Origin of the sequence: Ramlibacter sp., assembly GCF_035554825.1 — a bacterium.
Taxonomy (GTDB): domain Bacteria; phylum Pseudomonadota; class Gammaproteobacteria; order Burkholderiales; family Burkholderiaceae_C; genus Ramlibacter.
In genome coordinates this window covers 1-57,064 of sequence record NZ_DATMHS010000057.1, presented here as the reverse complement: position 1 = coordinate 57,064, position 57,064 = coordinate 1, and the positions used below count along the sequence as shown (strand labels likewise).

Annotated in this window: 45 protein-coding genes (1 of these 45 cut by a window edge); 12 read left to right on the top strand and 33 right to left on the bottom strand. The window is 69.3% G+C overall.

The window, feature by feature from the left end; all coding sequences use genetic code 11:
* From VNT59_RS06580 to VNT59_RS06535, 10 genes are all read right to left on the bottom strand, one after another.
* Positions 1 to 290, bottom strand: the 5' portion of a protein-coding gene (locus VNT59_RS06580; protein WP_325497522.1) for a tetratricopeptide repeat protein. Its footprint begins 391 nt before the window's first position; only the first 290 of its 681 coding nucleotides appear in the window; the start codon lies at positions 288 to 290; the stop codon falls past the left edge of the window.
* Between the two features lie 48 nt (positions 291 to 338).
* The gene (gene hisS / locus VNT59_RS06575) at positions 339 to 1,622 is read right to left on the bottom strand and encodes a histidine--tRNA ligase (RefSeq protein ID WP_325497521.1); all 1,284 of its coding nucleotides are present in this window, start codon (positions 1,620 to 1,622) and stop codon (positions 339 to 341) included.
* A gap of 15 nt (positions 1,623 to 1,637) precedes the next feature.
* Positions 1,638 to 2,909: a flavodoxin-dependent (E)-4-hydroxy-3-methylbut-2-enyl-diphosphate synthase gene (ispG, locus tag VNT59_RS06570; protein ID WP_325497520.1), complete on the bottom strand. Its 1,272-nt coding sequence runs from the start codon at positions 2,907 to 2,909 to the stop codon at positions 1,638 to 1,640.
* A complete protein-coding gene (locus tag VNT59_RS06565; RefSeq protein ID WP_325497519.1) occupies positions 2,906 to 3,865 on the bottom strand; it encodes a helix-turn-helix domain-containing protein in 960 nt (319 codons plus the stop codon). The genes ispG and VNT59_RS06565 overlap by 4 nt, the downstream gene beginning before the upstream one ends.
* The gene (gene pilW / locus VNT59_RS06560) at positions 3,858 to 4,685 is read right to left on the bottom strand and encodes a type IV pilus biogenesis/stability protein PilW (protein WP_414708353.1); all 828 of its coding nucleotides are present in this window, start codon (positions 4,683 to 4,685) and stop codon (positions 3,858 to 3,860) included. The genes VNT59_RS06565 and pilW overlap by 8 nt, the downstream gene beginning before the upstream one ends.
* Positions 4,686 to 4,687: 2 nt before the next feature.
* Positions 4,688 to 5,836 (bottom strand): 23S rRNA (adenine(2503)-C(2))-methyltransferase RlmN, encoded by a 1,149-nt coding sequence (gene rlmN, locus VNT59_RS06555; protein WP_325497518.1) that lies wholly within the window; start codon positions 5,834 to 5,836, stop codon positions 4,688 to 4,690.
* Between the two features lie 100 nt (positions 5,837 to 5,936).
* On the bottom strand, positions 5,937 to 6,362 hold the full coding sequence (ndk, locus tag VNT59_RS06550) for a nucleoside-diphosphate kinase (protein ID WP_325497517.1): 426 nt from the start codon (positions 6,360 to 6,362) through the stop codon (positions 5,937 to 5,939).
* A gap of 303 nt (positions 6,363 to 6,665) precedes the next feature.
* Positions 6,666 to 8,177 (bottom strand): pseudouridine synthase, encoded by a 1,512-nt coding sequence (locus VNT59_RS06545; RefSeq protein WP_325497516.1) that lies wholly within the window; start codon positions 8,175 to 8,177, stop codon positions 6,666 to 6,668.
* A gap of 3 nt (positions 8,178 to 8,180) precedes the next feature.
* Positions 8,181 to 8,873 carry an SMC-Scp complex subunit ScpB gene (gene scpB, locus VNT59_RS06540; RefSeq protein WP_325497515.1) on the bottom strand — a complete coding sequence of 231 codons (693 nt, stop codon included), beginning with the start codon at positions 8,871 to 8,873 and terminating at the stop codon, positions 8,181 to 8,183.
* Between the two features lie 119 nt (positions 8,874 to 8,992).
* Entirely contained in the window at positions 8,993 to 10,027 is a 1,035-nt protein-coding gene (locus tag VNT59_RS06535; protein ID WP_414708352.1) for an RluA family pseudouridine synthase, read from the bottom strand.
* Positions 10,028 to 10,041: 14 nt separating this feature from the next.
* Between VNT59_RS06535 and VNT59_RS06530 the strand changes: the two genes are divergently transcribed.
* Positions 10,042 to 10,842: an outer membrane protein assembly factor BamD gene (locus VNT59_RS06530; protein WP_325497514.1), complete on the top strand. Its 801-nt coding sequence runs from the start codon at positions 10,042 to 10,044 to the stop codon at positions 10,840 to 10,842.
* On the opposite strand, the gene VNT59_RS06525 is transcribed toward VNT59_RS06530, so the two are convergent.
* Both VNT59_RS06525 and VNT59_RS06520 read right to left on the bottom strand, forming a co-directional pair.
* Positions 10,805 to 12,856, bottom strand: coding sequence for an ATP-dependent DNA helicase (locus VNT59_RS06525; RefSeq protein WP_325497513.1), 2,052 nt, complete (start codon positions 12,854 to 12,856; stop codon positions 10,805 to 10,807). The genes VNT59_RS06530 and VNT59_RS06525 overlap by 38 nt on opposite strands.
* On the bottom strand, positions 12,856 to 13,059 hold the full coding sequence (locus VNT59_RS06520) for a hypothetical protein (RefSeq protein WP_325497512.1): 204 nt from the start codon (positions 13,057 to 13,059) through the stop codon (positions 12,856 to 12,858). Before VNT59_RS06520 ends, VNT59_RS06525 begins: the two co-directional genes overlap by 1 nt.
* Positions 13,060 to 13,174: 115 nt before the next feature.
* Between VNT59_RS06520 and VNT59_RS06515 the strand changes: the two genes are divergently transcribed.
* Positions 13,175 to 13,936, top strand: a complete 762-nt coding sequence (locus VNT59_RS06515) for a PP2C family protein-serine/threonine phosphatase (protein ID WP_325497511.1) — start codon at positions 13,175 to 13,177, stop codon at positions 13,934 to 13,936.
* On the opposite strand, the gene VNT59_RS06510 is transcribed toward VNT59_RS06515, so the two are convergent.
* From VNT59_RS06510 to VNT59_RS06475, 8 genes are all read right to left on the bottom strand, one after another.
* Positions 13,933 to 14,580, bottom strand: a complete 648-nt coding sequence (locus VNT59_RS06510; RefSeq protein ID WP_325497510.1) for a hypothetical protein — start codon at positions 14,578 to 14,580, stop codon at positions 13,933 to 13,935. The genes VNT59_RS06515 and VNT59_RS06510 overlap by 4 nt on opposite strands.
* Complete coding sequence (gene zapE / locus VNT59_RS06505; RefSeq protein ID WP_325497509.1) at positions 14,577 to 15,674, bottom strand: cell division protein ZapE; 1,098 nt, start codon at positions 15,672 to 15,674, stop codon at positions 14,577 to 14,579. Before zapE ends, VNT59_RS06510 begins: the two co-directional genes overlap by 4 nt.
* Positions 15,675 to 15,807: 133 nt before the next feature.
* Positions 15,808 to 17,226: a dihydrolipoyl dehydrogenase gene (lpdA, locus tag VNT59_RS06500; protein WP_325497555.1), complete on the bottom strand. Its 1,419-nt coding sequence runs from the start codon at positions 17,224 to 17,226 to the stop codon at positions 15,808 to 15,810.
* A gap of 61 nt (positions 17,227 to 17,287) precedes the next feature.
* Positions 17,288 to 18,541 (bottom strand): 2-oxoglutarate dehydrogenase complex dihydrolipoyllysine-residue succinyltransferase, encoded by a 1,254-nt coding sequence (gene odhB, locus VNT59_RS06495; RefSeq protein WP_325497508.1) that lies wholly within the window; start codon positions 18,539 to 18,541, stop codon positions 17,288 to 17,290.
* A gap of 91 nt (positions 18,542 to 18,632) precedes the next feature.
* The gene (locus tag VNT59_RS06490) at positions 18,633 to 21,503 is read right to left on the bottom strand and encodes a 2-oxoglutarate dehydrogenase E1 component (RefSeq protein WP_325497507.1); all 2,871 of its coding nucleotides are present in this window, start codon (positions 21,501 to 21,503) and stop codon (positions 18,633 to 18,635) included.
* A gap of 208 nt (positions 21,504 to 21,711) precedes the next feature.
* On the bottom strand, positions 21,712 to 23,607 hold the full coding sequence (locus VNT59_RS06485; protein ID WP_325497506.1) for a propionate--CoA ligase: 1,896 nt from the start codon (positions 23,605 to 23,607) through the stop codon (positions 21,712 to 21,714).
* A 96-nt stretch (positions 23,608 to 23,703) separates the two neighbouring features.
* Entirely contained in the window at positions 23,704 to 24,297 is a 594-nt protein-coding gene (locus VNT59_RS06480) for an isochorismatase family protein (protein ID WP_325497505.1), read from the bottom strand.
* 10 nt (positions 24,298 to 24,307) lie between these two features.
* The gene (locus tag VNT59_RS06475) at positions 24,308 to 24,922 is read right to left on the bottom strand and encodes a helix-turn-helix domain-containing protein (protein ID WP_325497504.1); all 615 of its coding nucleotides are present in this window, start codon (positions 24,920 to 24,922) and stop codon (positions 24,308 to 24,310) included.
* Between the two features lie 94 nt (positions 24,923 to 25,016).
* On the opposite strand from VNT59_RS06475, the gene VNT59_RS06470 reads away from it, so the two are divergent.
* The 3 genes from VNT59_RS06470 to VNT59_RS06460 all read left to right on the top strand — a co-directional run bounded on the left by VNT59_RS06470 (position 25,017) and on the right by VNT59_RS06460 (position 28,477).
* Complete coding sequence (locus VNT59_RS06470) at positions 25,017 to 26,657, top strand: 4-hydroxyphenylacetate 3-hydroxylase family protein (RefSeq protein ID WP_325497503.1); 1,641 nt, start codon at positions 25,017 to 25,019, stop codon at positions 26,655 to 26,657.
* Between the two features lie 67 nt (positions 26,658 to 26,724).
* A complete protein-coding gene (locus tag VNT59_RS06465; protein ID WP_325497502.1) occupies positions 26,725 to 27,816 on the top strand; it encodes a hybrid sensor histidine kinase/response regulator in 1,092 nt (363 codons plus the stop codon).
* A 46-nt stretch (positions 27,817 to 27,862) separates the two neighbouring features.
* Positions 27,863 to 28,477: a response regulator transcription factor gene (locus VNT59_RS06460; RefSeq protein ID WP_325497501.1), complete on the top strand. Its 615-nt coding sequence runs from the start codon at positions 27,863 to 27,865 to the stop codon at positions 28,475 to 28,477.
* A 9-nt stretch (positions 28,478 to 28,486) separates the two neighbouring features.
* On the opposite strand, the gene VNT59_RS06455 is transcribed toward VNT59_RS06460, so the two are convergent.
* Positions 28,487 to 29,602, bottom strand: coding sequence for a PQQ-dependent sugar dehydrogenase (locus VNT59_RS06455; protein WP_325497500.1), 1,116 nt, complete (start codon positions 29,600 to 29,602; stop codon positions 28,487 to 28,489).
* Between the two features lie 112 nt (positions 29,603 to 29,714).
* On the opposite strand from VNT59_RS06455, the gene VNT59_RS06450 reads away from it, so the two are divergent.
* Positions 29,715 to 30,272, top strand: coding sequence for a C40 family peptidase (locus tag VNT59_RS06450; RefSeq protein WP_325497499.1), 558 nt, complete (start codon positions 29,715 to 29,717; stop codon positions 30,270 to 30,272).
* 43 nt (positions 30,273 to 30,315) lie between these two features.
* On the opposite strand, the gene lpdA (VNT59_RS06445) is transcribed toward VNT59_RS06450, so the two are convergent.
* The 4 genes from lpdA (VNT59_RS06445) to aceE are packed head-to-tail and all read right to left on the bottom strand — an operon-like array spanning position 30,316 to position 37,201.
* Complete coding sequence (lpdA, locus tag VNT59_RS06445; protein WP_325497498.1) at positions 30,316 to 32,160, bottom strand: dihydrolipoyl dehydrogenase; 1,845 nt, start codon at positions 32,158 to 32,160, stop codon at positions 30,316 to 30,318.
* The gene (locus tag VNT59_RS06440) at positions 32,157 to 32,747 is read right to left on the bottom strand and encodes an MFS transporter (RefSeq protein WP_325497497.1); all 591 of its coding nucleotides are present in this window, start codon (positions 32,745 to 32,747) and stop codon (positions 32,157 to 32,159) included. Before VNT59_RS06440 ends, lpdA (VNT59_RS06445) begins: the two co-directional genes overlap by 4 nt.
* A 47-nt stretch (positions 32,748 to 32,794) precedes the next feature.
* On the bottom strand, positions 32,795 to 34,462 hold the full coding sequence (gene aceF / locus VNT59_RS06435) for a dihydrolipoyllysine-residue acetyltransferase (protein ID WP_325497496.1): 1,668 nt from the start codon (positions 34,460 to 34,462) through the stop codon (positions 32,795 to 32,797).
* 33 nt (positions 34,463 to 34,495) lie between these two features.
* Positions 34,496 to 37,201 (bottom strand): pyruvate dehydrogenase (acetyl-transferring), homodimeric type, encoded by a 2,706-nt coding sequence (gene aceE, locus VNT59_RS06430; RefSeq protein ID WP_325497495.1) that lies wholly within the window; start codon positions 37,199 to 37,201, stop codon positions 34,496 to 34,498.
* Between the two features lie 207 nt (positions 37,202 to 37,408).
* Between aceE and VNT59_RS06425 the strand changes: the two genes are divergently transcribed.
* From VNT59_RS06425 to VNT59_RS06405, 5 genes are all read left to right on the top strand, one after another.
* Positions 37,409 to 39,946, top strand: coding sequence for a PAS domain S-box protein (locus tag VNT59_RS06425; protein ID WP_325497494.1), 2,538 nt, complete (start codon positions 37,409 to 37,411; stop codon positions 39,944 to 39,946).
* A gap of 49 nt (positions 39,947 to 39,995) precedes the next feature.
* Positions 39,996 to 40,622 carry a response regulator transcription factor gene (locus VNT59_RS06420; protein ID WP_325497493.1) on the top strand — a complete coding sequence of 209 codons (627 nt, stop codon included), beginning with the start codon at positions 39,996 to 39,998 and terminating at the stop codon, positions 40,620 to 40,622.
* A 142-nt stretch (positions 40,623 to 40,764) separates the two neighbouring features.
* A complete protein-coding gene (gene folD / locus VNT59_RS06415) occupies positions 40,765 to 41,616 on the top strand; it encodes a bifunctional methylenetetrahydrofolate dehydrogenase/methenyltetrahydrofolate cyclohydrolase FolD (RefSeq protein WP_325497492.1) in 852 nt (283 codons plus the stop codon).
* A gap of 184 nt (positions 41,617 to 41,800) precedes the next feature.
* Entirely contained in the window at positions 41,801 to 43,828 is a 2,028-nt protein-coding gene (locus VNT59_RS06410) for a M3 family metallopeptidase (RefSeq protein WP_325497491.1), read from the top strand.
* Between the two features lie 87 nt (positions 43,829 to 43,915).
* A complete protein-coding gene (locus VNT59_RS06405; RefSeq protein ID WP_325497490.1) occupies positions 43,916 to 44,500 on the top strand; it encodes a glutaredoxin family protein in 585 nt (194 codons plus the stop codon).
* Here the strand turns inward: VNT59_RS06405 and rpiA are convergent, their stop codons facing one another.
* On the bottom strand, positions 44,501 to 45,172 hold the full coding sequence (gene rpiA / locus VNT59_RS06400) for a ribose-5-phosphate isomerase RpiA (protein ID WP_325497489.1): 672 nt from the start codon (positions 45,170 to 45,172) through the stop codon (positions 44,501 to 44,503). It abuts the gene before it with no gap.
* 37 nt (positions 45,173 to 45,209) lie between these two features.
* On the opposite strand from rpiA, the gene VNT59_RS06395 reads away from it, so the two are divergent.
* Complete coding sequence (locus tag VNT59_RS06395; RefSeq protein WP_325497488.1) at positions 45,210 to 46,271, top strand: quinone-dependent dihydroorotate dehydrogenase; 1,062 nt, start codon at positions 45,210 to 45,212, stop codon at positions 46,269 to 46,271.
* Here VNT59_RS06395 and VNT59_RS06390 read toward each other — a convergent pair.
* The 7 genes from VNT59_RS06390 to VNT59_RS06360 all read right to left on the bottom strand — a co-directional run.
* Positions 46,259 to 48,361, bottom strand: coding sequence for a TonB-dependent receptor (locus VNT59_RS06390; RefSeq protein WP_325497487.1), 2,103 nt, complete (start codon positions 48,359 to 48,361; stop codon positions 46,259 to 46,261). The two genes, VNT59_RS06395 and VNT59_RS06390, sit on opposite strands and share 13 nt — an antisense overlap.
* Entirely contained in the window at positions 48,358 to 49,482 is a 1,125-nt protein-coding gene (locus VNT59_RS06385) for an NAD(P)/FAD-dependent oxidoreductase (RefSeq protein ID WP_325497486.1), read from the bottom strand. The genes VNT59_RS06390 and VNT59_RS06385 overlap by 4 nt, the downstream gene beginning before the upstream one ends.
* A gap of 198 nt (positions 49,483 to 49,680) precedes the next feature.
* Positions 49,681 to 51,879 carry a hypothetical protein gene (locus VNT59_RS06380; RefSeq protein WP_325497485.1) on the bottom strand — a complete coding sequence of 733 codons (2,199 nt, stop codon included), beginning with the start codon at positions 51,877 to 51,879 and terminating at the stop codon, positions 49,681 to 49,683.
* A gap of 24 nt (positions 51,880 to 51,903) precedes the next feature.
* A complete protein-coding gene (locus VNT59_RS06375; RefSeq protein ID WP_325497484.1) occupies positions 51,904 to 52,881 on the bottom strand; it encodes a thiamine pyrophosphate-dependent enzyme in 978 nt (325 codons plus the stop codon).
* A gap of 11 nt (positions 52,882 to 52,892) precedes the next feature.
* Positions 52,893 to 54,818, bottom strand: a complete 1,926-nt coding sequence (locus VNT59_RS06370) for a 2-oxoacid:acceptor oxidoreductase subunit alpha (RefSeq protein WP_325497483.1) — start codon at positions 54,816 to 54,818, stop codon at positions 52,893 to 52,895.
* 57 nt (positions 54,819 to 54,875) lie between these two features.
* Complete coding sequence (gene gltA / locus VNT59_RS06365; RefSeq protein WP_325497482.1) at positions 54,876 to 56,372, bottom strand: NADPH-dependent glutamate synthase; 1,497 nt, start codon at positions 56,370 to 56,372, stop codon at positions 54,876 to 54,878.
* An 86-nt stretch (positions 56,373 to 56,458) separates the two neighbouring features.
* Positions 56,459 to 57,064: sulfide/dihydroorotate dehydrogenase-like FAD/NAD-binding protein (locus VNT59_RS06360; RefSeq protein ID WP_325497481.1), on the bottom strand; the 606-nt coding region annotated here is incomplete at its 5' end.

The following is a 57,064-nucleotide window of genomic DNA, read 5'->3' as shown; positions in this document are numbered from 1 at the left end:
AGCAGGCCCGCCTGCTGGGCGAAGGTGGTGCGGCCGAAGCGCTCCTTCATGTCGGAGAAGGCGCGCTCGACGCGCTCGGTGTCGCCGGCCTGGGCGGCGCGCTCGACTTCGTCGTACATGGCGGCGGCCTGCGCGGCCTGGCTGTTCTGCCAGTAATTCCAGCCGTTCCAGGCGGCGATCGCGCCGAAGACGACGATCAGCGCCCAGGTGATCAGGTTGCCGTATTCCCGCCAGAAGTGCTTGAGCTCGTCAAGCTGTTCCTGTTCTTCGAGATCGAGTTGGTTTGCCATGGTTGAGTCAGGTGGGAAGCCAGGATTGTATGAGGCGGGCGGGCCGCCTTACGACTGCAGCGTGACGGCCCATTCGGCCAGCGCCGCCAGCGGCCGCTGGACCTGCGCGCCGCTGCCGTCGCGCAGGGCCTTGACGGTGACGGCGCCTTGGGCGAGTTCGTCGGGGCCGAAGATCAGCGCATAGCGGGCGCCGCTGGCATCGGCCTTCTTGAACTGCGACTTCATGCTGCCCATGCCGTCCCCGGACCCCGCATGCATCTGCACGCTGACGCCCTCGGCGCGCAGCGCCTGCAGCGTCGCCATCACCTGCGGCAAGGCGTCGGCCGAGGGCACGATCGCATAGGCGTCGGGCGCCGGCGCTTCGAACGTCGCGGCCTGCTGTCGCACCAGCTCCAGCACCCGCTCCAGGCCCATGCCCCAACCGACGGCGGGCGTCGGCTTGCCGCCCAGCACTTCGAACAACCCGTCGTAGCGGCCGCCGCCGCACAGCGTGCCCTGGGCACCCAGCTCGTCGGTGATGAACTCGAAGACGGTATGGCTGTAGTAGTCCAGCCCGCGCACCAGGCGCGCGTTGACCGCCCAGGGCACGCCGCAGGCGTCCAGCAGCCGCTGCACCGTCTCGAGATGCTTGAGCGAGCCTTCGCCCAGGTAGTCCAGCAGCTTGGGCGCGCCCTGCACCATCTCCTGCATGGCCGGATTCTTGGTGTCGAGAATGCGCAGCGGATTGGCGTGCAGCCGGCGCTGGGCATCGGCGTCGAGCACGGCGCCGTGCTGCTCGAAGTACGCCACCAGCGCCTCGCGATGGGCGCGCCGCTCGGTCGGCACGCCCAGGCTGTTCATCTCCACCCGGATGTTGCGCAGGCCCAGCCCGGCGAGCAGCCGGTGCGCCAGCACCATCAGCTCGGCATCGACCTCCGGCCCCGGAAAGCCCAGCACCTCGGCGCCGAGCTGGTAGAACTGGCGGTAGCGCCCGCGCTGCGGCCGCTCGTGGCGGAACATCGGGCCCATGTAGTACAGCCGCTTGCCGCCGTCGTACGTGAGGTTGTGCTCGATCGCCGCCCGCACCACGCCCGGGGTGTTCTCGGGGCGCAGCGTGAGCTGCTCGCCGTTGAGCCGGTCCTCGAAGGAGTACATCTCCTTCTCGACGATGTCGGTCGTCTCGCCGGTGCCGCGCACGAACAGCGCGGTCGGCTCGACGATCGGCGTGCGGATCATCCGGTAGGCGTGGCGGCCCATGAGGGCGCGCACTTTGTCCTCCAGCCACTCCCAGCGCGCCGAATCGGGCGGCAATATGTCGTTCATGCCTTTGACGGCATTGATCTTCTCGGCCATGGCTCGCTTCTTGTGTCAGGCGCCCGCGGTCTCGTGCCCGTAGCGCTTCTCGATGTAGTTTTCGACGATCTGGTGGAATTCGGCGGCGATGTTGTCGCCGCGCAGGGTGACGGCCTTCTGGCCGTCGATGAAGACCGGCGCCGCCGGCGCCTCGCCCGTCCCGGGCAGGCTGATGCCGATGTCGGCGTGCTTGCTCTCGCCGGGGCCGTTGACGATGCAGCCCATCACGGCGACCTTCATCTTCTCGACGCCCGGATACTTCGAACGCCACACCGGCATCTGGGCGCGCAGGTAGTCGTCGATCTGCTTGGCCAGTTCCTGGAACGTGGTGCTGGTGGTGCGCCCGCAGCCCGGGCAGGCGGTGACGCTCGGCACGAAGCTGCGCATCCCCAGCGCCTGCAGGATCTCGGAGGCGATCACCACCTCCTGGGTGCGCGACTCGCCCGGCTGCGGCGTGAGCGACACCCGGATCGTGTCGCCGATGCCCTCCTGCAGCAGGATGCCCAGCGCGACGCTCGAAGCCACCGTGCCCTTGGTGCCCATGCCCGCTTCGGTCAGGCCCAGGTGCAGCGGGTAGTCGCAGCGGCGGGCCAGTTCGCGATAGACCGCGATCAGGTCCTGCACGCCGCTCACCTTGCACGACAGGATGATCTGGTGGGCGGCCATGCCCAGTTCCTGGGCCCGCTGCGCGGAACCGATCGCCGAGCTCACCAGCGCCTCGTACATCACCGACCTGGCCTCCCAGGGCTGCGGGCGCCGGCTGTTCTCGTCCATCAATCCGGCGAGCAGTTCCTGGTCCAGGCTGCCCCAGTTGACGCCGATGCGCACCGGCTTGTTCCAGCGCATCGCCGCTTCGATCATCTGCGCGAACTGGCGGTCGTGCTTGTCGCCCTTGCCGACGTTGCCCGGGTTGATGCGGTACTTCGACAGCGCCTGCGCGCAGTCCGGGTAGTCCGTCAGCAGCCGGTGCCCGTTGTAGTGGAAATCGCCGATCAGCGGCACGTCGATGCCCATGCGATCGAGCTGCTCGCGGATGTACGGCACCTGCGCCGCGGCCTCGGGCGTGTTGACGGTGATGCGCACCAGTTCCGAGCCGGCCACGGCCAGTTCCTTGACCTGGATCGCCGTGCCGATGGCGTCCTGGGTGTCGGTGTTGGTCATCGACTGCAGGCGCACCGGCGCGTCGCCACCGACGGTGACCACGCGCGAGCCCCAGGCCACCTGGGCCTGGCGGGAACGGCGGGGCAGCGGCGCGGCCGGCGCCACCGGCTGACAGGACAGGGTCATTTGATCTCGAAACGGGCGACGTTGTCGCGGGCGATGGAACGCAGGTCGAACGGCTTGCCGCGCACCTGCACTTCGGTGGCGCCGGCGTTGCCGATGGTCACTTGCAGCGGCATGGCGCCCGAAGCACCGGCGGACTCGCCGGCGGTCATGAGCTTGCGCACCGGCATCGCACCCCTGGCGTCTCGGACCTCGACCCAGGATTGGGCGCTGGTACGGAACACGACGATGCCGTCCGTCGGCCCGGGCGCTGCCGCGGCAGAGGCAGCCGGGGCCGGCGCGGCGGCAGTGGCCGGTGGCGCGACAGCGGCCGGCGCCGCGGCGGGCTGGGGCACGGCCGCAGCCGGCGGCGCGGACAGCGCGATCGACGCGGTCTGGAATCCGGACGGCGCCGGCTCGGCCGCGGCTGGCGATGCTGCGGCTGGCGCGGCGGCGGGCTGGTCGGCCACGGCGACTTTGGGCGATGGAGCCGCAGCCTGCGGGGCGGCGCTCTCGGCGGCGACGGCCTGGTCGGCGGCCGGCATCTGGGGCAGCAGCAGCACCACGGCCGCGGCCACCAGCAGCCCGCCCACCAGCAGTGAAACGGGGCGGGTCAGCTGGTCGCGCCAGTGCGGCGCGACGGCGTCGCGCGGGCTGCGGAACGGCGCGTTGAGGCCGTCGGTGTCCTGCACCAGGCGCGGCGCGCTGGTCTGCGGCAGCCGGTCCAGGACCGGGTGCGGATCGATCTTGAGCGTGCGGCACACGCTCGAGGCCAGCGCGCGGGCGAACACCGCGTCGGGCAGCAGGTCGTAGCGGTCCTGTTCCAGCGCCTCGAGCTTGGCGACGGGCACCTTCATCGAGACGGCCAACGCCGCCACGTGCAGGCCGGCCGCCTCGCGGGCCTGGCGCAGCATGGCGCCGGCGCTGGGCCCCTCGGCCGCCGGCATCGCGCCGCTGCCTTGCATCGCTGCGTCACTCATCGAACGCTCCCCGCTCGTAGGCAGCGGCTTCGCTCGAATGGGCGAACCGCTTCTTCAACTGCTCGCCGAGCTGGCGCATCGCCACCTGGTCGTTCAGGCGCCGCTCCACCTTCACCCCGAGCCAGAGCGACTCGGCGTTGGCCAGCTCGCTGTTGTTCAGCCGGCGAATATAGAACTGGGCCCGGCCGAACTCGCCGCGGTGGTACAGCAGGCGGGCCAGGTTGTAGCCGGTGACCGGGTTGGCGGCATCGAGTTCGTACGAACGCGAGAGGCTGCGCTCGGCCTCGGCGGCGCGCCCGGCGCGGGCCTGGCACACGCCCTGCGTCATCAGCGTCTTGGCCCGGCCGGCATACATCGGATTGGCCATCGCGACCTCGAACGCGCGCTGCGCCTCGTCGTAGCGGGCCTGCTGGCACAGCAGCCAGCCGAGGTTGTGCTGCACGTTGGGATCGCGCGGGTTGAGCGCCACGGCGCGACGGAAGCTGTCTTCCGCCTGCCTGGTGTCGTTCAGCCGCATGTAGATCAGGCCGCGCAGGTTGTAGGCGTCGGGAAAGCTGGGGTCGGAGGCGATCACCTGCTTCAGCTCGTCGAGGGCGACCTTGGTCTGGCCCTGCTCGAAATAGCCGACCGCCAGCTCCATCCGGATGCGGGCCCGCTTGCGCGCCTCCGGCTCGTCGGATTCCGTCAGGATGTCGTGGGACGCGGTGCTGGCCGACGGCGCCGACGCGCAACCACCCAGCGCCATCAGCGCGGTCCAGGCGATCGCCACCCAGGCCAGACTGCGCCCCGCGTCCCGGATCCTCGCCGCGGACCTTGCCATGTTCACTCCTCGTCGCGCGCTGCCACGGTGGCCGGTACCGGCTTCAGCATGATGGTGCGCTGCCGGGCGATGCGCTCGCCCACACGGGTGCGGTCCCGAACGTCACCGGCCAGCTGCCCGCAGGCCGCGTCGATGTCGTCCCCTCTGGTCTTCCGCACAGTCGTGACGATACCAGCATCGCTCAGGATTTTCGCGAAGGCGAGGACCCGGCTGTGGGGCGAACGCGTCAGCCCCGATTGCGGGAACGGGTTGAACGGAATGAGGTTGAACTTGCAGGGCACGCCGGTGCCGCCGTGGCGCTGCACCAGTTCCACCAGCTGGCGCGCGTGTTCGGGCTGGTCGTTCACCCCATCGAGCATGCAGTACTCGAAGGTGATGAAGTCGCGCGGGGCGAATTCCAGATAGCGGTTGCAGGCATCGAGCAGGTCCTCGATGCAGTGCTTCTTGTTCAGCGGCACGAGGTTGTCGCGCAGCTCGTTGTTCGGCGCGTGCAGCGACACGGCGAGCGCCACCGGGCAGTCGAGGGCGAGCCGGTCGATCATGCGGACCATGCCGGAGGTGGAAACCGTGACGCGGCGCCGGGACAGCCCGTAGCCGTGGTCGTCGAGCATCACGCGCAGCGCCGGCACCAGGGCCGAATAGTTCTGCAGCGGCTCGCCCATCCCCATCATCACCACGTTGGAGATGACGCGCTCGGTCGTCTTCAGGTGGCCGCGCAGGAAATGCTCGGCGAACCAGAGCTGGGCCAGGATCTCGCCGCTGGTGAGGTTGCGCGAGAAGCCCTGGTGGCCGGTGGAGCAGAAGCGGCAGCCCACGGCGCAGCCGGCCTGCGACGACACGCAGAGCGTGCCGCGATCGTCCTCGGGGATGAAGACCGCCTCGACGGCGTTGCCGTTGCCGACGTCGAACAGCCACTTGATCGTGCCGTCGGCCGACTCGTGCTGGGTCAGGACGGGCAGCCCCTCGATGCGGGCGTGCACCGCGAGCTTGTCGCGCAGCGACTTGGCCAGGTCGGTCATCTGCGCGAACTCGCGCGCGCCGCGCTGGTGGATCCAGCGAAACAGCTGTGTCGCGCGAAAGCGCTTCTCGCCCAGGCCTTCGCAGAACGCGGCGAGGCCGTCCAGGTCGAAATCAAGCAGGTTGGTGGTCATCGGGCTCGGTCGCCCGCTGAGCACATCCCCTGCCCGCCCGGCGCGCGGCTGCGCCGCCCGCAGGGGCGGCGGCCGGTGGCTGGGCGTTCCAGGCGCATGCTCAGCGGGAATAGATGTTCATGCCGGGGAAGAAGAAGGCAACTTCCACCTTGGCGGTTTCGGCGGCGTCGGAGCCGTGCACGGCGTTGGCGTCGATGCTGTCGGCGAAGTCGGCGCGGATGGTGCCCTTGTCGGCCTTCTTGGGGTCGGTCGCGCCCATCAGCTCGCGGTTCTTGGCGATGGCGTTCTCGCCTTCGAGCGCCTGCACCATCACCGGGCCGGAGATCATGAACTCGACCAGGTCCTTGAAGAAGGGGCGCTCCTTGTGGACGGCGTAGAACTGCTCGGCTTCGCCGCGCGACAGATGCATCATGCGGGCCGCGATGACTTTCAGGCCGGCGGCTTCGAAGCGGGCGTAGATCTGGCCGATGACGTTCTTGGCCACGGCGTCGGGCTTGATGATGGAGAGGGTGCGTTCGAGAGCCATTGTTGTGTTCCTGAGCTAGATCAAAGGGGTGAAAAGCAGGCCCCGCCAGGGTGAGAACGTGCGGGGCCGCAGAAGTTCGGCAAAGCCCGTCATTTTAAACCGGTGCGGCCAATGACGCGGAGGACACGTCCGCCGCGTCCCAGCGCAGCGGCCGCGGACAAGGACCAAGGTCGCCCCGGCCCCGCGCCGGCCCGGCGGCGGCCGCTCGCGCAGCGCCCCGCTCCGGGCGTTGAATGGCAGGCCGTGCCCGCCATCGCTGCGCCGTCAGCGCTGGCGCCCCTGGGGTGGCGCCACTGCGGCGGCTTACCGGCCGCGGCCGCCCCGGCGCTGGCCACCGCCACCGAGTCCGCCGCCGCCGCCACCGCCACCGCCACCGCCACCGCCACCGCGGCGGCGCTGACCCTGGCCTTGGCCCTGGCCGCCCTGGCGCTGGCGGGTGAAGCTGTCCGCGCCGATGTAGCCGAACGAGGTCTTCATCGGATCCGGCTGCGCGCCGCCCGGACGCTCGGCGCGGTCGCCGCGTTCCTTGCGCCGCTGCTGCCCGCCGCCACGCGGGGGCTGCTGGCCCTGGCTGCGCGGCTGGCCCTCGCCCTGGCCTTGGCCCGACCGGCCGCCGCGCCGGCGCCGGTTGCGGGCGCCGCCGGCACCCTCGCCGTCGCCGGACCCTTCGCCACGGCCGGCCGGCTTGCCGCCGCCGTTGTCGCCGGCCGCCCGCACCAGGGCCTGGATGTCGCGCTCGTCGAGCTCCATCCAGGCCCCGCGCTTGAGGCCGCGCGGCAGCATCATGGCGCCGTAGCGGATGCGGATCAGGCGGCTGACGGCATGGCCGAGCGCCTCGAACAGGCGCCGCACCTCGCGGTTGCGACCTTCGGAAATCGTCACCCGGTACCAGGTGTTGGCGCCCTCGCCGCCGCCTTCCTCGATCGAGCCGAACTGCGCCCGGCCGTCCTCGAGCTCGATGCCGTCCAGCAGCCGCTGCTTTTCCTCGTTGCTCAGCGCGCCGAGCACGCGCACCGCGTATTCGCGCTCGAGTCCGAAGCGCGGGTGCATCAGCTTGTTGGCCAGCTCGCCGGAACTCGTGAAGAGCAGCAGGCCCTCGGTGTTGAGGTCCAGCCGCCCGACCGACTGCCACTTGCCCTGCGGCAGCTTGGGCAGCTTGCGGAACACCGTCGGGCGGTTCTGCGGATCGTCGGTGGTCACCACTTCGCCCACCGGCTTGTGGTAGGCGATCACCCGGGCCGGCGGCGGCGCGATGCGAAACCGGATCGGCTTGCCGTTGACCTTGATCTGGTCGCCGTACTGGATCCGCTGGCCGATGTGGGCGGGCTCGTTGTTGACCGAGATGCGCCCCTCCATGATCAGCTGCTCCATCTCCAGCCGCGAGCCGAGCCCGGCCTGCGCCAGCACCTTGTGCAGCTTGGGCGTTTCCGCCTGCGGCGCCAGCACGCGCTTGGGCGCGGCTTCCTCGCTCTCGGCCTGCTCGTCGAACTGGCCCGACACGACGTCGGCAAAGCGGATCGGCGCCGGCTGGGGCTCGGCCGGACGCTTCTCACGCCCGCGCCGCCGCCGGGCGCTGTTGCCGTCGGCGTCGTCCTCATGCCGATCGTCATCGTCGCCGTCGTCCGCGCCCTCGCCGCGGGCGTCCTGGTCATTGTCGGCCGCGGCGGCTGGTGCAGCCTCGGGCGCAGGCGCGACGGGCGGCCGCTGGGCGGGGTCGCCGTCGGCTGGTGTCGCCGGTGCCGCTGCCGGCATGTCCTCCCGGTCGGTGGCTTCGGGAGCAGGCGCGTCGGCGGCGCCGGGCACGGGTTCGTTCATGCTTCAGGTCTCGACAGCTTGCGCCTGGTCGTCGTCGGCGCGTTCATCCGCGGAAGGGGCCGCATCGGCGGCAGGAGGGGTGGTGGGGGAATCGATTTCGAGACTGGGCTGCGACTGGTCGTCGTCGCCGGGCGCCCGCGCTTCGTCGCCCTCGCCGAGCGAGGACAGCAGTTGCGCCTGCTGGGACGGCGTCTCCAGCACGGGCAGCTGGTCGAGTGACGCGAGGCCCAGATCGTCGAGGAACTGGCGCGTCGTCGCGAACAGCGCCGGGCGCCCCGGTGCCTCGCGATGGCCGATCACCTCGATCCAGCCGCGATCCTCGAGCTGCTTGAGGATCAGCGCATTGATCGTGACGCCGCGGATTTCCTCCATGTCGCCCCGCGTCACCGGCTGGCGGTACGCGATGATCGCCAGCGTCTCCAGCACGGCGCGCGTGTAGCGCGGCGGCTTTTCGGGATGCAGGCGGTCCAGGTACTCGCGCATGGCTGGCCGGCTCTGGAAGCGCCAGCCGCTGGCCACCTGCACCAGCTCCACCCCTCGCTGCGCCCACTCCAGCTGCAACTCGCCCAGCAGCGCCTTGATGGTGTCGGCGCCGAGTTCGTCGTTGAACAGCACGCGCATCTCCCGCACCGGGAGCGGTTGCTGCGCGCAAATCAGGGCGGTTTCGAGGACGCGCCTGGCATCCGTCGTATTCATGGTTGTGCCGTTCCGGGAAAAGGCGCCGGGCCGGCGCGCAAATCAGGGCTGAACAGGGGCGAAATGTTTTCGATTGTGGCCGCGGGCAACCTGCGGTTGCGTGGCACTGGTCCCGCTGGCTAGGGGACCTGGCTCGTGAGCCATTCGCGGCCATTGTAACGCAGGGTCCACGCCGCGAGCGCGGCGGCCAGGTCGGCCGGCAACGGCGCCTGGAATTCGAGGGGCGCCGCCGTGACCGGATGGCTGAACGCGAGCCGCCAGGCGTGCAGGGCCTGGCGCTGCAGCCCGCCGATCGGAGCGCCGCCATAGAGTTCGTCGGCCACCAGCGGGTGGCCGATGTGCGCCATGTGCACCCGGATCTGGTGGGTGCGCCCCGTGTGCAGCGTCGCCTGCACCCAGCAGCCCTGATCGCACGCCTGCAGGCATTCGAAGGTGGTGGCCGCCGGCTTGCCCCCCTCCACCACCGCCATGCGCAGCCGGTTGCGCGGGTCGCGTCCGATCGGCGCTTCCACCCGGCGCACCGCCGGGCCGCGCCACGGCCTGTGCGCCAGCGCCACGTACTGGCGCGTCACTTCGCGCGCGGCGATGCGCTGCACCAGCGCGTCCATGGTGGCGCGGGTGCGGGCGACCACCATCAGGCCCGAGGTGTCCTTGTCGAGCCGGTGCACGATGCCCGCGCGCGGCAGCAGCGCCGCGCCGGCATCGCGCGCCAGCAGCCCATTGAGCAGCGTGCCGCTCCAGTTGCCCGGCGCCGGGTGCACCACCAGCCCCGGCGGCTTGTCGATCACCAGCAGGTGCTCGTCCTCGAACACCACCCGCAGCTCGATCGGCTCCGGCCGGAAGGCCTGGCTTTGCGGCGTCGGACGCAGTTCGACCACGCCCGCGTCGCCGGCCTTGACCCGCTGCGACGGGCGGCGCGCCGTCACGCCATGGATCGTGACCGCGCCGGCGTCGATCAGCTGCTGCAGGTAGCTGCGGGAGAACTCGGGCACCAGCACGGCCAGCGCGCGGTCGAGCCGCTCGCCGTGCTGCGCGGGCGCGATCGCGAAGGGGCGCAGTTCGGCCTCGGGGCCGGCCTCGGCGGCGTCCTCGAAAGCGGCGGCCGCCTCAGCGGCGGAGGGGTCGGCTGATAGAATGAATTTGCCCTGTTTCAAGAAAGTTGCGACACATGCTGCGAGCCAAATTATCGGCCGTCCCCGCCCTGGCGCTCGCCGCCGCCTTGCTGGCGGCCTGCTCCTCGACGCCCGATGACCAGAGCGCCAACTGGAGTCCCAACAAGATCTACGCCGAAGCGAAGGATGAAGTGAGCTCCGGCTCGTTCGACAAGGCCATCCCCTTGTTCGAGAAGCTGGAGGGCCGCGCGGCCGGCACGCCGCTGGCGCAGCAGGCCCAGCTCGAGAAGGCGTATGCCCAGTACAAGTCCGGCAACCAGGCCGAGGCGATGGCCACGCTCGACCGCTTCATGAAGCTGCACCCGGCCAGCCCGGCGATCGACTACGCGCTGTACCTGAAGGGCATCGTCAACTTCAACGACAACCTCGGCGCGTTCTCCTTCCTGTCGCGCCAGGACCTGTCCGAACGCGACCAGAAGGCGGCCAAGGAATCGTTCGAGGCGTTCAAGGAGCTGGTCAACCGCTTTCCGGACTCGCGCTACACGCCCGACGCGCGCGCCCGCATGACGTACATCGTCAACTCGCTGGCGCAGTACGAGGTGCACGTGGCGCGCTATTACTTCCAGCGCGGCGCCTACGTGGCGGCGATCAACCGGGCCCAGAACGCGATCACCGACTACCAGGACGTGCCGGCGCTGGAGGAGGCGCTGCACCTGCTGGTGCAGTCCTACGACCGGCTCGGCATGACGCAGCTGCGCGATGACGCGCAGCGGGTGATGGCGAAGAACTACCCGAAGAGCGAGTACCTGACGGGCGGCGTCAGGTCAAAGCAGGATCCGTGGTGGAAGATCTGGTAGCCGCCAGGCGCTCCAGGGTCTCCTCCAGTTCCTCCTTCGTCGCCAGCCGCCGCATCGGCGGCAGCGCGGCCAGCAGCCGGCGGCCATAGCCCATGGTCGCCAGGCGGGTGTCGCACACCACCAGCACGCCTTCGTCGGACTCGCGCCGGATCAGGCGGCCGGCGCCCTGCTTCAGCGCCACGGCCGCTTCCGGCACGAAGTAGTCGTTGAACGGGCTGCGGCCCTGCGACTGCAGGCGCTGCGCCCGCGCCTCCACCAGCGGGTCGCCCGGGGGCGGGAACGGCAGCTTGTCGATCACCACCAGCTGCAGCGCGTCGCCCGGCACGTCGACGCCCTCCCAGAACGAGGCGGAAGCCACCAGCACGCACCCGGGCCGGCCCGCCGCGCTGCCTTCGCGGAAGCGCTCGATGAGACGGCGCTTGGGCCATTGGCCCTGCACCAGCACCTCGAGCTCGCCCGAACCCTCGAAGCGGCGCTGCAGGGTCTCGCCGATGCTGCGCAGCGCACGCAAGGTGGTGGTCAGCACCATGGTCCGTCCGCCCAGGCGGGCCGCCGCGTCCGCGGCGAGCGCCGCCACCTGTTCGCTGTGCGCCGGCTCGTTGGGACGGGCGATGTCGCGCGGCACGTACAAGGCCGCCTGCGACGCGTAGTCGAAGGGACTGCCAACGCGCAGCACCTGCGCCTGCTGCAGGCCGCAGGGTTCGGTGAACCAGGACAGCGCCGGATCGTCGCCGAGCGTGGCGGACGTGAAGATCCAGGCCCGCGCGGCGCCGTCGGATCCCTCGCCGCCATCCGGGTCGCGCTTGAGCAGCTTTTCCTGCACCGCCTGCGCGATGTCCAGCGGGGACTCGACCAGCCGCAGCTGCGCGCCCACGTCGACCCAGCGCACGGCGCCGGGTTCGCAGGGCGCGGCGAAGCGCTGCGCCCGCGCCGCCAGTTCGGCGGCCCGTTCGTGCAGGCGCACGAAGTCGGGCGCGAGTTCGCTCACCGTATCCAGCGCCGCCATGGCATCGGTGCACGCGAGCTGCAACTGCTCCAGGGCGTCGTGCCAGCTGCCCGGATCGACCGAGCCCGGCGCCTCGTCCACCCAGCGCAGCCGCGCGCCGGGCGGCTGCCGTCCGATCGCCAGACGCAGGTCGCGCGCGCCACGCTCCACCGTGCCGGCAACGGTCTGCCAATCGGCCAGGCCGCGCGCCAGCTGCAGCCCGGCGCCGAGCAGGTCGCGCGCGAAATCCAGCAGCTGTCCGGTGCCGAGCTGGCGACCCAGGAACTGGACGCCGGTTTCGTTGAGCTGGTGCGCCTCGTCGAAGATCGCGACCCGCACCGTCGGCAGCAGTTCGGCCATCCCCGATTCGCGCACCGCGAGGTCGGCGAAGAACAGGTGGTGGTTGATCACCACCACGTCGGCGGCCAGCGCCTCGCGCCGCGCGAGGTTCACGTGGCAGCTGCGGAACTTCGGACACTGGCTGCCCAGGCAGTTCTCGCGCGTCGACGTCACGAGCGGGATCAGCGGCGAGCGCTCGTCCAGCCCGGGCAGCTCCGCCAGGTCGCCGGTGCGGGTCGCGTGCGACCACTGCTCGATCCGTGCCAGCGCGCGCACCGACGAGCGGTCCGGCAGCGTGGCATCCTGCCGCGCGAGTTCCAGCCGCTGCAGGCACAGGTAGCTGCCGCGGCCCTTGAGCAGCGCGGCGCGCACCGGCAGGCCCAGCGCTTCCACCAGCCGCGGCAGGTCGCGGCCGAACAACTGGTCCTGCAGCGTCTTGGTGGCGGTGGACAGCAGGATGCGCTCGCCGCTCAGCAGCGCGGGCACGAGATAGGAGAAGGTCTTGCCGACGCCGGTGCCGGCCTCCACCACCAGCGCGCCGCCGGCCTCGATCGTGCGCGCCACGGCCGCGGCCATCTCGGTCTGCTCGGGACGCGGGCGAAAGTGGTCGGCCGCGCGCGACAGCACCCCGCCGGGCGCGAACGCCTCACGCACCGGCTCGGCGAGGCCAGTCGATGCCGCGGGTTCCATCAAGCGGGTTCTTTGGGATCCAGGACGAGTTCCAACCGCGCGATCTGCTCGCGCAGCTGCTGCCCGCGCTTTTCGAGCCGCCGGATGGCGAGTTCGTCCAGCGGCTGCGCCGCGCGCAGACGCTGCAGCGATGCCTGCAGGTCGGCATGCTCCATGCGCAGCTCGATCAGGTGTCGCTCGGGGGAGTGCAGGTTCGTGTCCACGGAAAGCCACAGTGGCCGGGGCCACGGTCGGGTTCGTTCAATAATACGTCTTTCGGCACCAATAATCGAGCGCAAGCGCGGCCCGTGGCGGCGCGCACCGCAACCGACCAGCACCATGGCCAAGGGTTATCGACTCAGCGCATCGACCGGCATCCACAAGGGCGATCGCGAATACCAGCAGGACCAGATCACCCTGCTGAGCCACCCGCGCTACCAGGGCTGCGTGCTCGGCGTGGTGGCGGACGGCATGGGCGGGCGCAGCGGCGGGCGCAAGGCGTCGAACCAGGTGATGCTGACGGCGCGCCAGCTGTTCGAGCGCTACTCCCCCGATCACGACGACGCCCAGGCGTTGCTCAAGCAGATGGTGTCGGAAGCGCACATCGTGATCAAGCTCACGGCGATCTCGTCGGAGCAGGAGCCGCACAGCACGCTGGCCGCCTTCGTCATCAATCCCGCGGGCGACTGCCACTGGGTGCATGCCGGCGATTCGCGCATCTACCACTTCCATGGCGACCAGCTGGTCAGGCGCACGATGGACCATTCCTACGTCCAGACGCTCGTCGATGCCGGGCAGCTGACCGAAGAGGAAGCCAACGTGCACCCGCAGTCCAACATCCTGATGGGGTGCCTCGGCGCGGAGGACGATCCGCCGTGCGACCTGCACTTCATCCCGCAGCTCAAGCCCGGCGATACGCTGATGGCCTGCAGCGACGGCGTCTGGCATTACTTCACGACGCAGGAACTGGGTTCGGTGCTCTCGTCGCTCGCACCGCGCGAGGCGACCGAATACCTCATCGACAAGGCGCGCTCGCGCGGCCGTGGCGGCGGCGACAACCTGTCGCTGGTCGTCGTGAAGTTCGAGCCGCTGGACGACTAGTCGGCGGGGGCCGGCAACGGCGCCGCCGGCGCTTTCTGCCGGGCCGCCAGGCGGCGCTGCAGCCGCTCCTTGCGTTCCTGCGCCTGGCGCTGCTGCTCTTCCCGGCGCTGCACGTTGCGCACGGCATCCTGGTCGCGCGCACCGCGGTCGGCCGCCTTGCGCTCCAGTTCCTGCTGCCGCTCGGCCGCGCGTTGCCTGGCATCGCCGGCCGGCTCCGTGCGCGGCGTGCGGCCAGCCTGGCGCGCCGCCAGGTCGGCGGCGCGCTGGGCCGCCTGGGCGTCGCGCTCGTCCCGGGCGCGCGGCCGGCCGGCACTGGCCGCCGGTTGCCCCGCCGGCGCGGATCGCTCCTCGATCGACCGCTGCCGCGCCGCGCCGCGCTGCTTGCGCTCGGCGTCGTTGAGCGAGATGTCCTGCCGCCGCAGGTCGGACAGCGCCTCGCGCCGTTTCGCCCTGGCCGCCGCCAGGCAGTCGTTGACCGCGAACTTCCCCCAGCAGGCCCGTTCCTGCAGCTTGAAGTCGCCTTCCACGCGCGCCCGCTCGGCGGCGATCCGCGCACGCTGCGCGGCCACCGCCGCGTCCGGCGCGTCCTGGGCCGCGGCCACCACGGGCCCGGCGGCGAACAAGGCGATCAGCAGCAGTTTCATGTGAGGCGGGTGTCGACGGTGCGGTGCTCCAGGGCCAGGAACTCGGCCGACTGCATTTCCTGCAGGCGCGACACGGTGCGCGGGAATTCGTGGGCCAGTGGGCCTTCCGTGTACAACGCCTCCGGCGGCACCGCCGCCGACATGATCAGTTTGACGCGGCGATCGTAGAGCACGTCGACCAGCCAGGTAAAGCGCCGCGCCTCGGACGCCATGCGTACCGGCATGTACGGCACGTCGCTGAGCAGCAGCGTGTGGAACTGGGTCGCGATCTCGAGATAGTCGTTCTGCGAGCGTGGCCCGCCACACAGCGTCCTGAAGTCGAACCAGATCACGCCGCCGGCCTTGCGACGGGCTCGGATCTCGCGGGCCTCGATGTGCAGCACCGGGCTCTCGTCGTGCGTCGCCGCCAGGCGCGTGAACGCCTCGTTCATCTCGGCATCGGCTTGCGCACCCAGCGGCGCGTGATAGAGCTTGACGTGCTCCATCGCGCGGCGGCGGTAGTCGACGCCGTTGTCGACGTTGATCACCTCGAGCTTCTCGTTCAGCAGCGTGATCGCCGGCAGGATGCGGTCGCGGTGCAGGCCGCCCGGATAGAGATCGTCCGGCCTGAAGTTCGAGGTGGTGACGAAGCCGACCCCGTTCTCGAACAGCGCCACCAGCAGGCGGTGCAGGATCATCGCGTCGGTGATGTCGGCGACGTGGAACTCGTCGAAGCAGATCAGCCGATAGCGCTTGGCGATGCGCGCGCCCAGCTCGTCCAGCGGATTCACCGTGCCCTGCAGGTCGGCCAGTTCGCGGTGCACCTCGCGCATGAACTCGTGGAAATGCAGGCGGGTCTTGCGCTTCAGCGGCACGGCGTTGAAGAAGCAGTCCATCAGGAAGCTCTTGCCGCGCCCCACGCCGCCGTACAGGTACACGCCGCGCGGGATCGCCGGGCGGTTGATCAGCTTCTTGAACGCGTTGGAGCGCCGCTCCTTGAAGTCGGCCCACTCGCGGGCGCAGCGATCGAGCGCCTCGACCGCCCGCAATTGCGCCGGGTCGCTCCGGAAACCGCGCTCGGCGAGTTCGCGCTGGTATTCGTCCTTGACGCTCATGAAAACCTGAATACCGAACGCAGAGGTCGCAAAGGACTCGCCGAAGACGCAGAAAAAACCATTTGAAGAATGTTCTGCGTCCTCTGCGTGATTTCTGCGTCCTCTGCGTTCGGCTGTTGGGTCTTCTGACGCTTCAGAAATTCAGCGTCCGCTTGTCGACGGCCAAGGCTGCTTCCTTGGTCGCCTCCGACAGCGAGGGGTGGGCGTGGCAGATGCGGGCGATGTCCTCGGCCGAGGCGCGGAACTCCATCGCCACCACGGCTTCCGAAATCAGCTCGCTGGCCATCGGGCCCACGATGTGCACGCCCAGGATCTCGTCGGTCGCGGCATCCGCCAGGAACTTGACCATGCCGGTCGTGTCGCCCAGCGCCCGGGCGCGGCCGTTCGCCATGAACGGGAACGTGCCGGCCTTGTACGCGACGCCCGCGGCCTTGAGCTGCTGCTCGGTCTGGCCGACCCACGCGATCTCCGGGCTGGTGTAGATCACCCAGGGAATGGTGTTGAAGTTGACGTGCCCGTGCTGGCCGGCGATGCGCTCGGCCACGGCGACGCCCTCTTCCTCCGCCTTGTGCGCCAGCATCGGGCCGCGCACCACGTCGCCCACCGCCCAGACGTTGGGCAGGTTGGTGCGGCACTCCTCGTCGACGACGATGGCGCCGCGCTCATCGAGCTTCAGGCCGACCGCCTCGGCATTCAGCCCGTTGGTGTTGGGCACCCGGCCGATCGAGACGATCAGCTTGTCGACGTTCAGCGTCTGGGCCTCGCCCTTGGCATTGGTCCACTGGACCGAGACGCCGCCCTTGCCGTTCTTGACCTCGCCGACCTTCACGCCCAGCTCGATCTTCAGGCCCTGCTTGTCGAAGGCCTTGCGCGCTTCCTTGGCGATCTGCTCGTCGACCGCGCCGAGGAACGTCGGCAGCGCTTCCAGGATCGTGACTTCGGCGCCAAGACGGCGCCACACGGACCCCATCTCCAGGCCGATCACGCCCGAGCCGACCAGGCCCAGCTTCTTGGGCACGGCCTGGATGCGCAGCGCGCCGTCGTTGGAAAGGATGTTCTCCTCGTCGAAGGGCGCGCCGGGCAGCGGCCGGGCATTGGAACCGGTGGCCACGATCACGTGCTTGCCGGTGATGGTCTCCTCGCCGGCCTTGATCTGCCAGCCGCCTTCGCCCTGCCCCGCGAACGAGCCGCGCGCGTGGAAGAACGCCACCTTGTTCTTCTTGAACAGGAACTGGATGCCGTCATTGTTCTGCTTGACGACCTTGTCCTTGCGGGCCAGCAGCTGGCCCAGGTTCAGGCCCAGGCCCTTGACCTCGATGCCGTGCTCGGCGAAGTGCTTGCCGGCATGCTCGAAATGCTCGGACGACTGCAGCAGCGCCTTCGAGGGAATGCAGCCCACGTTGGTGCAGGTGCCGCCCAGCGCCGGCGCGCCCTTGTCGTTCTTCCACTCGTCGATGCAGGCGGTGTTGAACCCCAGCTGCGCCGCGCGGATCGCCGCGATGTAGCCGCCGGGGCCGCCGCCGATGACGATGACGTCAAATGATTTCATGATTCTTGATTCTCAAAATCATGGAGAAGGACGCGGCCGGCAGGGCCGCGTTATCCCCGTGACGTTACAGGTCAAAGAGGAGTCGCGCCGGATCTTCCAGCGCTTCCTTCATCGCCACCAGCCCCAGCACGGCTTCGCGGCCGTCGATGATGCGGTGGTCGTACGACATCGCCAGGTAGTTCATCGGGCGAACCACGACCTGGCCGTTCTCCACCACGGCCCGGTCCTTGGTGGCGTGCACGCCCAGGATCGCCGACTGCGGGGGGTTGATGATGGGCGTCGACAGCATGGAGCCGAACACGCCGCCGTTGGAGATCGAGAAGGTGCCGCCCGAAAGCTCCTCCAGCGACAGCTTGCCGTCGCGGGCCTTCACGCCGTACTCGGCGATCTTCTTCTCGATGTCCGCGAAGCTCAGCTGGTCGGCGTTGCGCAGGATCGGCACGACCAGGCCGCGCGGCGAGCCGACGGCGATGCCGATGTCGAAGTAGCCGTGGTAGACGATGTCGTTGCCGTCCACCGACGCGTTGATGACGGGGTACTTCTTCAGCGCGTGCACCGCCGCCTTCACGAAGAAGCTCATGAAGCCGAGCTTGACGCCGTGCTCCTTCTCGAACTTCTCCTGGAAGCGCTTGCGCATTTCCATCACCGGCGCCATGTTGACCTCGTTGAAGGTGGTCAGGATGGCGTTGGTGGCCTGCGACTGCAGCAGGCGTTCGGCGACGCGGGCCCGCAGGCGGGTCATCGGGACGCGCTGCTCCGGGCGATCGCCCAGGTCGGCCGCCGGCACCGGCGCCTGCACCTTCGGCAGCGCCACCGCCGGCGCGGCGACCGGCGCCGCCGGCCTGGCCAGCGCGCCGATCACGTCGCCCTTGGTGACGCGGCCGTCGCGGCCGGTGCCGGGCACCGAGCCGGCCGCCAGCTGGTTGTCGGCCATCAGCTTGGCCGCGGCCGGCATCGCGACCCCGGCCTTGGCGCCGCCAGCAGCGGGCGCGGCGGCGGCAGCGGGCGCGGCGGCGGGCGCGGCCGGGGACGGCGCGGCGCCTTGGGCGGGCGCGGGCGCTGCGGCCGAAGCCTTGCCTTCGGTGTCGATCCTCGCGATCACCTGTTCGGCGGCGACGGTGGCGCCGTCGGCCTGCACGATTTCCGCCAGCACGCCGGCGGCGGGGGCCGGCACTTCCAGCACCACCTTGTCGGTTTCGACCTCGATCAGGATCTCGTCCATCGAGACGGCTTCACCGGCCTTCTTCTTCCATTGCAGCAGGGTCGCTTCGGTGATGGATTCCGACAGCTGCGGCACTTTGACTTCAACGATCGCCATGTTGGGTTCCTCTCTGGGTGTTCTCGGGCTGCGGCCGCGCACTGGCGGCCCGCCGGCGCTGGCAGCGCGAGCGGGCCGCGGCGCGGTCCGGCTACTTGGTCAGGACGAAGCCCTTCAGCTTCGCGAAGGCCGCTTCCACCAGGGCCTTCTGCTGCTCCTGGTGCAGGTGGGAGTAGCCCACCGCCGGCGACGCGGAGGCGCTGCGGCCCGCATAGCCCAGCTTCTGGCCATCCGTCATGTTTTCGTGGATGTAGTGCTGCACGAAGAACCAGGCGCCCTGGTTCTGCGGCTCGTCCTGGCACCACACGATGTCGGCGACGTTCGGGTACTTGCGCAGCTCGGCCGCGAAAGCCTTGTGCGGGAACGGGTACAGCTGCTCCACCCGCAGAATGGCGACGTCGTCGGCGCCCTTCTCCTCGCGCTTCTTGGCCAGGTCGTAATAGACCTTGCCCGAGCAGACGATCACGCGCTTGACCTTGTCGGCCTTAAGCTCCTTGTTCTCCGGAATGACGGTCTGGAAGCCGCCCTTGGTGAACTCGGCCAGCGGCGAGGTCGCGTCCTTGTTCCGCAGCAGCGACTTCGGCGTCATGATCACCAGCGGCTTGCGCAGCTGGCGCAGCATCTGCCGGCGCAGCACGTGGAAGATCTGGCTGGCCGTCGTCGGCTGCACCACCTGCATGTTCATGTCGGCCGACAGCTGCATGAAGCGCTCCAGCCGGGCCGAGCTGTGCTCCGGGCCCTGGCCTTCGTAGCCGTGCGGCAGCATCAGCGTCAGGCCGTTGACGCGCCCCCACTTCACTTCGCCGGATGCGATGAACTGGTCGATGACGACCTGGGCGCCGTTGGCGAAATCGCCGAACTGCGCCTCCCAGATCACCAGCGTGCTGGGATCGTTGGAGGCGTAGCCGTATTCGAAGCCGAGCACCGCCTCTTCCGACAGGATCGAATCGATGACCACGAACGGCGCCTGGTTCTCGGCCACGTTCTCGAGCGGCACGTAGGTGCCGGTGTCCCACTTCTCGCGGTTCTGGTCGTGCAGCACGGCGTGGCGGTGGGTGAACGTGCCGCGGCCGCAGTCCTCGCCCGACAGGCGGATCGGGTAGCCGCTGGCCACCAGCGAGGCGAAGGCCATGTGCTCGCCCATGCCCCAGTCGACGTTGACCTCGCCCCGGCCCATCGCGGCGCGATCGTCCAGCACCTTGCGCACCAGCGGGTGCGGCGTGAAGTTCGGCGGCACCGTGGTGATGCGCTCGGCCAGGCGCTTCCACTCGGCCAGCGGAACGGCCGTCTCGGCGGCGTCGGTCCACTTCTTGCCGACGAACGGAGTCCAGTCGACGGCGTACTTGCTCTTGAAGTTGGTCAGCACCGGGTCGACGGTGTGCTTGCCGGCGTCCATGGCGGCGCGATAGGCCTTGACCATGTCGTCGCCCAGGTGCTCGCCCAGGCCCTGCGCCGAGAGCTTGTCGGCGTACAGCTTGCGGGTGCCGGGATGGGCGCCGATCTTCTTGTACATCAGCGGCTGGGTGAGCGCCGGCGTGTCCTGCTCGTTGTGGCCCAGCTTGCGGAAGCAGACGATGTCGACGACAACGTCCTTCGCGAACTCCATCCGGTAGTCCAGCGCCAGCTGGGTCGCCAGCACCACGGCTTCGGGATCGTCGCCGTTCACGTGCAGCACCGGCGCCTCGATCATCTTCACGACGTCGGTGCAGTACAGCGTGGAGCGGCTGTCGCGCGGATCGCTGGTGGTGAAACCGATCTGGTTGTTGATCACGATGTGCACCGTGCCGCCCGTGAAGTAGCCGCGGGTCTCGGCCAGCGCCAGCGTTTCCATCACCACGCCTTGGCCGGCAAAGGCGGCATCGCCGTGCACCTGCACCGGCAGCACCTGCTTGCCCTGCGTGTCGCCGCGCCGGTCCATCCGGGCACGCACCGAACCCTCGATCACCGGATTGACGATTTCCAGGTGCGACGGGTTGAACGCCAGGCTGAGGTGGACGGGGCCGCCGCGGGTGCTGACGTCGGAGCTGAAGCCCTGGTGGTACTTCACGTCGCCGGCGGGCAGTTCTTCCTTGGCGGTGTGATCGAACTCGGCGAACAGGTCGGCCGGCAACTTGCCCAGCGAGTTCACCAGCACGTTCAGGCGGCCCCGGTGGGCCATGCCGATCACGATTTCCTGCACGCCCTTGGCGCCGGCTTCCTGGATCAGTTCGTCCATCGAGGCGATGAAGCTCTCGCCGCCTTCCAGCGAGAAGCGCTTCTGGCCGACGTACTTGGTGTGCAGGTAACGCTCCAGGCCCTCGGCGGCCGTCACGCGGTCGAGGATGTGCTTCTTCTTCTCGGGGCTGAAGTTCGGCTTGGCGCGAACCGACTCCAGCTTCTGCTGCCACCAGCGCTTCTTGTGCTGGTCGGTCAGGTACATGTACTCGGCGCCGATCGTGCCGCAGTAGGTTTCGCGCAGCGCGTTGATCAACTCGCGCAGCGACATGCTCTCCTTGCCGAAGAACGTATTGCTGATGTTGAACACCGCTTCCTGGTCGGCGTCGGTGAAACCGTAGAACGACGGCTCGAGCTCGGGGATCTTTTCACGCTCGGCGCGCTTGAGCGGATCGAGGTCGGCCCAGCGGCAGCCGACGTTGCGGTAGGCGGCGATCAGCTGCTGCACCGCCGTGCGCTTGCGCGCCATCTCCGTCTCGGCGCCGCGGGCGCCGACGACGCGGGTGCCGCCCTGCTTGGCCCGTTCGGCGAAGGCGTTGATCACGGGCAGGTGGGGGACGTCCTTGGCCTCGCTGCCGTCCGACGCGGGCACGTTCTGCAGCGCGTCGAAGTAGTCGCGCCAGTTGTCGGGGACGCTGCCGGGGTTGGCGAGGTAGTTCTCGTACATCTCCTCGACGTACGGTGCGTTGCCGCCGAAGAGATACGAATTGCTCTGGTACGCCGTGTAGACGGAGCGGGATTCACTCATGCTGCGCTGACTTTCCGCCTCCCTTCGGGAGGCATTGGCTGGTTACCGGGGGAACCTTCCGCGACACGGCTGAACCGGATGGCGGATGCGACGGTGGCTGGAAGGCCTGTTGCGACCTGCGATTGTGCCACCGAATCCCTTGCGACGAACCCGGCAGGCGGCCGCCCCCGCTGGGCGCGTCGGGCGCAATTCCCTGGTGCCAGCGCGGTCAGTCGCTCATCAGGTCGCGGATCTGCTGCAGCGCCGCCGGGTCCTCGATCGTGGTGAGGTCGCCCGGGTTGCGGCCCTCGCAGACGGCCTGGATCGCGCGGCGCAGCAGCTTGCCGCTGCGGGTCTTGGGCAGCAGGCTGACGAAGCGGACCCGCGCCGGCCGCGCCACGGCACCGAGCTGCTCGTCGACCACCTTCATGATCTCGCCCTCGAGCTTGAGCCTGGCCCGTTCCTCGATCAGCCCGCTGGCGTCCTTGGCCACCACGAACGCCATCGCCACCTGCCCCTTGAGCTGGTCGGCCACGCCGACCACGGCCACTTCGGCGACGTTCGGATGGCTGGAGATGCTCTCCTCGATCTCGCGCGTGCCGAGCCGGTGGCCGGCGACGTTGATCACGTCGTCGGTGCGCCCGAGGATGAAGTAGTAGCCGTCCTGGTCGCGAATGCCCCAGTCGAAGGTGCTGTAGACCATCTTGCCGGGGATCGTCTTCCAGTAGGTGCTGACGTAGCGCTCGTCGTCGCCCCACACCGTCTGCATGAAGCCGGGCGGGGTCGGTCCCTCGATCACGACGACGCCCTTCTCGTTCGGCCGGGTCAGCTCCTCGCCGGTGCTCTCGTGCACCAGCTTCAGGTCGTAGCCGTACATCGGCACGCCGGGGCTGCCGAACTTGCTGGTCTGGCGCTCGACGCCGTTGGCCAGCGCCAGGATCGGCCAGCCGCTCTCGGTCTGCCAGTAGTTGTCGATGATCGGCACGCCCAGGCCGTCGCTGATCCAGCGCGCCGTCGGCTCGTCCAGCGGCTCGCCGGCCAGGAACAGCGCCTTCAGGCTCGACAGGTCGTACTTGCCGAGGAATGCCGGGTCCTGCTTCTTGAGCACCCGCACCGCCGTCGGCGCGCTGAACATCGCCGTGACCCGGTACTTCTCGACCAGGCTCCACCAGATGCCGGCGTCGGGACGGATCGGCAGGCCCTCGTACATGATGGTCGCCATCCCGGCCAGCAGCGGACCGTAGATGATGTAGCTGTGGCCGACCACCCAGCCGATGTCGCTGGTCGAGAAATAGGTCTCGCCCGGCTCGCCCAGGAAGATGTGCTTCATGCTGGCGGCCAACGCCACCGCGTAGCCGCCGACGTCGCGCTGCACCCCCTTGGGCTGGCCGGTCGTGCCGCTGGTGTAGATGGTGTAGCTCACGTCGGTGGACTGCAGCCATTCGCACTCGACCGTCGCGTCGTCGTGCCGGCGCAGCACGGTGGCCCAGTCGTGGTCGCGGCCGGGCACCTTCTCCATCGGCGCCAGGCCGCGGTCCACCAGCAGCACCGCGCCCGGCTTGTGGCTGGACAGGCGGATCGCCTCGTCGAGCAGCGGCTTGTACGCGGTCACCTTGCCGCCGCGCGAGCCGGCGTCGGCGCTGACGATCACCTTCGGCGCCGCGTCCTCGATGCGCGATGCGAGCGATACCGACGCGAAGCCGCCGAACACGACGGAGTGGATCGCGCCGATGCGGGCGCAGGCGAGCATGGTGAACGCGGCCTCGGCGATCATCGGCAGGTAGATCAGGACGCGATCGCCCCGGCCCACGCCCAGGCTGCGCAGCGCCGCCGCGGTGCGCTGCACTTCGCGATGCAGCTCGCGGAAGCTGTAGCTGCGTTCCTGGCCGGTCTCGGACGAGACGTAGATCAGCGCCGGCTGGTCGGGCCGCGTGCGCAGGTGCCGGTCGACGGCGTTGTGGCACAGATTGGTGGTGCCGCCGACGAACCAGCGCGCGAATGGCGGGCGCGAGTAGTCGCAGATGGTCTGCGGTTCCTGCCGCCATTCGATCAGCTGCGCCTGCTCGGCCCAGAAGCGGTCGCGGTCCTGCAGTGAGCGGCGGTGGAACTCGGCGTAACGGCTCATGATGTCTCCTTGGGGTGCGGCTCGTCCGGGCCGATTGTGGCCAGCGCGCCCTTGCCCGAAGCTGACACCGCCGGGCCCCGCCCGGACGGCCCTGGGCTATTTGATCAGGGCCTGCACCTCCTTGAACATGGGGTGTTCCGCAGTACGCAGCCACTCGAACGCCGCCATTTCGGTCGTGACCAGCTCGGCGCCCGCCGCCGCCAGGCGGTCGTAGGCCGCATCCCGGTTGCGCTCGGTGCGCGAACTGCAGGCGTCGGTCACCACCCACACGTCGAACTCTTCCTCGATCAGGTCCAGCGCGGTCTGCAGCAGGCAGACATGCGCCTCGCAGCCGGCGATGACGATGGTGCCGCGTTCGGGGGCCGGCGGCTTCTGCAGGTGCTTGGGCAGGCTGCGGGCATTGCCGCCCTGCCGGGGCGCCGGCCGCAGCAGCTCGTCCAGACCGTCGGCACAACCGCTGAAGGACATCTTGGACAGCGTCTTGCGGCACAGCGCCTTGAGCTCGGCCGGGTTTTCCCCGAGGCGCGAGGGATTCTGCTCGGTGCCCCAAACCGGCACGTCGAACAACTGCGCCAGGCGTGCCAGGCGCAGCGCATTGCGCAGCACGGGCTCCGCTTCATGAATCGCGGGCATCAGGCGGGCCTGGTAATCCACCAGCACCAGCTGGCATTCCTGCGCATCGAGCAGCATCGTCTTCTCTTCAGGTCGGCGCGGTGCGCAGCAGCACCGCCAGGTAATGGGTGAACAGTTCGCTCGCGTCCTGCTGGAACATCCGGATCCGGCCGGTGTGCTGCAACAGCAGCAGGCCGACACCGTGCGCGAACAGCGCCGTATTCTCCCTCCGGGCGGCGGCCGCATCCAGGCCGAGCGCCAGCAAGGCGGCCTCGCACGGCGCGAGCGCCTCCAGCAGCCGCGCGTTGAGGCGTTGGTTCAAGGCGCCGGTGAGGCCGCGCGGGGCCAGTCCATGCACCAGGTAAAAGCCCAGGTCGAGTTCGCGCGGGTTGGCGGCGTAGAACCGGAACCAGCCGAGCGCCTTGGCCCGCAGCCGCGCGGCGGGGCTGTCGTCGGCCGGCTGCGCGGCTTGCACCGCCTGGTTCAGGCGTTCCAGCGACTCGCCCAGCAGTGCGCCATAGACCGCCTCCTTGCTGTCGAAATAGGAGTAGATCGCCCCCGGGGTGTAGCCGGCGCGGCGCGCGATTTCGCGGATGCTGGCGCCTTCGAGGCCGTGTTCCTCGAACACGGCGCGGGCGGCGGCCAGCACATGCGCCCGCCGGTTTTCGCTCATCGCCTGCTGCCGCCGGAGCCTGGATTCCATGACGCCACTATACGGGGATGCCACGGTGCCCTGAACATTGACAATTTTTTTGAACGCTGTTCAAAATCTCCGGCCCCTACCCCCGGAGACAGCCATGCATGCACCTGCCGCCACGGCCGGCCTGATGAGCGGCGAGGCCTACCGCGAATCCTTGCGCCGCCTGCACCCGCGGGTGTTCGTGGATGGCCGGCGGATCGAGCACGTCGCCGACGAACCCGCGTTGCGCCCGGGCGTCAACGCCATCGCCCTGACCTACGACCTCGCGCTCAAGCCCGAGTACGAGCCGCTGATGACCGCGCTGCAGCGCACCAGCGGCAAGCGGGTCAACCGGCTCTCGCACATCGACACCAGCCCCGGCGATCTGCTGAACAAGCTGGAAATGGTGCGGCTGCTGTGCCAGGAAACCGGCTGCGCGCAGCGCTACCTGACGCACGACGCGCTGAACGCGATCGGGCAGAACGCCGCCCGGCTGGACGACGCCCGCGGCACCAGGGAGCACAGCGCCCGGTTCCTGGAATACCTGCACCGGGTGCAGGACCAGGATTTGACGCTGGGCGTGGCGATGACCGATGCCAAGGGCGACCGCAGCCTGCGGCCGCACCAGCAGGCGAACGTCGACAGCTACCTGCACGTCGTCGAGCGGCACGCCAAGGGCATCGTCATCTCGGGCACCAAGGCGATCGTCACCGGCGCGCCGTACGTGCACGAACTGCTGGTCATGCCCTGCCGCAACATGGGCCCGGAGGATGCCGACTTCGCCGTCTGCTGCAGCGTGCCGATCGACGCGCCCGGACTCACCATCGTGGCCCGGCCGGCCGGCCGCCCCGGCGACAAGGTGGAGCACGGCGAGCCGCTCTTCTCGCGCAAGTACGGCCAGAGCACGGGCGTCTGCATGTTCGACCGGGTGTTCGTACCCTGGGAACGCGTGTTCTACGCCGGCGAATGGGAGCACAGCGGCCAGCTGACCTACGACTACGCCACCCACCACCGGCACACCTGCATCGCCGCCCGCGCCGGCTTCGGCGATCTGCTGATCGGCGCCGGCGCGCTGATGTGCGAGGCGAACGGTTTCGATCCGGGACGCGAGACCCACCTGCGCGAGCAGATGGTCGAGCTGATCAAGATCACGGAAGGCTTCTATGCCTGCGGCGTGGCCGGCAGCGTCTATGCCAAGGCCGACCCCTACAGCGGCACCTTCATGCCCGACCCGGTGTTCGTCAACATCGGCAAGCTGCTGCTGGCCACGCAGATCTACGACATGCACCGGATCGCGCATTACGTGAGCGGCGGCCTGATCGTCAGCCTGCCGGGGCCGGACGAGGACCACAATCCCGAGACCGCAGCCAAGCTCTCGGAGGTGCTGCGGGCCAACCCCGCGGTGCCCTACGAGCAGCGGATCCAGGCGGCGCGCTTCCTGGAGGACCTCACCGCCGGCTACCAGGGCGGCTGGTACAGCCTGATCAGCTTGCACGGCGGCGGCTCGCCGGCGGCCATGAAGCAGGAGATCTGGCGCCACTACCCGGTGGGCTCGAAGGTGGAGCTGGTGGAGCGGCTGCTGGACCGGGGCCTGTCCGAGGACGCCGACCGGCCGATCACCCGCAACCGGCAGGCCGGCAAATGCTGCGACATGGGGTGCAGCGCACCGGGCCAACCGGTCATGGTCGACTTGCCCCAGGGCGGGCGCGGCGCGGCCCAGGCGGCGGCTGGGGCGCCGCCGCCGGCTTCTCAGCCTTAAGCAACATTCTCAACGGCCGAGCCGGCCGGCACGCTACACTGCCTCGCCAATTTCCCGAACTCCGCCCGTGTCCCGCCCGCCCGAACTCACCACGATCAGGTTGCTCTGCGTGGAAGACAATCCGGACGACGTGGAACTGCTGGGGATCGCGCTGGAGCAGGCCGACCCGCATCGGCAGTACCTGATGCACCGGGTCGACGAGGCTGGTTCGTTCGTGAGCGCCCTCGAGCAGGAGCACTTCGACGCCATCCTGTGCGACTTCAATCTGCCCCGCTTCTCGCCCTACGCCGCGCTGCAGATCCTGATGACCCGCCGCTGCGGCGTGCCGCTGGTGGTGGTCACCCGCGCGATCGGCGAGGAGGCGGCCGTGCACGTGCTGCGCTGCGGCGCCAAGGACTACGTCACCAAGGACAAGCTGGGCACCCTGCCGCAGGTGATCGAGCGCGTGATGACCGAGCGCCAGCGCGTGGTCGAGCAGGAGCGCCTGACGCGCGAACTGCAGGAGGCGTACCGGCGGCTGAAGAAACTGTCGGCGCGCCTGGTCGTGGCGCAGGAGCGGGAGCGCTCGCTGATCTCGCGCGAACTGCACGACGAGCTGGGCCAGACGCTCACCGGGATGGTGATCCACCTGCATGCCGCCAGCCGCGCGCCCAGCGGCGACGAGGCCGAGCGCCACCGCGAAACGGCCATGGAAATGGCACAGTCCGCGGTCAAGCAGGTGCGCACGCTGTCGTTTTCGCTGCGGCCGGCGCAGCTCGATCTGCTGGGCCTGGTGGCGGCCACCCAGTCGGCGGCGCACCGCATCACCGACGCCGCGGGCCTGATCTGCACCTTCAGCGCGCGCGGCAAGGAGCCCGAGAGCCTGGGCGAAACCGCGTCGGTCGCCTTGCGCGTGGTGCAGGAGGCGCTCAACAACGTGGTGCGCCACGCCAAGGCGGAAACCGTGAGCGTGCGGCTGCGCTTCCTGCCCAGCGATCGCATCGCGGTGCTGGTGGTCGACGACGGCATCGGTTTCGAGAAACGCGAGCTGCTCGGGGGCGCGCCCAGCGAGCGCAACGTCGGCTTGTACGGCATGATTGAACGCACGGAGCTGGCGGGCGGCCGCCTGCACATCCGCACGCGGCCCGGCCGCGGCGTCGCCGTCCGTGCCGTGCTGTGAAGGTTTTTGAACAATGAAAATAAGCCCATCTCCTCGACATGTGCGTGTGGTTCTCGCCGATGACCACGAACTGGTGCGTTCGGGCATCAAGGCCCTGCTGTCGATGGTCGACGGGGTCGAGGTGATCGCCGAAGCCAGCGACGGCCACGAGCTCATCACGCTCGTCGAAAGCCTCAAGCCCGAACTGGTGATGACCGACATCTCCATGCCCGGCATGGACGGCATCACGGCGATCGCCGAGATCCACAAGCGCCAGCCCGAGGTCAAGCTGCTGGTGCTGTCGATGTACGACACGGTCGATTTCGTCAAGCGCGCCGTCGCCAATGGCGCTTGCGGCTACCTGATGAAGGACGCGCCGCCGTTCGAGCTGGAGCAGGCGGTGCGCAGCGTGATGGCCACCGGCTCCTATTACAGCCCCGCGATCGCGCAGCGGCTGCTGCAGCCATCCGAGCCGACCGCGGACGACGAATTGACGCAGCGCCAGGTGGAGATCCTCAAGCTCATCGCCCAAGGACGCGCCTCCAAGGAAATCGCGTTCGAACTGGGGCTGAGTCCGAAGACGGTGGACGTCCACCGTGCCCGGATCATGGACCGCCTCCAGCTCAACGACATCGCCAGCCTCACGCTGTACGCCGTGCGCAAGGGCCTGGTCAAGCCCTGAGCCGCCGCTTCAGGGCGGCATGACGCGCAGCAGCCCGCCCCTGGCGCTGTCGGTCAGCAGATAAAGCAGGCCGTCCGGCCCCTGGCGCACGTCGCGCACCCGGCCCAGCCCTTCCAGCACCTTCTGTTCGCGCACGATGCGGGTCCCGTCGAGCTCGAGCCGCACCAGACGGCCGAACTTCAACGAGCCGACGAACAGGCTGCCTTTCATCGCGGCGCCGTAGCGCTCGCTGGTGAGGAAGGCCATGCCCGACGGCGCGATCGACGGCACCCAGTAATGCAGCGGCTGCTCCATGCCAGGCGCCTGCGTGATCCCGGCGCCGATCTTGCCGCCGCCGTAGTTTTCGCCGTAGGTGATCACCGGCCAGCCGTAGTTGCGCCCCGGCTGCGGCAGGTTGATCTCGTCCCCGCCCTGAGGTCCATGCTCGTGCATCCACAGCCGGCCGTCGGGACCGAGCGCAGCGCCTTGCGAGTTGCGGTGGCCGTAGCTCCAGATTTCCGGCAGGGCGCCGTCACGCCCGATGAACGGGTTGCCGGGCGCGGGCAGGCCATCCTTGGTCACACGCACCACCTTGCCGAGATGGTTGTCGAGCTTCTGGGCCTGCTCCTTGCGCGAGAAGCGCTCCCCCAGCGTGAGGAACAGCAGGCCGTCGCCGGTCTCGGCGATGCGGCACCCGAAATGCAGGCTGCTGGCGACCTTGGGCAGCTGGCGGAAGATCACCCGAACCTCTTCCAGGCGCGATTCGTCGGCCGCCAGCCTCGCTCGCGCCAGCGCGGTGCTGTTGCCGCCGGGGCCCGGTTCCGAGAAGCAGAAGAACAGTTGCCGGTTGCGAGCGAAGCCGGCATCGAGCACGACGTCGAGCAATCCGCCCTGGCCGCCGGCCGCGACCTCCGGCACACCGGCCAGCGGCGGCCCGATCTTCCCGTCCGGCTGAACCACCCGCAGCCGCCCTGGCCGCTCGCTGACCAGGAAGCGGCCCTGCGGCAGGAAGGCGAGCGCCCAGGGATGCTCCAGGCCCTGCGCCACGGGCACGGCGCGCAGGTTCTGGGCACCGGCCGCCGCGCAGGCGGCAAGCAGGCAGCCGGCCGCCAGCAAGCGAAACGAGGGAAGGCAGCTTCTGTTCATGGCAGTCGTCAGGATCGGCTCAGCAGCCCGGCGGCGTTTGCGGGCGAATCTCACGGTGACGTACCATACCCAACTTGACGCGCTCGAGCAGGGGCAGGTATCCTGCGCCCCAATGAATCGATGGCTCTGCATTGCCTTGCTCGTCGCCTGCGCCAGCGCGCAGGCCGCCCCGCCATCGGCGGCCGACGACGACCTGGAACATTTTCTCAGCGAGAACCGGCTGCTCACCACCATCGGCCAGATGGGGCACACCGTGACCGACCGCGCGTCCGAGCTGGTGGTGAATGCCATGGGTTTCCTCGGCGTGCCATACCGCCGCGGCGGCAATTCGGTGGAAACCGGCTTCGACTGCAGCGGGTTCGTGCGCGCGATGTACCAGTCGACGGTCGGCCTGATCCTGCCGCGGCGCGCCAATGAACAGGCGGCGGCCACGGAAACCATCGAGAAGAAGGACCTGCAGCCGGGCGATCTGGTGTTCTTCAACACCATGAAGCGCGCCTTCAGCCACGTCGGCATCTACGTCGGCGAGGGCAAGTTCATCCATTCCCCCAAGCCGGGCGCGCAGGTGCGGGTCGAGGACATGGGTGTTTCGTACTGGAAGCGCCGCTTCGACGGCGCGCGCCGCGTGATCACCGGGGCGCCGCCCGATCCGGCCCAGGCGCAGCCCTGAAGCAAGAAGGCCGGCTCATCGCCGGCCTTCTTATTTCCGCCGCTCAGCGCTTGCGCTGCGGCGGCAGGTCGGTGCAGGTGCCGTGCGCCGCTTCGGCCGCCATGCCGATGCTCTCGCCGAGCGTCGGATGCGGATGGATGGTCTTGCCGATGTCGACTTCGTCGGCGCCCATCTCGACCGCCAGCGCGACCTCGCCGATCATGTCGCCGGCATGCGTGCCGACGATGCCGCCGCCGACGATGCGGTGGGTCTGGGCGTCGAACAGCAGCTTGGTGAAACCTTCGTCGCGGTTGTTGGCGATGGCCCGGCCGGACGCGCTCCAGGGGAAATGGCCCTTGGTGACGGCGATGCCCTGGGCCTTCGCCTGGTCCTCGGTGAGGCCCACCCAGGCGATCTCGGGATCGGTGTAGGCAACGCTCGGGATCACGCGCGCCTCGAACGCGACCTTCTCGCCGGCCGCCGCTTCGGCCGCCACATGGGCCTCGTGCACCGCCTTGTGCGCCAGCATCGGCTGGCCGACGATGTCGCCGATGGCGAAGATGTGGGGCACGTTGGTGCGCATCTGCGCATCGACCGGAATGAAGCCGCGGTCGCCGACGTTCACGCCGGCCCTGTCGGCCCCGATCAGCTTGCCGTTCGGCGCCCGACCGACCGCCTGCAGCACCAGGTCGTAGAGCTGCGGCTCCTTGGGGGCCTGCTCGCCTTCGAAGCGCACCAGGATGCCGTCCTTGGTCGCCTCGGCAGCCACGGTCCTGGTCTTCAACATGATGTTGTCGAAGCGCGGCGCGTTCATCTTCTGCCAGACCCGCACCAGGTCGCGGTCGGCGCCGGGCATCAGGCCGTCGAGCATCTCGACCACGTCCAGGCGCGCGCCGAGCGACGAATACACGGTGCCCATTTCGAGTCCGATGATGCCGCCGCCCAGGATCAGCATGCGCTTGGGCACGGCGCCCAGCGCGAGGGCGCCCGTGGAATCGACGATGCGCGGGTCCTGCGGCATGAACGGCAGCTGGACGGCCTGCGAACCGGCCGCGATGATGCACTGCTTGAAGCGCACGGTCTGCCTGGCGCCGGTCTTCGCCTGACCCGCGCCGCCGGTCTCCTCGACCTGCAGGTGGTGGGGATCCAGGAACTGGCCCAGCCCGCGCACGACGGTCACCTTGCGCATCTTGGCCATGGCGGCCAGCCCGCCGGTGAGCTTGCCCACCACCTTGTCCTTGTGGGCGCGCAGCTTCTCCAGATCCACCGCGGGCTTGCCGAAGCTCACGCCCAGCGCCTCGAAGTGGCTCACCTCGTCCATGACGGCGGCCACGTGCAGCAGCGCCTTGGACGGAATGCAGCCGACGTTGAGGCATACGCCGCCGAGCGTTGCATAGCGCTCCACCAGCACGACCTTCATGCCGAGGTCGGCGGCGCGGAAGGCGGCCGAATAGCCGCCGGGACCGGCGCCCAGCACCAGCATGTCGCATTCCAGGTCCGCGCCGCCCGCGTACGCCGCCGCCGGCGCGGCTCGCGCCGCCGGAGGAGGTTCCGCCCTCCCCGTCGCGGTGGAGGGGCCGGGGCCTCCAGCAAGCCTCGCTTCCTGGCCCGGAGCTGGCGCTCGGGTGGCGCCCGCTGCCGCCGCAGGCGCCGCGGGGGCCGCCGCTGCGGTGGTCTCGACCACCGCCAGCAGCGAACCTTCGGACACCTTGTCGCCCAGCTTGACCTTCAACTCCTTGACCACGCCGGCGTGGCTCGACGGAATCTCCATCGACGCCTTGTCGCTTTCGACGGTGATCAGCGACTGCTCGGCGGCGATCGTGTCGCCCGGTTTGACCAGCAGCTCGATGACGGCCACTTCCTTGAAGTCCCCGATGTCGGGAACCTTGACTTCGACGGTCGCCGTCATTTCGCCTCTTTCATCTTGAGCGTGAAGACGTCGGTCGGCGCCGCCGAGTTGCGGTCGAACTCGCACCCCGCCGCGATGCCGGCTTCGGCCACCTCGCGCGCGGTCTTGGCCTTGCCGTAGATCGCGTGCATGGCGCCGAGCGCGAAGCTGCGCCCCGAGCCGATGCCCCAGAACTCCTTGAACTCGAAGACCTCGCGATAGCTGTACAGGCCGTAGATGCCAGTCGCGTTGGCGATCACCACGCTGAACTGGCTCGACTCGTAGGGGTCGCTGTCTTCTTCCTTGGTCTGCAGGAAGAAGTTGTCCTTGAGGTAGGGATGCAGCTTGGTGAAGGTGTCGAACACCTCGTCCTTGCTGCCCAGTCTCAGCAGTTCGCGCGGCATCGAGCCGATCGCCTTGCGCAGCACCGGAAAATGGGCCACGGTGCCGGCCATGCCGACGTAGCTGGGACCGCCGTCGGTCTCGACCCTGAATATCTTGGTGTTGTCTTCGTAGCGATTGCCCAGCCGGGTATCGCCGAAGGTCACGAGGGTGTCGGCCGCGATCGCGATCTGGCCAGCCTTCTTCACCACCACAACAGTTGTCATTTTTCTGGATGCTCCGCGTGCGCCTTACTGCCGAGTTCGTTCCGCGCTCACAGCATCGTGCGCCGGAAGTCCGCCAATATAGCGCCGAGGAAGGCATTGAAACGAGCAGCCGACGCGCCGTCGATGACGCGGTGGTCCCATGAGAGCGACAGCGGCAGCATCAGGCGCGGCGCGAACTGCTTGCCGTCCCACACCGGTTCGGTCCTGCTGCGGCACACGCCGAGGATCGCCACTTCGGGCGCATTGATGATCGGCGTGAAGTAGCGCCCGCCGATGCCCCCCAGCGACGAGATCGTGAAGCTGGCGCCGGTCATCTCGCTCGGGCTCAGCTTGCCGCCGCGCGCCTTGGCCGACAGGTCGGACAGTTCCTGGCTGATCTGCAGGATGCCCTTCTGGTCGGCATCCTTGAGCACCGGCACCATCAGGCCGTTGGGCGTGTCGGCGGCAAAACCGATGTGCCAGTAGCGCTTGAGCACGAGCTGCTCGCCGTCGAGCGAGGCGTTGAAGTTCGGGAACTGCTTCAGCGCCGCGACGCACGCCTTGATCAGGAAGGCGAGCATCGTGATCTTGATGCCGGCCTTCTCCTGCTCCTTGTTCAGCTGGAGCCGGAATGCCTCGAGTTCCGTGATGTCCGCGTCGTCGTGATTGGTGACGTGCGGGATCATCACCCAGTTGCGATGCAGGTTGGCGGCGGCGATCCGGCGGATGCGGCCCAGGTCCGTGCGCTCGACCGGCCCGAACTTCTCGAAGTCCACCTGCGGCCACGGCAACAGGCCCAGCGCGGCGCCGCTGTCCTTGCCGCCGGCGGCGCCGGTCGTGACCTGGCCGGCCATCACCGCCTTGGTGAAGGCCTGCACGTCTTCCTGCGTGATGCGCCCCTTGGGCCCCGTGCCCTTCACTTCCGCCAGCGGCACGCCCAGCTCGCGCGCGAACTTGCGCACCGACGGCGAGGCATGCGGCAGCGCGCCCGTGGGCGCGGCCGGCTCCTGCGGCGGCAGCGCGGCCGTCGGCAGCGTGCGCTGCGCCGCCCGTGCGGTGTCGGGCGCGGGCCGCGCCACCGGCGCCGGCGCGCTGCCTTGCGCCCGGGGCGCCGGCGCAGCGGCACCGGACGTGCCTTCCAGGATCGCGATCAGGTCGCCGGCATTGAGCTTGTCGCCGAGCTTCACCTTGACTTCGCGCAGCGTGCCGGCGGCCGACGATGGAATCTCCATCGACGCCTTGTCCGATTCGACGGTGATCAGCGACTGCTCGGGCTTGATCGCGTCGCCGGGCTTGACCAGCACTTCGATCACGGCGACGTTCTTGAACTCGCCGATGTCGGGGACGCGCACTTCGATGGCCCCGGATTGCGGACCGGCCCCGGCTTCGGGCTGGGGAGCGGGCCGGGCCGAGGGCGCCGGCTGGGCAGCGCCACCCTGACCTCTCTCCTCTGCGGCACGCGCGGCAGCTGGCGCAGGCACGGGGGCCGCATCCGCATCGCCGGCTTCGACCAGCGCCAGCAGCGAGCCCTGGTTCACCCGGTCGCCGAGCTTGACTTTCAGCTCCTTGACCACGCCGCCGTGCGACGAGGGAATTTCCATCGATGCCTTGTCCGACTCGACGGTGACCAGCGACTGCTCCGCTTTCACGGTCTGCCCCGGCTGCACCAGCAACTCGATGACCGCCACGTCCTTGAAGTCCCCGATGTCGGGGACCTTCACCTCGATCAATGCCATGTTCTTGTTCTCCAGGGTGTCAGCGCGCGGGCGTCAAGCGTACAGCGGATTCATCTTGTCGGTGGCGATGCCGTACCTGGCGATGGCCTCCGTCACCTTGGACGCCGGCACCGTGCCCTGCTCGGCCAGCGCCCGCAGCGCGGCCACCACGATGTAGTGCCGGTTGATTTCGAAATGCTCGCGCAGGCGCGAGCGGAAGTCGCTGCGGCCGAAGCCGTCGGTGCCCAGCACCTTGTAGCGGCGTCCGGCCGGGATGAAGGGCCGGATCTGGTCGGCGTACGCCTTGATGTAGTCGGTCGAAGCGATCACCGGGCCGCCGTGGCCCTCGAGCTGCTGCGTCACGAACGGCACGCGCGGAGCCAGCGTCGGATGCAGCATGTTCCAGCGCTCCGCGTCCTGGCCGTCGCGGCCCAGCTGCGTGAAGCTCGGGCAGCTCCAGACGTCGGCGGCGATGCCCCAGTCCTTCTCGAGCAGTTCCTGCGCCGCGATCGATTCGCGCAGGATGCTGCCGCTGCCCAGCAGCTGGACGCGGTGCTTCAGCTTCGGGCCCTCCTGGCAGAGGTACATGCCCTTGATGATCTGCTCCTCGGTGCCCGGCTTCAGGCCCGGCATCGCATAGTTCTCGTTGAGCAGCGTGATGTAGTAGAAGACGTTGTCCTGCCGCTCCACCATGCCCTTCAGGCCGTGGTGGAGGATGACGCCGACCTCGTGCGCGAAGGTCGGGTCGTAGCTGATGCAGTTGGGGATGGTGCTGGCGTAGACATGGCTGTGGCCGTCCTCGTGCTGCAGGCCCTCGCCGTTGAGCGTGGTGCGGCCGGACGTGCCGCCCAGGATGAAGCCGCGCGCCTGCATGTCGCCGGCCGCCCAGGCCAGATCGCCGAAGCGCTGGAAGCCGAACATCGAGTAGTAGATGTAGAACGGCACCATGATGCGGTTGCTGGTGCTGTAGCTGGTCGCCGCCGCGATCCAGCTGGCCATGCCGCCGGCCTCGTTGATGCCCTCCTGCAGGATCTGGCCGTGCTGGTCCTCCTTGTAGTAGGAGACCTGGTCGCGGTCCTGCGGGGTGTACTTCTGGCCTTCGGGGTTGTAGATGCCGATCTGGCGGAACATGCCCTCCATGCCGAACGTGCGCGCCTCGTCGACCAGGATCGGCACGGCGCGCGGGCCCAGTTGCTTGTCGCGCAGCATCGTCGACAGGAAGCGCACGTATGCCTGGGTGGTGCTGATCTCGCGGCCTTCCGCGGTCGGATCGAGCACGGCCTTGAAGGCCTCCAGCGGCGGCACCTGCAACTGCTCGTCGGCGCGGGTGCGGCGCTGAGGCAGGTAGCCGCCCAGCGCCTTGCGGCGCTCGTGCAGGTACTTCATTTCCGGCGTGTGCTCCTCGGGCCGGTAGAACGGCACCTCGGCGAGCTTCTCGTCGGGAATCGGGATGTTGAAGCGGTCGCGGAAGGTCTTGATGTCCTCGTCGCTCATCTTCTTGGCCTGGTGGGCGATGTTCTTGCCCTCGCCCGCGCGGCCCATGCCGAAGCCCTTGACGGTCTTGACCAGCAGCACCGACGGCTGACCCTTGGTGTTGACGGCGCGGTGGTAGGCCGCATACACCTTCTGCGGATCGTGGCCGCCGCGCTGCAGGCGCCAGATGTCCTCGTCGCTCATGTTCGCGACCATCTCCAGCGCCTTCGGATGCTGGCCGAAGAAGTGCTTGCGCACGTAGGCGCCGTCGTTGGCCTTCATCGCCTGGTAGTCGCCGTCCAGCGTCTGCATCATGATCTGGCGCAGGATGCCGTCCTTGTCGCGCGCCAGCAGCGGGTCCCAGTAGCTGCCCCAGATCAGCTTGATCACGTTCCAGCCGGCGCCGCGGAAGGTGCCTTCCAGCTCCTGGATGATCTTGCCGTTGCCGCGCACCGGGCCGTCCAGGCGCTGCAGGTTGCAGTTCACCACGAAGATCAGGTTGTCCAGCTTCTCGCGGGCCGCCACGCCGATCGCGCCCAGGCTTTCCACCTCGTCCATCTCGCCGTCGCCGCAGAACACCCACACCTTGCGGTTCTCGGTGTTGGCGATGCCGCGCGCGTGCAGGTACTTGAGGAACCGCGCCTGGTAGATCGCCATCAGCGGTCCCAGGCCCATCGACACCGTCGGGAACTGCCAGAACTCGGGCATCAGCTTGGGGTGCGGATAGCTCGACAGGCCCTTGCCGCCCACTTCCTGCCGGAAGTTCAGCAGCTGTTCCTCGGTGAGGCGGCCCTCCATGAAGGCGCGGGCATAGATGCCCGGCGCGCTGTGACCCTGGATATAGAGGCAGTCGCCGCCGTGGTTTTCGCTTTCGGCGTGCCAGAAATGGTTGAAGCCGGCGCCGAACATGGTCGCCACCGACGCGAACGAGCTGATGTGGCCGCCGAGGTCGCCGCCGTCCTCGGGGTGCAGGCGGTTCGCCTTGACCACCATCGCCATCGCGTTCCAGCGCATGTAGGCGCGCAGCCGCTCCTCGATCTCCAGGTTGCCGGGGCAGCGCTCCTCGTCGTCGGCGTCGATCGTGTTGACGTACGCCGTGTTGGCCGAGAACGGCATGTCCACGCCGTGCTGGCGCGCCTGGTCCAGCAGTTGTTCCAGCAGGAAGTGGCCACGCTCGCGACCCTCGGTGGCGATCACCGCCGCGAGGGCATCGATCCATTCGCGGGTCTCCTGCGCGTCCGCGTCGTTGGCGGCCGGGCCGAAGAGGTTCTCGGGCTGTGCAGACATGGGGCTGGTCCTCCTGTGACTGGCTAATTTAGTACGGCAATGCCGAAAGCGCGGGAGTGTCTCACAGTTTGCGCCATTTTCAAATAGTGCTTTTCCGTTTCATATTATGGTTTCGAATCGGGGAAACTGTCCGCGCGGCGCGTCGTCCAACGGGCGGGAAGCCCCGCCCGGCTCGGCTCCCAGGCACTCCCCTACACTTGGAACTCCATGCAAGTCACCGGCACCGCCCACGAGCAGCAGCAGGAGCCCGTCGCCACGGCGGGCTGGTGGCGGCGCTGGTGGCGGCAGCAGTCGGCCACGCGGCAGGACCGCTTCGCGATGCTCGCCCCGGTGGCCGCCGTGCTGCTGTTCCTGGCCGCGATCGTCTCCGCCTTCTGGTACCTGCGGCTGGAGGAAATGGACCGCGAGCACGAGGCCGTGCGGCGCGACGTCGAATATGCGCAGCAGCGCGTCCGGTTGCGGCTGCTGGAACGCCAGGAGCAGCTGATGCGGGTGGCGCGCGACATCTCCAACCAGGAGATGGACCGCGAAGAGTTCGTCAGCCGCGCCGAGTCGATGGTGATCCAGTACCCGGAGCTGCAGGCCCTGGCCTGGATCGACGAGCGCCGCCGCATCCGCGCCAGCTACGCGGCGCCCAGCCTGTCCAGCAGCCAGATCCGGCCGGCGGGCGGGGTGCTGCGCTCGGGCGAGACCGCGGACATCTACACGCTGGCGCGCGACCTGCAGCAGCCGGTGTATTCGCAGCCGGTCGCCGGCACCGACAGCACGGGCCTGCTGCAGTTGCACATCCCGCTGGCGCAGCAGGGCAAGTTCTCCGGCGTGATCCTGGGCGAATATTCGATCGACGGCCTGCTGCGCTATGCCGTCCCGGCGGAGGTGTCGGCGAAGTACGCCGTGGCGCTGCTGGATGGCAAGAACCGGGTCCTGGCGGGCAGTTCGGTGCCGCCGCGCAACCGCGCCACGCAGCTGCTGCCCTGGGCCGCCCAGCCCAACGAATACGAAGTGCCGGTCAGTCCGGTCGGCAACGGACTGATCATCCGCGCGCAGGCCTATCGCACCTCGCTCGGCGTGATCGGCAGCGGCCTGTTCTGGCTGGTCGGCGCGTTGAGCGCGATGACCGCGTGGATGCTGATCGGCAACTGGCGGCACACGCGGCGCCGCCTGCAGGCGCAACGCGCGCTGGTGGCCGAGACCAACTTCCGGCGCGCGATGGAGAACTCCATGCTCACCGGCATGCGGGCGCTCGACATGCAGGGCCGCATCACCTACGTGAACGCGGCGTTCTGCCAGATGACCGGGTGGAGCGAGGCCGAACTGGTCGGGCGCACGCCGCCCTTTCCTTACTGGCCGGACGCCGACCGCGAGCAGCTGATGGCGCGGCTGGACGACGAACTGCATGGGCGCACGGTGGCCGGCGGCTTCCAGGTGCGGGTCAAGCGCAAGGACGGCAGCCTGTTCGATGCCCGCCTCTATCTGTCGCCGCTGATCGACGCCAAGGGCCAGCAGACCGGCTGGATGACGTCCATGACCGACATCACCGAGCCGAACCGCATCCGCGAGCAGCTGTCCGCGTCCTACGAGCGGTTCACCACCGTGCTGGAGGCGCTCGACGCCTCGGTCTCGGTCGCGCCGCTGGGCAGCGAGGAGCTGCTCTTCGCCAACAAGCTGTACCGGCTCTGGTTCGGCGTCCAGACCGCCGGCCACCTGCAGATGGTGGCCCAGGCCGGGGTGCCCGAGCATCCGCGCACCGACGAATCGCTCGACGAGGTCGACTCCTTCGTCGGGCTGCCCACCAACAGCCTCACTTCCGCGAAGTCGGAGAACGCCGAGATCTTCGTGCCGGAACTGGGCAAGTGGCTGGAAGTGCGCTCGCGCTACCTGAACTGGGTCGACGGGCGCCTGGCCCAGATGGTGATCGCCACCGACATCACGCCGCGCCGCCACGCCGAGGAACAGGCCGCCGCGCAGGCCGAGCGCGCGCAGACCTCCAGCCGCCTGATCACCATGGGCGAGATGGCCTCCTCGGTGGCGCACGAACTCAATCAGCCGCTGACGGCCATCAACAACTACTGCAACGGGCTGGTCTCGCGCATCCGCAAGCAGCAGATCAGCGAGGAAGACCTGCTCGCCGCCCTCGACAAGACCGCCCGCCAGGCCCAGCGCGCCGGCCAGATCATCCAGCGCATCCGCTCGTTCGTGAAGCGCAGCGAACCGAACCGCACGCTGTCCGACATCGCGCTGATCGTCTCCGAGGCCGTCGAACTGGCCGAGATCGAGCTGCGACGGCGCAACGTGCGGCTCTCGCACTATGTCGCCGCGCGGCTGCCCAAGCTGATGGTCGATCCGATCCTGATCGAACAGGTGCTGGTGAACCTGCTGCGCAACGCCGCCGAATCGATCGAGCACGCGCGCCGCCCGCCTTCCCGCCGCAGCGTCGAACTGCGCGTGATCCCGAAGGACGTCGACGGCCAGCCGGTGATCGAGTTCTCCGTGCTCGACTCCGGCCAGGGCCTTGCGCCCGAGGTGATGGGCCGGCTGTACGAGGCCTTCTTTTCGACCAAGGCCGAAGGCATGGGCATCGGCCTGAACCTGTGCCGCAGCATCGTCGAGTCGCACCAGGGCCGGATGCAGGCGGAGAACATCTACAATGGAACGGACGTCGCCGGCTGCCGCTTCTCGTTCTGGATTCCCCTGGCCGGCACGCCGGATTCCATCGAAAACAAGGATGCCCCGGTCGCGGCGTGAACGCCACGCCGACGCCTCGGGGCAAGGTGGGTAGCTCGGAGGTTGTCGAATGAGTTTGATCCCGAAGAAGGGCACCGTGTACGTCGTCGACGACGACGAGGCCGTGCGCGATTCCCTGCAATGGCTGCTCGAAGGCAAGGACTACCGGGTGCGGTGCTTCGACTCGGCGGAATCGTTCCTCGCCCGCTATGACCCGCGCGAGGTCGCCTGCCTGATCGTCGACATCCGCATGGGCGGCATGACGGGGCTCGAGCTGCAGGACCGGCTGCTCGAACGCAAGTCGCCGCTGCCGATCGTCTTCATCACCGGCCATGGCGACGTGCCGATGGCCGTGAACACGATGAAGAAGGGCGCGATGGACTTCATCCAGAAGCCCTTCAAGGAAGACGAACTGGTGAGCCTGGTCGAGCGCATGCTCGAACACGCCAAGGGCGCCTTCGCCGAATACCAGAGCGCCGCCAGCCGCGACGCGCTGCTGTCCAAGCTCACCTCGCGCGAGGCGCAGGTGCTCGAACGCATCGTCGCCGGCCGCCTGAACAAGCAGATCGCCGACGACCTGGGCATCAGCATCAAGACCGTGGAGGCGCACCGCGCCAACATCATGGAAAAACTCAACGCGAACACGGTGGCCGACCTGCTGAAGATCGCGCTGGGCCAGAACGCTCCCAAATCCTGACAACCAACAACAACCCAACAGCCGAACGCAGAGGACGCAAAGGAACGCAAAGGGCGCAGAAGAACATCTCAAGAAAGTTTTCTTCTGCGTCCTTTGCGTCTTCCGCGCCCTCTGCGTTCGGCTGCTGGGTTCGATGCTTTCCATGACTGCCCAACTCATCGACGGCAACGCACTTGCCAAATCCATCCGTGCCGAAGTCGCGCAGCGCGCGCAGGCGCTCAAGGCGCGGGGCGTGACGCCCGGCCTCGCGGTGATCCTGGTCGGCGAAGACCCGGCCAGCCAGGTCTACGTGAAGCACAAGGTGACGGACAGCCAGGAAGCCGGGCTGCGCTCGGTGCTGGAGCGCTATCCCGCCGACATGGCCGAGGCCGCGCTGCTCGATCGGATCCGGGCGCTCAACGCCGATCCCGCCATCCACGGCATCCTGGTGCAGCTGCCGCTGCCCAGGCACATGAACGCGGCCAGGGTGATCGAGACGATCTCGCCGGCCAAGGACGTCGACGGCTTCCACGTCGCCAGCGCCGGCGCGCTGATGATCGGGCAGCCCGGCTTCGTGCCATGCACCCCGTATGGGTGCATGAAGATGCTGGAATCGATCGGCTACGACCTGCGTGGCAAGAACGCGGTGGTGATCGGCCGCAGCAACATCGTCGGCAAGCCGATGGCGATGCTGCTGCTGCAGAAGAACGCCACCGTGACGGTTTGCCACAGCGCCACGAAAGACCTGGCCGCGCACACGCGGCAGGCCGACGTCGTCGTCGCCGCCGTCGGCAAGCGCAACGTGCTCACGGCCGACATGGTCAAGCCCGGCGCCGTCGTGATCGATGTCGGCATGAACCGCAACGACGAAGGCAAGCTCTGCGGCGACGTCGATTTCGCGGGCGTGCGCGAGGTGGCCGGCTGGATCACGCCGGTGCCGGGCGGCGTCGGCCCGATGACCCGCGCGATGCTGCTGGTCAATACGCTGGAAGCCGCGGAGCGGACGGCAAGCTGAAAATTCAACCCAACAGCCGAACGCAGAGGCCGCAGAGGGACGCAGAGGACGCAAAAGAAATCCAAGGTTGATTTTTGGTTTTTTTCTGCGTCCTCTCCGAGTTTTTGCGTCCTCTGCGTTCGGCTGTTGGGTTTTGAAAGCGCTGAGCCATTGAATCCGCGCGCGCTGACGCAAAATCAGTAGGATGACCAGCAGCAATCCCCTCCTCGATTTCACCGACCTCCCCCTGTTCGACCAGGTCCGGCCCGAGCACGTGGCGCCGGCGGTCGACGAACTCCTCGCCGCCGCCGACCAGGCGCTGGCGACGGTGACCCAACCCGATTTTCCGAGCCGCTGGGACGACATCGCGCGGGTGCTGGACGTCGCGACCGAGCGGCTGGGGCGGTCGTGGAGCGTGGTCAGCCACCTCAACGGCGTGGCCGACACCCCGGAACTGCGGGCAGCCTACAACGAGGCACTGCCCAAGGTCACCGACTTCTGGACGCGGCTGGGCTCGGATGAGCGGCTGTTCGCGAAGTACAAGGCGATCGACCCGGCCACCCTGAACGCCGAGCAGCGGCAGGCGCACAAGAACGCGATCCGCAATTTCGTGCTGGGCGGCGCCGAGCTGACGGGCGCGGCGAAGGAACGGTACGCCCAGATCCAGGAGCGGCAGGCGGAGCTGAGCCAGAAGTTCAGCGAGCACGCGCTCGATGCCACCGACGCGTTCGCCTACTACGCGCGCCTTGACGAACTCGATGGCCTGCCCGAAGACGTGGTCCAGGCAGCGCGGGCCGCCGCCGAGGCCGACGGCAAGGACGGCTACAAGCTCACCCTGAAGATGCCGAGCTACCTGCCGGTGATGCAGTTCGCGCACAGCCGCGGCCTGCGCGAGCGCCTGTACCGCGCCTACGTCACCCGCGCCAGCGACCAGGGCGATCCCACGTACGACAACACGGCGATCATGCGCGAGATCCTCGCGCTGCGGCAGGAGGAAGCGCGCCTGCTGGGCTACCGGAATTTCGGCGAAGTCTCCGTCGTCCCCAAGATGGCCGACTCGCCGCAACAGGTGATCGCCTTCCTGCGCGACCTGGCCCGCCGGGCCCGCCCCTACGCCGAACGCGACGTCGCCGACATGCGCGAATTCGCGGCGGCGCGGCTGGGCATCGCCGATCCCCAATCCTGGGACTGGTCGTACATCGGCGAGAAGCTGAAGGAGGAGCGCTACGCGTTCAGCGAGCAGGAGGTCAAGCAGTACTTCACGGCGCCCAAGGTGCTGGCCGGCCTGTTCAAGATCGTCGAGACCCTGTTCGAGGTGAGCATCCGCCGCGACAGCGCGCCGACCTGGAACCCCTCCGTCGAGTTCTACCGGATCGAGCGCGGCAACGAGCTGGTGGGCCGGTTCTATCTCGATCCGGCGGCGCGCAACGGCAAGCGCGGCGGCGCCTGGATGGACGACGTGCGCGCCCGCTGGCTGCGGCCGGACGACGGCCGGCTGCAGACGCCGGTTGCTCACCTCGTGTGCAACTTCGCCGAAGGCGTGGACGGCAAGCCGCCGCTGCTGATGCACGACGACGTGATCACGCTGTTCCACGAGAGCGGCCATGGCCTGCACCACATGCTCACGCGCGTGAACGAGCTGGACGTGTCGGGCATCAGCGGGGTCGAGTGGGACGCGGTGGAACTTCCCAGCCAGTTCATGGAGAACTTCTGCTGGGAGTGGAACGTGCTGCGCCACATGACGGCGCATGTCGACACCGGCGCGCCGCTGCCGCGCGAGCTGTTCGACAAGATGCTGGCGGCCAAGAATTTCCAGAGCGGCCTGGCCACCCTGCGCCAGATCGAGTTCGGCCTGTTCGACATGCTGCTGCACACCGAGCACGACCCGGCGCAGGACTTCATGCCGCTGCTCGAACAGGTGCGAGCCGAAGTCGCCGTGCTGCGGCCGCCGCCGTTCAGCCGCACGGCCCACACCTTCAGCCACATCTTCTCGGGCGGCTACGCCGCTGGCTACTACAGCTACAAGTGGGCCGAGGTGCTGAGCGCCGACGCCTATGCCGCCTTCGAGGAAACCGCGGGTCCGGACGGCTTGCCAAGCCGCGAAACGGGACGAAAATACCGGCAAGCCATCCTCGAGGCCGGCGGCAGCCGACCGGCCATCGAGTCCTTCAAGGCATTCCGCGGGCGCGAGCCCAGTCTCGACGCCTTGCTGCGCCACCAGGGCATGGCCTGAACCGGGAGTGTGATTTCGATGCTGTCGACGAGGCCTTTCTTTCTTGCGGGCCTGAGCGGTCTGGTGGTGCTGGCGGCCGGCGGCGCCATGCCTGATGCCGCCGCGCAACAGATTTACCGCTCGGTCGGTCCCGACGGGCGGATCACGTTTTCCGACCGCGCTCCCCCCGACGGCAGCGGGACGGCGAAGGCCGCGCCCGTGGTGACCATGCCGCGCGATGCGACCGATGTTGCCGTCCTGCCCTTCGAGCTGCGGCAGGCAGCCACCAGATACCCGGTGACGCTGTACGCCGGCCCCAGCTGCGATCCGTGCGCCGCCGCGCGCAGCCTGCTCGCGCGCCGCGGCATCCCCTATGCCGAAAAGACGGTATCGAGCAACGAGGACATCGAGGCGCTGCGCCGGTTGGCCGGCGTCGCCACCTTGCCGGTCCTCGCCATCGGCGGGGAGCGGGTGAAGGGCTATTCCGACGTCGAGTGGAACCAGTTGCTGGACGCCGCCGGCTACCCCAGGACCTCGCAGCTGCCGGCCGGCTACCAGCAGTCGCCGGCCCAGCCGCTGGTGGCGATCCAGGACGTGCCGCCGGTCAGGCCGGCGAGCCCGCCCGCGGCGCCGCCGGCGCCCGCCGCGCCGCCGAGTGCGCCGCCGCCCAGCCGCAGCGGCATCCAGTTCTGATCAGAACGCCAGCGTCCTGACGCCGCCGGCCGTGCCCAGCAGGCAGACGGCGGCTTTCTGGCGGGCGAACACGCCGACGGAAACCACGCCGGCCCACTGATTCACTTCGCTTTCGAAGCCCGGCGGATCGGTGATCCGCAGTCCGGCGACATCGAGGATGTGCTGGCCGTTGTCGGTGACGAGCGGCACGCCGTCGATGAGCCGCACCTTGGCGGTGCCGCCCAGCGCGGCGAACTGGCGCACCAGCCGTTGCGTGGCCATCGGGATCACTTCCACCGGCACCGGGTAGCGTCCGAGCGCGTCGACCAGCTTGCTCTCGTCGGCGATGCAGACGAAGCGCTTCGCCTGCGCGGCCACGATCTTCTCGCGCGTGAGCGCCGCGCCGCCGCCCTTGATCATGAAGCCGCGGCGGTCGATCTCGTCGGCGCCGTCGATGTAGACCGCGAGTTCGCCCACCTCGTTGGCGTCGAACACGCGGATGCCCAGCGCCTGCAGCCGCTCGGTCGACGCATTGGAACTCGACACCGCCCCCGGCAGGCGGTCCTTGATGGTGGCGAGCGCGTCGATGAAACGGTTCACCGTGGAGCCGGTGCCGACGCCGATGATTTCGCCGGGCACCACGTGCTGCAACGCGGCCTGCCCGACCAGCCCTTTGAGTTCGTCCTGGGTCACGCGACAATCCTTGGGTTCATTGATCCGCTGATTATCCATGTCGCTGCTGCCCTATCCGCTCGCCCGCGCCCTGCTCTTTCGCCTCGACCCGGAGCGCGCCCACGAGCTGACCATGCAGTGGCTGGCCGCCGTGCAGGGCACGCCGCTGGAGCGGGCCGTCGGCGGCGCGATGGTCGAAGACCCGGTCGAACTCGCCGGCCTGCGCTTTCCCAACCGGGTCGGGCTCGCCGCCGGCCTGGACAAGAATGCGCGCTGCATCGACGGGCTCGGCGCGCTGGGGTTCGGCTTCGTCGAAGTCGGCACCGTGACGCCCAAGCCGCAGCCCGGCAATCCGAAGCCGCGCCTGTTCCGGCTGCCCGAGGCGAACGCCCTGATCAACCGGCTCGGGTTCAACAACGACGGGCTGGAGGCGTTCATCGCCAACGTGAAGCGCTCGTCGTTCCGGGAACGGGGCCGGATCCTGGGCCTGAACATCGGCAAGAACGCGGCGACCCCGATCGAGAACGCGACCAGCGACTATCTCGTGTGCCTCGAGGGCGTGTACCCGCATGCCGACTACGTCACCGTCAACATCTCCAGCCCCAACACCAGCAACCTGCGGTCGCTGCAGAGCGACCAGGCGCTGGACGCCTTGCTGGGAGCCATCGCCGAACGGCGCGCGGCGCTGGTGCGCGAACACGGCCGGCGGGTGCCGGTGTTCGTCAAGATCGCACCCGATCTCGACGAGGCCCAGGTGGCGGTGATCGCGGCCGCGCTGCGCCGGCACGCCATGGACGGCGTGATCGCGACCAACACCACGATCAGCCGCGCGGCGGTGCAGGGGCTGCCGCACGCCCAGGAGGCAGGCGGCCTCAGCGGCGCGCCGGTGCTCGAGGCGAGCAACCGCGTGATCGCGCAGCTGCGCGCGGCGCTGGGCGCCGGTTTTCCGATCATCGGCGTGGGCGGCATCCTCAGTGCGGCCGACGCGCAGGCGAAAATGCGCGCCGGCGCCGACCTGGTGCAGATCTACACCGGGCTCATCTACCGCGGTCCGGCGCTGGTGGGCGAGGTGGCGCGGGCACTGAAGGAGCTGCGCGCGCCGCGTCCTCAGAACGCGTAACTGCCGGCCAGCTTGAGCACCCAGCCGCGGCCGGGCGCGGGCTCGAAGAACCGGCCGTTGCCTTCGTTGACGATCACCGAGCCGGCAGCGCGTCGGTCCAGCAGGTTGTCGATGCGCCCGGCCGCCGAGAGCGTCCAGCCCCTCCGTTCGAAGACATAGCCGGTGTGCACCGCCACCATGGTGAATGCGGGCGCGGCTTCGCTGTTGGCGTCGTTGACGTACACCGCGCCCGAGCGGCGCAGCTCGAGGCCGGCGCGCCAGCCGCGGGCCGGCTGCCAACCGAGCTCGGCCGCCGTGACGGCTCGCGCGGTGCCGGGAATGCGATTGCCGGCGGGCACCGCGAGCGGTGCGCACGGCGCGCCGCTGCAACTGGTGAACGCCTCCCGGTAGCGAGCGTCGAGCCAGGTCTGCGCGAGCTGCACCTGCCAGCCCGCATCGGTGGCAGCGCTCCAGGCCAGCTCCAATCCGCGGCGGCGCGTCGCGCCGGCGTTCTGGAACGAACTGCGACCGCCGCTGCTGGTGCGGGTGACGATCTCGTCCTGCGTGGCCACCTGGAACAGCGCGGCGCTCCACTGGCTGCGCCAAGGGCCGGCCAGCGGCGAGCGGCCCTTGACGCCCAGCTCGAGGTTGCGGCTGCGCGAGGGCCGCAAGCCGAAGTTGAGGCCCGCCGTGCCGTCCGGCCGATACGCCAGCTCGTTGAAGGTCGGGGTCTCGAAGCCGCGGCCCCAGGCGGCATGCAGGTGCACTTGCGGGGACCACGCGAACATCAGCCCGGCCACCGGCAGCGTCGCCCGGTAGCGCACGCCGCCGCTGTCGTCGCCATTCGGTCCCGCGCGATAGCGGTCGGCCGACGAAAAGCGCACGCTGCCGTGACGCACGCCGGCCGTCAGCGTCCAGCGCGGCTGGAATTGCCACACCCCCTGCAGGTAGGGATCGAGGTTCCAGACGCGGTTTTCCTCGTCGCGCCGCAGCGCGCCCGCGACCCCCAGCGTGCTGCCGACGAAGTTCTGCCAGCCCCGCCGCTGCTCGGTCAGGGTGTCGTAGGAGACGCCGGCCACCAGCTCGAAGGGCGCCCTGGCCACGGTGGAGCGCGCCGTCCAGCGCAGGTCGGTGCCGGCATAGCGCCGCTCGAGCCCGATCACGCCGCCCGGGTGCAGTGCATTGGCCTGGGGCCCGGCCGGGATCGCCTGGAACTGGGTGGTCGCGCGCTGGCCGGCGTAGACCATCAGCCGCAGGCGGTTGCCACCGGCGAGTTGCTGCTGGTGCACCACGCCCAGCTGGTCCTGGCGCACCGTCTTGCGCGTGTCGAACGCGACCGCGGACGCGTCGACGCTGCGCGGCGCGGACTCGAACCGGGCCCGGGTGAGGCCCAGCGGATCGTCGGCGCGCAGGTCCAGCGCGTTGGCCACGACCGTCCAGTCGCTGCCTTCGCGCGGCGTGACATCCAGCCGCGCATTGCCGAGGTTGCGCCGCGCCGCACTGTGCTCGCGCCAGCCGTCGGACGAGAACCGGTTGGCGCTCACCGCGTAGCGCAGTCCCTGCGCTGCGCCGCTGGCGCGGATGCCGGGGCGCACCAGGCCGTCGCTGCCCACCGCCAGGCTCGGCGTCACCGTGCCGGGGCCGGCGCCCGCTTCGGTGAACACCTGCAGCACGCCGCCGGAAGAATTGCCGTAGAGCACCGAGAACGGACCGCGCAGCAGCTCGATGCGCTCGGCCGACGCGAGATCGATGTGCGAAAGCTGGCCCTGGCCGTCCGGCATCGTCGCCGGAATGCCATCGACGTAGAGGCGCACGCCGCGCACCCCAAACGACGAGCGAGCCCCGAAGCCGCGGATCGACAGCTGCAGGTCCTGCGCGTAGTTCTGCCGGTCGCGCGCGATCACGCCCGGCACCAGGCCGACCGATTCGGAGAGATTGATTTCGGGGCGGCCGGCGGCGCGCAGCCGCTCGCCGTCGATGACGTCGACCGAGGCCGGCACGTCGAACGGCGAAGCCTCGGTGCGGGTGGCCGTGACCGTGACCTGCGGCAGGACCTGCCCCAGCGCGGCGCCCGCGGCGCCGGCCATGACGGCCGCCAGCAGCCGGCTCATCCCGTTGCCAGCTCCAGCAACGCCACAACATGTTCGGCGATGGCCAGCGAGCTGGTGAGCCCGGGTGACTCGATGCCGAACAGGTTCACCAGTCCCGGCACGCCGTGCAGCGCCGGGCCGTCGATGCGGAAATCCGGCGCCTTCTCGCCGGGGCCGTAGATCTTCGGCCGCACGCCGCTGTAGCTCGGCTGCAGCACGCCGTCGGGCAGGGCCGGCCAGTAGCGCCGCACTTCGGCGTAGAAGCCGTCGGCGCGTCGCGGATCGACCGTGTAATCGATGTCCTCGGGCCGCCTGGCGTCCAGCCACTCCAGGTCGGGGCCGAATTTCGCCTGCCCGCCGAGATCGAGCGTGAGGTGCACCCCCAGCCACGCGTCCGCGGGCGCCGGATAGATCAGGTGCGTGAACGGCGCCTTGCCCGCCAGCGAGTAGTAGTTGCCCTTGCAGAAGTGTTCCCGCGGAACGAACGCCGGATCCAGCCCTTGGAAGCGCCGCGCCAGCGCGCAGGCGTGCAGCGAGGCGGAGTTGACCACCTCGCGGGCGGCGACCTCGCTGCCGTCGGCCATGCGCACGACGTGCGGCGCGCCGCCGGCGCCGAGCAGCACGGAGTCCACCGGTGAGCCGAGCGCCACCATGCCGCCGGCGCGTTCCAGGTCGCCCTGCAGCGCCAGCATGAAGCCGTGGCTGTCGACGATGCCTGTGCTGGGCGACGACAGCGCGGCGACGCAGTGGAGGGCCGGCTCCAGCGCCTTCGCCTGGCGCTCGTCCAGCCATTCGACCGGCACGCCGTTGGCGGCGGCGCGGGTCTGCAGCACCCGCAGGGCGGCGGCCTCGCCTTCGGTGGTGGCGACCACCAGCTTGCCGCAGCGCCGGTGGTCCACGCCGTGGCTCGCGCACAGCGCGTACAGCAGTTCCTTGCCGCGCACGCACAGCCGCGCCTTGAGCGAGCCGGTGGCGTAGTACAGGCCGGCGTGGATCACTTCGCTGTTGCGCGAACTGACGCCCTGCCCGATCAGCGGCTGCGCCTCCACGACGATGGTCTCCCGGCCGGCGCCGGCCAGGGCGCGCCCGACGGCGAGGCCGACCGCGCCGGCGCCGATGACGATGGTGTCGACCCGGTCCATCAGCGCGCCGCCTCGGGGCTCGGCAGCGACCAGCCGTCAGGACCCGTCGGATGAGCGGCGCGGGCCGTGCCGGGCAAAGAGGTACTTCCGAAACTCATGCACCGATTGTCGCCGCAGATTCGGGCCGCGCCGCGGGCACGGGGCCGGAGCCGGCGGCGCAATCGCCGGGACGCGCCTGCACCAGGCGCGCCCGGCTGCTCACAGGAACGGCTTGGCTCGCTCCAGGAGTTCTGCGAGGCCCGGCTCGGCCGGATTGCGCGGCTGGCCGGGGTGGATCACGGCGACCTGGCAGTTCTCTGCGGCCTGCACCAGGTCCGCGTAGGTGCCGGCGTCGGGGTCCTTGATGTAGGCCTGCTGGTTCTCGTTGTACGCGAACATCTTGCCGTTGAGCTGGGTGCACTCGTTGCAGCTGGAACAGCGTTCGGTCTCGATGAATGCCTCGTCCGGATTGCGCGCGGGCGCCTCGGCGGCCACGGAGGGGGCCGCAGCCGGCGCGGTCGCCGCGGGCGCGACCGCCGCTGCCGCAGCGGGCGGGGGCACCGACGGCGCCTGCACCTGCTCGTGCAGCCGCTGCTCCCAGCTCTTCTGCTCGCGCGCCAGCAGCTTGCGGGCATGCGAGTTGTTCACGCCGCCCAGCTCCTGCAGGCTGTGCCACAGCCGGCGGCAGCGGTCGGCCTGGCGGATCAGGCTCTGGTCGACGATCACCTTTTGCAGGTGGTTCCCGCCGTCGACCATCAGCACGCTGGGGATCTTGTCCGGCAGGCCGCGCCCCTCCCGCGCCAGCGACTCGTCGACGCCGATCATGCTGCCGTTCCAGCGCTCGCGCGGCACCCGCGCGAGGTGCTTGCCATAGCGGCGGTCGCTGGCCAGGAAGTCCACCAGCGTGAACGGCAATTCTTCGGCGACGCGCTGGTGCTGCGCGTCCTCGTACGCGAAGGGCTGCAGCGGCCAGTCGTGATCGACCTGCGGGTTCGCCGCCAGGCAGAAGCGGTCGGCCCAGTCGCTCCCCGCTCCGGGGTCGTAGGAGAACGCGGGGAACGCCCGCGATTCCATCGCCGCTGCCGCCATGAGGTACGGCGGCAGCCCGGAGGCGCCGGCGCTGGCGCCGGAGTACACGCTGAACAAGGCGGGCCCGCGGTACGCCACCCCGCGCTGCAGGCGCTCGCGGAACTGGAACAGGTGGGAGCCGGCCGACTGCAGCACGTACACGTCGTTCAGGCCGATGGCCTGGGTCGCGATCTGTCCACCGCGCAATCCCGCCGCGAAGCCGGCCTCGGCCGGCCCCGCCTCGTCGTGCAGATCGTCGATCTGCAGCAGCACCTTGATCGGCCAGCCGGAGCCGAGCACTTCCATCAGCCGGCCGTGCTCCTGCGCGCTGAGCTTGCCGCCGGCCAGGCACACCAGGGAGTCGGGGAACGGATCGAGTTCCCGCGGGTCCAGGCCAGTGGCGCCGAAGCCCTCGAACAGCGCATCGTGCCGCTGCGGGCTGTACTCGCCGTCGATCTCGAGTTCGGCGATGACGATGGCCTTGGCCAGTTCGACCAGCCGCGGCTGCCGCTCGCGCCAGGCCTTCAGCGCTTCGCCGCAGCTGTCGAACTCGAACTCGTATGGCTTGCCGGCGCCCGCCGACGTCGCCACGAAGCGCTGCTTCTTCAGCACGTCCAGCAGCGCGCCGATGCGGTCGCGGCGGCTCTCGGCCATGCCCTGCCGGGGCTGTACCTTCTGCAGGAAGGACGCCATGCGCTCGAAGTCGAACATCGCCGCATGGGCGCCGCCGATCGAGGCCGCGAGCCGCTGCGGGCTGAGGCCCTGCGCCGAGCGCTCGAAATCGGCGCGCAGGATGTCCGAGAGCTTGAACACCAGCCGCTCCAGCTTGTCGCGCAGCTGGGCCGACTTGCGCGCCTGGGCCACCTGCCACACGTGCCGCAGCACGCGCGACGGCATGTGCGCGTCGCAGTCGGCCAGTTCGCCATCGACCTTGATTGCGGCGCGCAGCCGCTTGCAGCTGTCGACGAACGCCGGGTCCAGCTTCGGCGTCAGGCGCGACACGGCCAGATCCCACACCACGCTCAGCAAGCCGCCGGTGTTGCCGCCGGCCAGCAGCTTCCGGATCTCCTGCTCGACCCGCAAGCCGTGCCTGCGCAGGCGATCGGCGTCCGGCCCCTTGGCCACGGCCGCCAGCGCCCGGTCGATCAGCCCCGACAAGGACTCGACGCCGCTGGCATCGGCGGTGCCGGTGGCGAGCACGACCGGGAAGTCGTAGCGCAGCGCGGTGAGGTCGCGATACCCCGCGAACAGCGCGGGACGCAGCTCCAGTCCGTCGACCGCGTCGAGGAATTCGCCGGGGCGCCTGCCGGTCAGGAAGAACGCAACCTGCGCTTGGGTGTCGGCTTGCATGGTGTCAACTCGCTTGCTGTTGATTTACGCGGCTGCTTCGCTCGCCCGGTCGGGCCAGACGGTGTACTTGTCCAGTTCGGCGTTGAGCCCCTCGCGCACGAACGCCGGCGTGACGAGCTTGCCCGAACGGCGCAGCTCCTCGTAGCACGGCACCGACGGATTGCGGTACAGGATTCCCACCGGGATCACGTCCTGCTGGCTGGCGATCTCGCGGGCGCGATCGATGTTGATCGGATCGTGCTCGAGCTGGTTCTTGTACAGCCTGGAGGCGGCGGCGCTGGGCTGCACGCCGTCGGCGTGGTGCAGCACCTGCAGCCGGTCGGGGTCGTGCATCCAGGGGTCGAGCGCCTGCGGCAGCCACTCCGGGCAGCGCTGCACGATGCGCACGAAGGACAGGCCGCGGTGGTGGTAGGCCGCCTTCACGATGTCGTAGAGCATCTCGGGCACCCAGTCGACCGCCTGCGCCACGAACGAGACGTTCTGCACCCCGAGCGTCACCGTCAGCGGATTGAGCGCTTCGAGGTAGCTGCCACGCGGCGTGGTGTTGCTCTTGGTGCCGATCGGGGACGTCGGCGAAGCCTGCTTCTTGGTCAACCCGTAGATCTGGTTGTCGTGCAGGAACACCGTCAGGTTCATGTTGTAGCGGATCGCGTGGATCCAGTGCGCCGCGCCGATGCTGCAGCAGTCGCCGTCGCCGGTGTTGACGAACACCGTCAGATCCGGCCGCGACAGCTTCACGCCCTCGGCCACCGGCAGCGCCCGGCCGTGGATGCCGTGGAAGCCGTAGGTGTTCATGTAGTGCGGGAACCGGCTGGAGCAGCCGATGCCGGACACGAACACGGTCTTCTCGGGCCGCAGCGCCTCGTCGCGGCACAGCCGCTGCACGGCGGCCAGGATGGCGTTGTCGCCGCAGCCGGTGCACCAGCGCGGCACGCCGGCCCGGTAGTCTTCCAGCTCGAACTGCTCCTCGTAGAGCTGCAGCAGGCATTCGGTGGGGCTCATCAGGTCCATGGTCAGGCCGCCTTCTTGATTCGCTTGAGTTGCGCGAGCAGCACCTCGCGGATGGTGCCGGGCTTGATCGGCTGGCCCTTGACCTCGCTCCAGCAGTCGACGTCGACCAGGTAGCGGGCGCGCAGCAGCATCGCGAGCGCCGAATAGCGGCGGTTGGTCTCGTCGATGATCTGGTCCTCGGGCCGGTCGCTCCAGTTGCCCTCGACGGTCAGCACCCGGCGGAAGCCGCTCATGGCTTCCTTGATGCCCGGCGGCAGCGGCTGCAGGAACTCGATGTGCATCGAGGACACCTTCTGGCCCTTGGCGCGCAGCCCGGCCACGGCCTCCTCGATCGCTCCCTTGGTGCTGCCCCAGCCGATCACCAGCAGGTCGCCGCTCGCGTCGCCGAAGATCGGCGGCGCCTTCAGCGTCTTCTGGAAGGCCGCGAGCTTCAGGCTGCGCGCGCGGATCGATTGCTGGTTGATCTCGGCGTCGTACGCGACGTGGCTGTCGCGGTCGTGGGCCAGGCCCGTGAGCGTGTGCATGCCGCCCGGCTGGCCGGGGATGAAGCGGCGCGCCAGGCCGGTCGTCTCGTCCCAGTCGTACGGTTTGGCGCCGGGCGGCACCGGGCTCTGGTCGATCGGCGGTGCCAGCCAGGCCTCGTTGAACTGGGGCCGCGGGAACGGCTGCTGCGACGTCGCCAGGCCCGCGTCGGTCAGCACCACCACCACCATGTTGAAGGTCTCGGCGATCCGGCGCGCCGTGACGATGGCATAGAAGCACTCTTCGATCGTCGCCGGCGCCATCACCACCTTCGGCGCGTCGCCGTGGCTGCCGAACACCGCCGCCAGCATGTCGCCCTGCTCCACCTTGGTCGGCTGGCCGGTACTGGGCCCGCCACGCTGCACGTTGACCACCACCAGCGGGATCTCGCCCATCACCGCCAGGCCGATGCCTTCCTGCTTGAGCGAGTAGCCCGGACCGGACGTGATCGTCACCGCGCACTTGCCGGCGTACGACGCGCCGATCGCGAAGGCGCAGGCCGCGATCTCGTCTTCGGCCTGGTGCACGACGCCGCCGACCTTCTCGAACACGTCCGCCAGGTAATGCGAAGCCGAGGTCGCCGGCGTGATCGGGTACATCGCGCAGATTTCCATGCCCGAGGCCAGCACGCCCAGCGCCAGCGCCGTGTTGCCGTTCACGACCACCTGCGCCTCGGACGGCCTGGTGGCGGGGATCTGGTAGCAGAAGTCGAGATGCTCGCGCGCCCAGCGATGCCCGGCCTCCAGCAGCCGGATGTTGGTGTCGATGACGCTGCGGTCCTTCTTGCCGAAGGTCAGGAAGATCTGGTCGGTCGCCAGCTTCAGGTCGAGGCTGTAGATCTGGCACAGCATGCCCAGCGCGAACATGTTCTTGCCCCGCTTGGCGTCGGACACGATCGCCTTGCACTCCTGCTCCATCGGGATCTCGTACACCTTGTAGCCCGCCGCCACCAGCCGTTCGTGCGTTTCGGCATACGACTGCGCGATCGCCGCATCGCCGTTGCCGCGCCACATGCTCTCGAGCAGGATCGTGCAGCCGGGCTTGAGCTCGTCGGCGCGTACCCGCCCGAGCAGCACCTGCTCGTTGAAGGCGACGACCAGGTCGGTCTTGTCGCCGCCGTTGGTGACGCGGCCCGACCCGATCCGGATCCGGTTGCCGCTGGCGCCCGCCACGCTGCGCGCCGGCGGCCGGATTTCCGCGGGGATGATCTCGGTGGTCCAGATGCCGTTGCCCATCTGGGCGGCGATCGAACCGAGCGACTGGCCGCATTTCTGCGCGCCCTCGCCGGAGTCGCTGATGATCTCCACGATGTGCTCGTCCAGGCGCACGGGCGCCTTCGCGCCGGACGGCGCCCGAACCTTCTTGCCCGGCGTGGCGGCCGGCTGCTGCAGCGTCATTGAATCCATGGTGTTCCCGTCAGACCTGTGTTGCCCGTCGCGCGGCGCGCGTCCCTGCTCCGCGGCTCACGCCAGCCGCACCCGCGCGAAATTGCGTTCGCGCCTGTCGATTCCCAAGAACGTGCCGGCCCCCTCGTCCCGATACGCGAGGTCCGGATCGCGAATGCCCAGGTAGGCCTTCATGCTGCGCGCCGCCTTGCGGCCCGCGCCCATCGCCTGGATGACCGTGGCCGCGCCGGTCACGATGTCGCCGCCGGCGAACACCCCCGCGACCGAAGTCGCCAGGCTGTCGTCGGCCGCGATGTAACCCCATTTGTTCAACTTCAGCTGGGAGGTCTGGCCCATGATGGGATTGGCATTGGTGCCGATCGCGTACACGACCAGGTCGGTTTCGAAGTCGAATTCGCTGCCCGCCACCGGCACCGGACGGCGCCGGCCCGACTCGTCCGGCTCGCCCAGTTCCATGCGTACGCAGCGCAGGGCGCGCACGCCGCCCTTGCCGTCGTCGAGCACGGCCACGGGGTTGGTGAGCCAGTGGAATTCGACGCCTTCCTGCTCGGCGTGATGGACTTCCTCGACCCGTGCCGGCGCCTCCTTGCGCGAGCGACGGTAGATGCAATAGACCTTCTCGGCGCCCAGGCGCAGCGACACGCGCATCGCGTCCATCGCGGTGTTGCCGGCACCGACCACGGCCACCCGCTTGCCGACCGGCAGCGGCGTGTCGAAGTCCGGGAAGTCCCGGCCGCGCATCAGGTTGCAGCGCGTGAGCAGTTCGTTGGCCGAGAGCACCCCGTTGAGCGAGTCGCCGGGGATGCCGAGCATGGTGGGATAGCCGGCGCCGACCCCGACGAAGACGGCGTCGAAGCCCATCTCGTCGATCATCTGCTCGATCGTGAAGAGGCGGCCGACCAGCGTGTTGCACTCGAACTTGACCCCGAGCTGCCTCAGTTTCTCGATCTCGGCGTCGATGGTCGGGTTGGGCAGGCGGAAGTCCGGGATGCCGTACTTCAGCACCCCGCCGGGTTCGTGGAACGCTTCGTAGACCGTGACGTCGCAGCCGGCCTTGGCCATGTCCGCGGCGCACGCCATCCCGGCCGGCCCGGAACCGACGATGCCGACCCGGAACCGGTTCGGCTCGATGTACGGGACGTTGGTCCAGCCCTCCCGGATCGCCGCGTCGCCGACGAAGCGCTCGAGCCGGCCGATGGCCACCGGCTCCAGCGATTCGCCCACCGTGCACACGCCTTCGCACTGGTTCTCCTGCGGGCACACGCGCCCGCAGATCGAGGGCAGCAGGTTGGTCTGCGTGAGGATGTCGTACGCGCCGCGCAGGTTCTTGTCGCCGATCTGCCGGATGAAGCCGGGAATGTCGATCCCGACCGGGCAGCCCGAGATGCACGGCTCGTCCGGGCACAGCAGGCAGCGCTGCGACTCGCGCGAAGCCTCCTCCAGGTTGTAGCCGCATGCCACTTCCTCGAAGTTCTTCGCGCGCACCACGGGATCCTGCTCGCGCATCGGCGTGCGTTCCTGTGGAATGGTTCGTATGGTTCGCTTCTTCGCCATTCCGGGGACCTCTGTCTGTCTAGAGTGAGTGGGGAGTGCGCCGCGGGGCCGCTGGCCGCGGCGGCGCGGCGACTGCCGGGAAGCGCTCAGCCACCGAGCGCCTCCTCCGACGGGTCGGGGAGTTCCAGGCCTTCGTCCCTGGCGGCCGGCCCGGGCGCCGCCGTCTGCGTCAGGCGGCAGTTGTCGTGCCAGCGCTGCTCGGCCCGCTTTTCCTCGGCGGTGTAGCGGCGCAGCCGCGTCATGAGGTCGTCGAAGTCGACCAGGTGGCCGTCGAAGTCGGGGCCGTCGACGCACGCGAACTTGACTTCGCTGCCGACCTTGACGCGGCAGCCGCCGCACATGCCGGTGCCGTCGACCATGATCGGGTTGACGCTGACCATGGTCTTGATCTTGCGGGCGCGGGTCGCGTCGGCGCAGGCCTTCATCATGACCGGGGGACCGATCGCGACGACCTCGTCGACGTCGGGATGGCCCTGCAGGGCGACCGAGATGCCGTCGGTGATCAGGCCCTTCATGCCGGCCGAGCCGTCGTTGGTGCACAGGATCAGTTCGTCGCAGGCGCGGCGGAACTTGTCTTCCCAGAAGATCAGGTCCTTGCTGCGAAAGCCCAGCACGCCGATCACGTAGGCGCCGGCTTCCTTCAGGGCGCGGGCCTGCGGAAACACCGGCGCGACGCCGAGGCCGCCGCCCAC

What these genes read in the sequence shown, in the direction of transcription:
- hisS (WP_325497521.1), bottom strand. Translation starts at nt 1,622, where the DNA reads ATGGCCGAGAAGATCAATGCCGTCAAAGGCATGAACGACATATTGCCG.
- ispG (WP_325497520.1), bottom strand. Translation starts at nt 2,909, where the DNA reads ATGACCCTGTCCTGTCAGCCGGTGGCGCCGGCCGCGCCGCTGCCCCGC.
- VNT59_RS06565 (WP_325497519.1), bottom strand. Translation starts at nt 3,865, where the DNA reads ATGAGTGACGCAGCGATGCAAGGCAGCGGCGCGATGCCGGCGGCCGAG.
- pilW (WP_414708353.1), bottom strand. Translation starts at nt 4,685, where the DNA reads ATGGCAAGGTCCGCGGCGAGGATCCGGGACGCGGGGCGCAGTCTGGCC.
- rlmN (WP_325497518.1), bottom strand. Translation starts at nt 5,836, where the DNA reads ATGACCACCAACCTGCTTGATTTCGACCTGGACGGCCTCGCCGCGTTC.
- ndk (WP_325497517.1), bottom strand. Translation starts at nt 6,362, where the DNA reads ATGGCTCTCGAACGCACCCTCTCCATCATCAAGCCCGACGCCGTGGCC.
- VNT59_RS06545 (WP_325497516.1), bottom strand. Translation starts at nt 8,177, where the DNA reads ATGAACGAACCCGTGCCCGGCGCCGCCGACGCGCCTGCTCCCGAAGCC.
- scpB (WP_325497515.1), bottom strand. Translation starts at nt 8,873, where the DNA reads ATGAATACGACGGATGCCAGGCGCGTCCTCGAAACCGCCCTGATTTGC.
- VNT59_RS06530 (WP_325497514.1), top strand. Translation starts at nt 10,042, where the DNA reads ATGCTGCGAGCCAAATTATCGGCCGTCCCCGCCCTGGCGCTCGCCGCC.
- VNT59_RS06525 (WP_325497513.1), bottom strand. Translation starts at nt 12,856, where the DNA reads ATGGAACCCGCGGCATCGACTGGCCTCGCCGAGCCGGTGCGTGAGGCG.
- VNT59_RS06515 (WP_325497511.1), top strand. Translation starts at nt 13,175, where the DNA reads ATGGCCAAGGGTTATCGACTCAGCGCATCGACCGGCATCCACAAGGGC.
- VNT59_RS06510 (WP_325497510.1), bottom strand. Translation starts at nt 14,580, where the DNA reads ATGAAACTGCTGCTGATCGCCTTGTTCGCCGCCGGGCCCGTGGTGGCC.
- zapE (WP_325497509.1), bottom strand. Translation starts at nt 15,674, where the DNA reads ATGAGCGTCAAGGACGAATACCAGCGCGAACTCGCCGAGCGCGGTTTC.
- odhB (WP_325497508.1), bottom strand. Translation starts at nt 18,541, where the DNA reads ATGGCGATCGTTGAAGTCAAAGTGCCGCAGCTGTCGGAATCCATCACC.
- VNT59_RS06490 (WP_325497507.1), bottom strand. Translation starts at nt 21,503, where the DNA reads ATGAGTGAATCCCGCTCCGTCTACACGGCGTACCAGAGCAATTCGTAT.
- VNT59_RS06485 (WP_325497506.1), bottom strand. Translation starts at nt 23,607, where the DNA reads ATGAGCCGTTACGCCGAGTTCCACCGCCGCTCACTGCAGGACCGCGAC.
- VNT59_RS06480 (WP_325497505.1), bottom strand. Translation starts at nt 24,297, where the DNA reads ATGCTGCTCGATGCGCAGGAATGCCAGCTGGTGCTGGTGGATTACCAG.
- VNT59_RS06475 (WP_325497504.1), bottom strand. Translation starts at nt 24,922, where the DNA reads ATGGAATCCAGGCTCCGGCGGCAGCAGGCGATGAGCGAAAACCGGCGG.
- VNT59_RS06470 (WP_325497503.1), top strand. Translation starts at nt 25,017, where the DNA reads ATGCATGCACCTGCCGCCACGGCCGGCCTGATGAGCGGCGAGGCCTAC.
- VNT59_RS06455 (WP_325497500.1), bottom strand. Translation starts at nt 29,602, where the DNA reads ATGAACAGAAGCTGCCTTCCCTCGTTTCGCTTGCTGGCGGCCGGCTGC.
- VNT59_RS06450 (WP_325497499.1), top strand. Translation starts at nt 29,715, where the DNA reads ATGAATCGATGGCTCTGCATTGCCTTGCTCGTCGCCTGCGCCAGCGCG.
- lpdA (WP_325497498.1), bottom strand. Translation starts at nt 32,160, where the DNA reads ATGACGGCGACCGTCGAAGTCAAGGTTCCCGACATCGGGGACTTCAAG.
- VNT59_RS06440 (WP_325497497.1), bottom strand. Translation starts at nt 32,747, where the DNA reads ATGACAACTGTTGTGGTGGTGAAGAAGGCTGGCCAGATCGCGATCGCG.
- aceF (WP_325497496.1), bottom strand. Translation starts at nt 34,462, where the DNA reads ATGGCATTGATCGAGGTGAAGGTCCCCGACATCGGGGACTTCAAGGAC.
- aceE (WP_325497495.1), bottom strand. Translation starts at nt 37,201, where the DNA reads ATGTCTGCACAGCCCGAGAACCTCTTCGGCCCGGCCGCCAACGACGCG.
- VNT59_RS06425 (WP_325497494.1), top strand. Translation starts at nt 37,409, where the DNA reads ATGCAAGTCACCGGCACCGCCCACGAGCAGCAGCAGGAGCCCGTCGCC.
- VNT59_RS06420 (WP_325497493.1), top strand. Translation starts at nt 39,996, where the DNA reads ATGAGTTTGATCCCGAAGAAGGGCACCGTGTACGTCGTCGACGACGAC.
- folD (WP_325497492.1), top strand. Translation starts at nt 40,765, where the DNA reads ATGACTGCCCAACTCATCGACGGCAACGCACTTGCCAAATCCATCCGT.
- VNT59_RS06410 (WP_325497491.1), top strand. Translation starts at nt 41,801, where the DNA reads ATGACCAGCAGCAATCCCCTCCTCGATTTCACCGACCTCCCCCTGTTC.
- VNT59_RS06405 (WP_325497490.1), top strand. Translation starts at nt 43,916, where the DNA reads ATGCCTGATGCCGCCGCGCAACAGATTTACCGCTCGGTCGGTCCCGAC.
- VNT59_RS06395 (WP_325497488.1), top strand. Translation starts at nt 45,210, where the DNA reads ATGTCGCTGCTGCCCTATCCGCTCGCCCGCGCCCTGCTCTTTCGCCTC.
- VNT59_RS06390 (WP_325497487.1), bottom strand. Translation starts at nt 48,361, where the DNA reads ATGAGCCGGCTGCTGGCGGCCGTCATGGCCGGCGCCGCGGGCGCCGCG.
- VNT59_RS06385 (WP_325497486.1), bottom strand. Translation starts at nt 49,482, where the DNA reads ATGGACCGGGTCGACACCATCGTCATCGGCGCCGGCGCGGTCGGCCTC.
- VNT59_RS06380 (WP_325497485.1), bottom strand. Translation starts at nt 51,879, where the DNA reads ATGCAAGCCGACACCCAAGCGCAGGTTGCGTTCTTCCTGACCGGCAGG.
- VNT59_RS06375 (WP_325497484.1), bottom strand. Translation starts at nt 52,881, where the DNA reads ATGAGCCCCACCGAATGCCTGCTGCAGCTCTACGAGGAGCAGTTCGAG.
- VNT59_RS06370 (WP_325497483.1), bottom strand. Translation starts at nt 54,818, where the DNA reads ATGGATTCAATGACGCTGCAGCAGCCGGCCGCCACGCCGGGCAAGAAG.
- gltA (WP_325497482.1), bottom strand. Translation starts at nt 56,372, where the DNA reads ATGGCGAAGAAGCGAACCATACGAACCATTCCACAGGAACGCACGCCG.